The 57,671-nt window shown below is 56.7% G+C and carries 43 protein-coding genes, 2 tRNA genes and 1 riboswitch (1 of these 46 running past the window's edge); of the genes, 15 read left to right on the forward strand and 30 right to left on the reverse strand.

Going from position 1 to position 57,671, the window contains the following annotated elements:
* Positions 1–148: 148 nt before the first annotated feature.
* Positions 149–1,555 carry an alanine/glycine:cation symporter family protein gene (locus ACWNMW_RS02995; RefSeq protein WP_034502164.1) on the forward strand — a complete coding sequence of 469 codons (1,407 nt, stop codon included), beginning with the start codon at positions 149–151 and terminating at the stop codon, positions 1,553–1,555.
* A 162-nt stretch (positions 1,556–1,717) separates the two neighbouring features.
* Here the strand turns inward: ACWNMW_RS02995 and ACWNMW_RS03000 are convergent.
* The 5 genes from ACWNMW_RS03000 to ACWNMW_RS03020 all read right to left on the reverse strand — a co-directional run bounded on the left by ACWNMW_RS03000 (position 1,718) and on the right by ACWNMW_RS03020 (position 5,913).
* Positions 1,718–1,790, reverse strand: a tRNA-Ala gene (locus ACWNMW_RS03000).
* Between the two features lie 71 nt (positions 1,791–1,861).
* A complete protein-coding gene (locus tag ACWNMW_RS03005) occupies positions 1,862–2,659 on the reverse strand; it encodes a hypothetical protein (protein ID WP_449489985.1) in 798 nt (265 codons plus the stop codon).
* Positions 2,660–3,013: 354 nt separating this feature from the next.
* Complete coding sequence (locus ACWNMW_RS03010) at positions 3,014–3,712, reverse strand: GNAT family N-acetyltransferase (protein WP_449489986.1); 699 nt, start codon at positions 3,710–3,712, stop codon at positions 3,014–3,016.
* Between the two features lie 12 nt (positions 3,713–3,724).
* Positions 3,725–4,954 carry a molybdopterin molybdotransferase MoeA gene (locus ACWNMW_RS03015; protein WP_449489987.1) on the reverse strand — a complete coding sequence of 410 codons (1,230 nt, stop codon included), beginning with the start codon at positions 4,952–4,954 and terminating at the stop codon, positions 3,725–3,727.
* A complete protein-coding gene (locus ACWNMW_RS03020; protein WP_034502407.1) occupies positions 4,954–5,913 on the reverse strand; it encodes a UTP--glucose-1-phosphate uridylyltransferase in 960 nt (319 codons plus the stop codon). Before ACWNMW_RS03020 ends, ACWNMW_RS03015 begins: the two co-directional genes overlap by 1 nt.
* 29 nt (positions 5,914–5,942) lie before the next feature.
* Here ACWNMW_RS03020 and ACWNMW_RS03025 point away from each other — a divergent pair, with 29 nt between their 5' ends.
* Positions 5,943–6,557, forward strand: coding sequence for a 5-formyltetrahydrofolate cyclo-ligase (locus tag ACWNMW_RS03025; protein ID WP_449489988.1), 615 nt, complete (start codon positions 5,943–5,945; stop codon positions 6,555–6,557).
* 179 nt (positions 6,558–6,736) lie between these two features.
* Positions 6,737–7,129 (forward strand): large conductance mechanosensitive channel protein MscL, encoded by a 393-nt coding sequence (mscL, locus tag ACWNMW_RS03030; protein ID WP_449489989.1) that lies wholly within the window; start codon positions 6,737–6,739, stop codon positions 7,127–7,129.
* Positions 7,130–7,202: 73 nt separating this feature from the next.
* Here the strand turns inward: mscL and ACWNMW_RS03035 are convergent, their stop codons facing one another.
* Positions 7,203–7,439 carry a toxin gene (locus tag ACWNMW_RS03035; RefSeq protein ID WP_449489990.1) on the reverse strand — a complete coding sequence of 79 codons (237 nt, stop codon included), beginning with the start codon at positions 7,437–7,439 and terminating at the stop codon, positions 7,203–7,205.
* A gap of 14 nt (positions 7,440–7,453) precedes the next feature.
* Positions 7,454–11,530, reverse strand: a complete 4,077-nt coding sequence (locus ACWNMW_RS03040) for a prevent-host-death family protein (RefSeq protein WP_449489991.1) — start codon at positions 11,528–11,530, stop codon at positions 7,454–7,456.
* Positions 11,531–11,645: 115 nt separating this feature from the next.
* On the opposite strand from ACWNMW_RS03040, the gene ACWNMW_RS03045 reads away from it, so the two are divergent.
* Together ACWNMW_RS03045 and ACWNMW_RS03050 are read left to right on the forward strand one after the other, a co-directional pair.
* Positions 11,646–13,334: a formate--tetrahydrofolate ligase gene (locus tag ACWNMW_RS03045; protein ID WP_449489992.1), complete on the forward strand. Its 1,689-nt coding sequence runs from the start codon at positions 11,646–11,648 to the stop codon at positions 13,332–13,334.
* 148 nt (positions 13,335–13,482) lie between these two features.
* A complete protein-coding gene (locus ACWNMW_RS03050) occupies positions 13,483–13,665 on the forward strand; it encodes a hypothetical protein (RefSeq protein ID WP_449489993.1) in 183 nt (60 codons plus the stop codon).
* Between the two features lie 5 nt (positions 13,666–13,670).
* Here the strand turns inward: ACWNMW_RS03050 and feoB are convergent, their stop codons facing one another.
* Both feoB and ACWNMW_RS03060 read right to left on the reverse strand, forming a co-directional pair.
* Positions 13,671–15,701 carry a ferrous iron transport protein B gene (feoB, locus tag ACWNMW_RS03055; protein ID WP_449489994.1) on the reverse strand — a complete coding sequence of 677 codons (2,031 nt, stop codon included), beginning with the start codon at positions 15,699–15,701 and terminating at the stop codon, positions 13,671–13,673.
* Complete coding sequence (locus ACWNMW_RS03060) at positions 15,698–15,922, reverse strand: FeoA family protein (protein WP_072456451.1); 225 nt, start codon at positions 15,920–15,922, stop codon at positions 15,698–15,700. The genes feoB and ACWNMW_RS03060 overlap by 4 nt, the downstream gene beginning before the upstream one ends.
* 210 nt (positions 15,923–16,132) lie before the next feature.
* Between ACWNMW_RS03060 and ACWNMW_RS03065 the strand changes: the two genes are divergently transcribed.
* The 5 genes from ACWNMW_RS03065 to ACWNMW_RS03085 all read left to right on the forward strand — a co-directional run bounded on the left by ACWNMW_RS03065 (position 16,133) and on the right by ACWNMW_RS03085 (position 27,066).
* The gene (locus ACWNMW_RS03065; RefSeq protein ID WP_449489995.1) at positions 16,133–19,165 is read left to right on the forward strand and encodes a hypothetical protein; all 3,033 of its coding nucleotides are present in this window, start codon (positions 16,133–16,135) and stop codon (positions 19,163–19,165) included.
* 129 nt (positions 19,166–19,294) lie between these two features.
* Positions 19,295–20,254 carry a DMT family transporter gene (locus tag ACWNMW_RS03070; RefSeq protein WP_449489996.1) on the forward strand — a complete coding sequence of 320 codons (960 nt, stop codon included), beginning with the start codon at positions 19,295–19,297 and terminating at the stop codon, positions 20,252–20,254.
* A gap of 12 nt (positions 20,255–20,266) precedes the next feature.
* Positions 20,267–22,060: an HSP90 family protein gene (locus ACWNMW_RS03075; RefSeq protein ID WP_449489997.1), complete on the forward strand. Its 1,794-nt coding sequence runs from the start codon at positions 20,267–20,269 to the stop codon at positions 22,058–22,060.
* A gap of 32 nt (positions 22,061–22,092) precedes the next feature.
* Positions 22,093–25,122: a tetratricopeptide repeat protein gene (locus ACWNMW_RS03080; RefSeq protein ID WP_449489998.1), complete on the forward strand. Its 3,030-nt coding sequence runs from the start codon at positions 22,093–22,095 to the stop codon at positions 25,120–25,122.
* Positions 25,123–25,323: 201 nt separating this feature from the next.
* Positions 25,324–27,066 (forward strand): pyruvate dehydrogenase, encoded by a 1,743-nt coding sequence (locus ACWNMW_RS03085; protein WP_449489999.1) that lies wholly within the window; start codon positions 25,324–25,326, stop codon positions 27,064–27,066.
* Positions 27,067–27,902: 836 nt separating this feature from the next.
* On the opposite strand, the gene ACWNMW_RS03090 is transcribed toward ACWNMW_RS03085, so the two are convergent.
* From ACWNMW_RS03090 to ACWNMW_RS03150, 13 genes are all read right to left on the reverse strand, one after another.
* Positions 27,903–29,177: an Ig-like domain-containing protein gene (locus ACWNMW_RS03090; RefSeq protein WP_449490000.1), complete on the reverse strand. Its 1,275-nt coding sequence runs from the start codon at positions 29,175–29,177 to the stop codon at positions 27,903–27,905.
* A 412-nt stretch (positions 29,178–29,589) separates the two neighbouring features.
* Complete coding sequence (locus ACWNMW_RS03095; RefSeq protein ID WP_449490001.1) at positions 29,590–30,867, reverse strand: Ig-like domain-containing protein; 1,278 nt, start codon at positions 30,865–30,867, stop codon at positions 29,590–29,592.
* Positions 30,868–31,276: 409 nt separating this feature from the next.
* Positions 31,277–32,587, reverse strand: coding sequence for an Ig-like domain-containing protein (locus tag ACWNMW_RS03100; protein WP_449490002.1), 1,311 nt, complete (start codon positions 32,585–32,587; stop codon positions 31,277–31,279).
* Positions 32,588–32,878: 291 nt separating this feature from the next.
* On the reverse strand, positions 32,879–34,291 hold the full coding sequence (locus ACWNMW_RS03105) for an Ig-like domain-containing protein (RefSeq protein ID WP_448751531.1): 1,413 nt from the start codon (positions 34,289–34,291) through the stop codon (positions 32,879–32,881).
* A 236-nt stretch (positions 34,292–34,527) separates the two neighbouring features.
* Positions 34,528–35,793, reverse strand: a complete 1,266-nt coding sequence (locus ACWNMW_RS03110; protein ID WP_449490003.1) for an MFS transporter — start codon at positions 35,791–35,793, stop codon at positions 34,528–34,530.
* 128 nt (positions 35,794–35,921) lie between these two features.
* Positions 35,922–35,994, reverse strand: a tRNA-Arg gene (locus ACWNMW_RS03115).
* Between the two features lie 71 nt (positions 35,995–36,065).
* On the reverse strand, positions 36,066–36,995 hold the full coding sequence (locus tag ACWNMW_RS03120) for a universal stress protein (protein WP_034502207.1): 930 nt from the start codon (positions 36,993–36,995) through the stop codon (positions 36,066–36,068).
* 130 nt (positions 36,996–37,125) lie between these two features.
* Entirely contained in the window at positions 37,126–37,845 is a 720-nt protein-coding gene (locus ACWNMW_RS03125) for a C40 family peptidase (protein WP_295893639.1), read from the reverse strand.
* A riboswitch (cyclic di-AMP (ydaO/yuaA leader) is annotated at positions 37,846–37,982 on the reverse strand. It abuts the gene before it with no gap.
* 166 nt (positions 37,983–38,148) lie between these two features.
* Positions 38,149–38,838 carry a metal-dependent transcriptional regulator gene (locus ACWNMW_RS03130; RefSeq protein WP_449490004.1) on the reverse strand — a complete coding sequence of 230 codons (690 nt, stop codon included), beginning with the start codon at positions 38,836–38,838 and terminating at the stop codon, positions 38,149–38,151.
* Between the two features lie 134 nt (positions 38,839–38,972).
* Positions 38,973–40,256 carry an MFS transporter gene (locus tag ACWNMW_RS03135; protein ID WP_449490005.1) on the reverse strand — a complete coding sequence of 428 codons (1,284 nt, stop codon included), beginning with the start codon at positions 40,254–40,256 and terminating at the stop codon, positions 38,973–38,975.
* Positions 40,257–40,382: 126 nt separating this feature from the next.
* Entirely contained in the window at positions 40,383–41,828 is a 1,446-nt protein-coding gene (locus ACWNMW_RS03140) for an NCS2 family permease (RefSeq protein WP_449490006.1), read from the reverse strand.
* 117 nt (positions 41,829–41,945) lie between these two features.
* Positions 41,946–42,707 (reverse strand): DUF3027 domain-containing protein, encoded by a 762-nt coding sequence (locus ACWNMW_RS03145; RefSeq protein WP_449490007.1) that lies wholly within the window; start codon positions 42,705–42,707, stop codon positions 41,946–41,948.
* Positions 42,700–43,074: a cold-shock protein gene (locus ACWNMW_RS03150; RefSeq protein WP_034502221.1), complete on the reverse strand. Its 375-nt coding sequence runs from the start codon at positions 43,072–43,074 to the stop codon at positions 42,700–42,702. Before ACWNMW_RS03150 ends, ACWNMW_RS03145 begins: the two co-directional genes overlap by 8 nt.
* A 190-nt stretch (positions 43,075–43,264) precedes the next feature.
* Here ACWNMW_RS03150 and ACWNMW_RS03155 point away from each other — a divergent pair, with 190 nt between their 5' ends.
* Entirely contained in the window at positions 43,265–45,220 is a 1,956-nt protein-coding gene (locus ACWNMW_RS03155; protein WP_449490008.1) for a TPM domain-containing protein, read from the forward strand.
* Positions 45,221–45,271: 51 nt separating this feature from the next.
* Positions 45,272–45,988 (forward strand): PspA/IM30 family protein, encoded by a 717-nt coding sequence (locus ACWNMW_RS03160; RefSeq protein WP_449490009.1) that lies wholly within the window; start codon positions 45,272–45,274, stop codon positions 45,986–45,988.
* Between the two features lie 53 nt (positions 45,989–46,041).
* On the opposite strand, the gene ACWNMW_RS03165 is transcribed toward ACWNMW_RS03160, so the two are convergent.
* Together ACWNMW_RS03165 and glpK are read right to left on the reverse strand one after the other, a co-directional pair.
* Complete coding sequence (locus tag ACWNMW_RS03165; protein ID WP_449490010.1) at positions 46,042–46,614, reverse strand: NYN domain-containing protein; 573 nt, start codon at positions 46,612–46,614, stop codon at positions 46,042–46,044.
* A gap of 59 nt (positions 46,615–46,673) precedes the next feature.
* The gene (gene glpK, locus ACWNMW_RS03170) at positions 46,674–48,188 is read right to left on the reverse strand and encodes a glycerol kinase GlpK (protein WP_449490011.1); all 1,515 of its coding nucleotides are present in this window, start codon (positions 48,186–48,188) and stop codon (positions 46,674–46,676) included.
* Positions 48,189–48,529: 341 nt separating this feature from the next.
* Here glpK and ACWNMW_RS03175 point away from each other — a divergent pair, with 341 nt between their 5' ends.
* Positions 48,530–49,456 carry a sugar-binding transcriptional regulator gene (locus ACWNMW_RS03175; RefSeq protein WP_299061473.1) on the forward strand — a complete coding sequence of 309 codons (927 nt, stop codon included), beginning with the start codon at positions 48,530–48,532 and terminating at the stop codon, positions 49,454–49,456.
* An 88-nt stretch (positions 49,457–49,544) separates the two neighbouring features.
* Here the strand turns inward: ACWNMW_RS03175 and ACWNMW_RS03180 are convergent, their stop codons facing one another.
* From ACWNMW_RS03180 to ACWNMW_RS03205, 6 genes are read right to left on the reverse strand one after another with little or no spacing between them, the layout of a single operon-like run.
* Complete coding sequence (locus ACWNMW_RS03180; protein WP_295893620.1) at positions 49,545–51,143, reverse strand: lysine--tRNA ligase; 1,599 nt, start codon at positions 51,141–51,143, stop codon at positions 49,545–49,547.
* A 60-nt stretch (positions 51,144–51,203) separates the two neighbouring features.
* The gene (panD, locus tag ACWNMW_RS03185) at positions 51,204–51,638 is read right to left on the reverse strand and encodes an aspartate 1-decarboxylase (protein ID WP_034502230.1); all 435 of its coding nucleotides are present in this window, start codon (positions 51,636–51,638) and stop codon (positions 51,204–51,206) included.
* Positions 51,635–52,570, reverse strand: a complete 936-nt coding sequence (gene panC, locus ACWNMW_RS03190) for a pantoate--beta-alanine ligase (RefSeq protein ID WP_449490012.1) — start codon at positions 52,568–52,570, stop codon at positions 51,635–51,637. Before panC ends, panD begins: the two co-directional genes overlap by 4 nt.
* Positions 52,571–52,628: 58 nt before the next feature.
* Positions 52,629–53,555, reverse strand: a complete 927-nt coding sequence (locus tag ACWNMW_RS03195; RefSeq protein WP_449490013.1) for a Rossmann-like and DUF2520 domain-containing protein — start codon at positions 53,553–53,555, stop codon at positions 52,629–52,631.
* Between the two features lie 8 nt (positions 53,556–53,563).
* Positions 53,564–55,309, reverse strand: coding sequence for a PH domain-containing protein (locus ACWNMW_RS03200; protein WP_449490014.1), 1,746 nt, complete (start codon positions 55,307–55,309; stop codon positions 53,564–53,566).
* 2 nt (positions 55,310–55,311) lie between these two features.
* Complete coding sequence (locus tag ACWNMW_RS03205) at positions 55,312–55,821, reverse strand: PH domain-containing protein (RefSeq protein ID WP_034502236.1); 510 nt, start codon at positions 55,819–55,821, stop codon at positions 55,312–55,314.
* 98 nt (positions 55,822–55,919) lie between these two features.
* Here ACWNMW_RS03205 and ACWNMW_RS03210 point away from each other — a divergent pair, with 98 nt between their 5' ends.
* Positions 55,920–56,639, forward strand: a complete 720-nt coding sequence (locus ACWNMW_RS03210; RefSeq protein WP_449490015.1) for a response regulator transcription factor — start codon at positions 55,920–55,922, stop codon at positions 56,637–56,639.
* Positions 56,640–56,642: 3 nt separating this feature from the next.
* Positions 56,643–57,671, forward strand: partial view of a sensor histidine kinase gene (locus ACWNMW_RS03215; RefSeq protein WP_034502240.1) — the 5' portion only. 471 nt of this gene lie beyond the right edge of the window; 1,029 of the gene's 1,500 nt are visible here — the first part of the coding sequence; its start codon is at positions 56,643–56,645; the stop codon falls past the right edge of the window.

Consider the following 57,671-nt stretch of genomic DNA (forward strand, 5'->3'; position numbering starts at 1 on the left):
GCACACACCTCAATTTTATTGAACGAAGTTTTACCGGCATTGCTATTTCTTTACCTTTGCTATACCCTTATCTCATTCAGTTCGCAGCGCCTACGCAAGGCCAGAAAACGGCTTGGCGCTGCGCTTTTAGATAGTTCGAGGAGTTCTCATGTCGGCGATTTTGGATGCGATATCTACTGCGCTGTATAGCTACATCCTGATCATTCTTCTGATCGGTGTGGGCTTGTACTTCTTTATCCGTACCAAGGCCCTCCCCCTGCGCATGTTCGGCGAGTCAATTCGCGTCGTCATGGAAAAGCCCGAGAAGGGAAGCGATTTCTCATCATTCCGCGCACTCATGGTCTCTACGGCCTCGCGAGTGGGCGTCGGCAACATCGCGGGTGTCGCAACTGCAATCGCACTGGGCGGGGCAGGCGCGGTCTTCTGGATGTGGGTCATCGCAACCATCGGTGCCGCATCAGCTTTTATCGAATCAACGCTCGCACAGATCTACAAGCGCCGTTCCCCGCACGGCCACTCTTTCGGTGGCCCCGCGTACTACATCAAGGACGCACTGCGCAGCAAGACCCTCGCAATCATCTTCGCCGTTGCACTGATCGTCACCTACATGGGCGGATTCAACCTCCTCGCTTCCTTCAACGTGAATCAGGCTTTCAGCGCATACAGCTGGTACAACGCCAGCTACACGCCTTACATCATTGGTGGACTGCTCGGCCTGGCCATGGCCGGCTCGATCTTCGGCGGGACTCGTCGCCTCTCTGACATCACCGGCATCCTCGTGCCGATCATGGCCATCGTCTACCTGAGCGTCGGCATCGTCGTCATCGCATTGAATTGGCGCAACATCCCCACGATGTTCGAATCAATCTTCGCTAGCGCCTTCGATTTCAAGGCGATCTTCTCCGGCTTCGCTGGCTCCGCCGTCATGCTCGGTATTAAGCGTGGTTTGTACTCGAACGAGGCCGGTGTCGGTTCTGCCCCCAACGCCGCGGCTTCTGCTTCGGTTTCCCACCCCGTCAAACAGGGCCTCGTCCAGATGCTCTCGGTCTTCATCGACACGATGATCATCTGCACCATCACCGCATTCGTCATCCTCTCCTCGAATATCGAACTCACAGGAGACGTCACGGGCGCACCGCTGGTCCAAAACGCAATGGCGACGACAATCGGTTCCTTCGCAGGCCCCTTCACAACCTTCGCCCTCTTGCTCTTCGGCTTCACCACCCTGGTCGGCAACTTCTACTACGCCGAGGTGAACCTGCGCTTCCTCTTTGGCGACAAGCCCACCCCGCACTGGGTCCTGACGATCTTCCGCGCGGTGGCCTCGTTGCTGGTTTTCGCTGGCGCACTACTGGAGTTCTCGGTCGCATGGAACATCGGCGACATCCTCATGGGATTGATGGCCCTCATTAACCTGCCCGTCATCGTGATCTTGGGCAATAAGGCCATCCGATGCGCAAAGGACTACCAGATGCAGCGCAAGCAGGGACTTAACCCCAGCTTCCGGGCTTCCACCATTGGAATCACCCAGAAGTTGGATTACTGGCAGGACTGATTCCACGCTCTCGAAATTAGTCAGGGTCTCGGCCGCTTCCTCAGGAGGCGGCCGAGACTTTTTATCAGTGCGAAGTAAGCCGGCAGTATCTCGATCATCACAGCTCGGCCAGCCTGCGCGGCGCATACAAAAAGGGCCGGGTTTAAAACCCGGCCCAACTTGTGGAGCTAAGGGGATTCGAACCCCTGACCTTCTCATTGCGAACGAGACGCGCTACCAACTGCGCCATAGCCCCAAGGACCTCACCATCATAGCGGGAGAAGTCCAATTGGCCAAACGGAGCCCAGGAAGAGCCCCATGGCACGACTACTGCGCGATGCGAGAATCCAGTGCGGCTTCGACGTCCAGCACGACCGATTCGAAGGCAACAACTTCTTCAGTCGAGCGCGCATCCTGCGCCACAGGACCAGCTGCAATCGGACGAGCAGGGATACGAGCGTCTACTCGTGGAATTCCCCGGATATCCGTATCGGGGTGGACAATTCGGCCACTCAAACGAGCACGCATCGCGTAGGTCGGTGCGGGGATCGCTGCCGGAGTCCATGTACGGCGCTCAACCGGCGCGGGAACCTCTTCTTGAATTTCCGAGGCCACGCTTACTTGGGCGTCGGTGCTTTCCTGAGCCGACACTTCCTCGAGCGAAGCTTCCGCAGGCGTTTCTGCGGCGGGTTCCTGGGACTCAAGCGAATCGGAAGCTTCAGCCTCAGCAACTTGCTTGGCTTCCACAGCTTCGGCCTGAACAGTTACCTTGGCCTCAGTTGTCGAACGCGAGAGCTGATCGCGCAGACGGTGAAGCTGGGCTACTTCTTCTTCGCCCATCCGCTGGGAACGCACAGCACATGCGCGCGAGAAAGCAATCGTCGCAAGCCCCAGAGCAAAAGGAAGAACGGGCCAGATCCACGACAGTGATGTCGCAGCCGCTGAACCTGCGAGAATCAGAGTCGCAAGCCCCGCCACCGCAACAAGGAGCATGCGGCGCCTGGCGGCTGCGGCCTCGGCACTCAAGCGAGCGGCACGACGTGCACGCAACGCGGAAATCTCACGCACTCCGCGGCTGCGCGCACGGGCGGCCTCGACGGAAATGACTGGAGCATTGTGTGCCACTGGTGAGCTCCTTCGTTGAACGGGACGTGTGCCACTGAGAAGCTTGGGCGACTCGGAGGCGCAATGATCGATAGAAGTGACGCTAGTTGATTCGACGAGACGCAAGCTGGGAGAGAACCGATCGTTCTCTCGGGACTGCATCATCGCGCTTCGACGAGCAATGAGGTATGGAAGGGTCGCTACGCTCACAAGGACTGCTATCGCAACTAAAACTCCGCCATACACCACTCCCCCACGCTAAAACGTCGAGGCTACAATCAGCGGCTAGTGTGGGCGCGTGTCTTTAATCGATAGCAGAAGAAATCCTGAAGATCGCAACACTATTCACAGTTGTCACACCTGCCCCATTATTGGCTAGCGAAGACCTTTCCCATACAGGGAAGTGAGCATGCCACCTTCGGGAAGAGATTCAGCATCCATCGCAAAACTCACATGGTCGGCCCACTGCCCAGCGATGTTCATATAGCGCTCGCGATAGCCCTCTTCACGCAAACCTAATTTGCGGCACAGACCCAAGGAACGCTCATTTTCAGGGCGCACATTGACCTCAATGCGGTGCAGCCCCAATTCTCCAATCACGAGGTCCATCATGTAGGAGACCACCAAAGAAGCAAGACCCATACGCGATGCTTCCTGCGCAACCCAATACCCCAGAACACCTTGGCTCATGGCTCCCCACTGGACCTGAGACAGCGTGAATTGACCAACCGGGCGCCCATCGAATTCGGGCATCAAGATCAAGGAATGTCCCTCGCGCTGGTCACGGTCCGCGCGACGCATGTACTCCCAAAGTGTCGGCAGTTCTTCGCGAGCACCCGCGGGCAATGTCGCATCCCAGGGGGTAAGCCAGGGGGTATTGGCGCGACGCACCGTATCGACGCGTGAATGGTCGTGCCCCAACAAGGGGCGAATCGTCGCGATTTTTGGCCGGTGAGGAGCATCAGGATTCTCATGGAGAAAACCCTCACCAACCGGATCCGAAATCCGGACGCTGAAAAACGAAGGATCGCGACCCCACACCTGAGTCGGCGCAAAAAGTGAACGCAGATTCATCTGCGGTACCTATTAGTCCAAAACCATGCAGCGCAGGGTATCCCCAACGCGCACATTCGTCACGTCTTCGGGAACAACCGCGAGAGCATTGGATTCGGCCAATGCAGACAGCAGCAACGAGGCCGGGGCTCCCATAACCTTCGCCTGATAGCCACTGTGGGGGTCACCAACCAGGCGCACGCGCACAAATTCACGGCGTCCGCGAGGCGAATACCACGAGCGGTCCACGCGAGCTTGAACGCTGGGACGATTGAGTACAGTCCAGCCCTGCATGTGACGCAGAGCGGGACGCACATAGACCTCGAAACACACCTGGGCAGAAACCGGGTCACCGGGGAGACAGAAAATAGGCGTTCCCGCACGCCCCTGCTCATCTCCGCCAACGGTACCAACACCGAGGATGTGCCCGGGCCAAGCTGCAACTGAGTCAAAGCGAACCGTGCCCAGCGCAGAGAGAACCTCGCGCACAGTATCGCCACTGCCGTAAGAAATACCGCCGGTCGTCAAAATCAGGTCAGCGCGCACCAACTGGTCTTCGATGGTTTCACGAAGGACCGAGCGCTCGTCGGGTACTGCAGACACGCGGAAAGTCTGGGCTCCCGCGTCAGCAATAGCCGTCGAGAGCGCATGACCGTTGGCGTCAAAAACCGTTCCCGGACGCGCCTCGCGCCCCGGCTCAACGATTTCGTCACCGATCGACAGGATTACCACTCGAGGACGCGGGTGGACCAGCACTCGTGAACGGCCAACACCGGCAAGAAGAGCAACCTGACGTGCTCCCACGCGGGTTCCAGCGCGAAGAACAACAGTTCCTTCTTCCACGTCCTCAGCTTTGCGGCGGATATTTTCGCCCACCGCAGGCTGAGTCTTCGCGGAAACCTTCGCGACACCGTGGTCGCTGAATTCCAGAGCAAGAACTGCATCCGCGCCCTGCGGCATGGGCGCACCCGAAGCGATTCGGATTGCGCGACCGCGAATGAGGGCTGCAGGGTGAATATCTCCCGCGCGGATTTCTTCCGTAACCGGTAAAACAACCGGGGCGTCCGGACGAGCCCCTTCTAGATCGGCAGCAGCAACCGCATAGCCATCGCACGCAGCCAGATCAGCAACCGGGAGGTTGAAAGGAGCTTGGACATCTTCTGCTAGGACGCAACCAACAGCATCTGGAAGTTGAACATCCAGAGGGGGCTGCTGTCCGACAGCGGAAATACAGTCTTGATAGAAGTCAGCGACCGAGCGCATTACAGACCCAGCACCTTCGCGAGGCGATCCTTGATCTGCGATCCAGCCTCGTGGACGAGGAAGTCCGCGAGCTGCGGGCCGAGCTTCGGGTCCTCCAGAGCCAAAGCAATGTTGGCCTCGAGGTAGCCCAGCTTGTCGCCGGTGTCGAAGCGACGATCGTTGACGACAACGCCGTACAGGCCGCCGCCATCTGCCGGATCGCGATCGATCAGGCGAGCAAAACCGTCGGTCAGCTGGTATTCGCCGCCGCGACCGGGCTCGATTCGAGTGAGTTCTTCGAAGATTGCAGGGTCGAAGACGTAGCGGCCGACAACCGCGTACTCGCTCATGACTTCTTCGAGCGGGGGCTTCTCAACGACGCGGTCGATCCGCATGAGCTCGCCCTCGTTGAGGGAGACACCTTCGGGGATTGCCAGAGGGGTGACCGAGGTCGAGGCGTATGCCGTCGCCTGCTCGGGGGTCACGCGAAGAAGGGCAACAACCGAACCGCCCAGCGCGTGGCGCACATCAATCATGTGCTTGAGCAAGGTGGAGTTGGGGTGCATGAGGTCATCGGGGAGCATCACGGCGAAGGGAGCATCACCGACGTGCTGGCGGGCCTGCAAAACTGCGTGTCCCAGTCCCAGGGGGTGTCCCTGACGCACGGAGTGCATGCGCGCAAGCTGAAGGTATTCACGAGAGAGGGCAAGAAGTTCATCCTTGCCCGCCTTCTCCAGTTCATGCTCGAGGCCGGGATCGGCATCGAAGTAGGCTTCGATGGATTCCTTGCCGGTTCGAGTAACGAAGAGCATATCGTCGATGCCGGCATCCGTTGCCTCACGAGCGATATATTCAATTGAAGGGCGGTCAACGACAGGCAGCATTTCCTTGGGAACAGACTTTGTGATCGGCAGGAAACGGGTGCCGCGTCCGGCGGCCGGGACGACCGCGTGACGCACGGGTACATTTCGATCTGTCATGATGACCACACTAGCGGAGGAAAGGGCGCATGAGCGACATTACCGTGCATAAAGACTCAATTCGCCGCAAGATTCGCGCCCACCGCGATGCGTATTGTGATCATCGAGGCCGCGCGCACGAAGATGAACATTTGTTGCGTAATTGGCAGCGGGCTCTGGGGGACTTCAATGTTCATCCAAGTCCCCAACACCCAGTTGCAGCTTTTTATCCCATGGGGAAAGAACCGGATATCACCGGCATCATTGGCGCGTACAACCCGATTCTCCTACCCGTTTTATGTCAGAGTGATGGGCGACTTCTGAAAGAAGTTGCGTGGTCACTCCACACACAAGAAGATTCGCTCATTCGCCCCAATCCTCGTTTTCCGCCGCAAAGTACCGCAAAGCTTCGCGGACCCGAAGCTCTTGCTCGAGCATCCGTCGTTTTGGTCGCTGGGCTTGCAGTCGACCGCGCGGGGACTCGACTGGGACAAGGAGGCGGGTGGTACGACCGCGCTCTGCCGTTCATATCCGCTAAGACTCCCGTAATTGCTTGCGTTTTCGACTGGGAATACACGGAGGAGCTACTTCCCCGCGAAGCACACGATATGGCCGTCGATGGGGTTCTCACGCCCACGCGCTTTATTAATCTGAAAGCGCAATGAGTAACTCCTGCAAAACAGTGCCGCATTTTGTGAGGAAAACTGCTTGTTTTCAGCTTCCCTCGGCCTTCTTTTTCTCGCTAGGCTTTTTCCTTGGTTGACGCATACGCGTCACGCAACACGTGCGAGTTCGGTGAGACCTGCTGGACTCAGAGCTGAAAATACAACTCAAGGAGAAATCCATGCTTAAGGGCTTCAAGGAATTCATTTCCCGCGGAAACGCCATTGATCTTGCTGTCGGTATGGTGATCGGTACTGCCTTCACCGCAGTCGTCACCGCACTGGTCAAACAGGTCATCAACCCCCTCATCGGTGGTCTTTTTGGCGAGCAGAACTTCGACGATGTCTTCCAGTTCACGATTGGTACCGCAACCGTGCAGCCCGGTGCCGTCATCACTGCGCTCGTGAACTTCCTGCTTGTCGCCTTCGCGCTGTACTTCTTCATCGTCTTGCCGATGAACGCGCTGGCAGCTCGCCGCAAGAAGGAAGAAGCTGTGGAGACCCCCGAGGTCAGCGAAGATGTTCAGCTGCTCTCGGAGATCCGCGACCTGCTCAAGGCTCAGAACAACAACTGATTGTTCGCCTGAAACGTCACGGTGGTGGCAACCATTTGGTTGCCACCACCGTTTTTATGTCCAAAGACAGCGCTTAAATCCGCGCCTGCGCATGCGGAGGCACATTCTCTTTCAAACGCTGAGTATTCGACTGATCAGCTTCGCCAACAATATGAGCCTTATCAGCGGCATCTTGGCGTTCCTGATCACTCACTTGTTCCTCAAGAGAAGTGGGAATCCCCTGGTCGCTCAAGCGTAAATCCACCTCGTTGACGTAAAGCACACGCCTGCGTGCTCGCCGCCGCACGCTCCCCTGACCGATTTCACTCATTTTCAGCTGCCTTATTACTTTGCGCTCGTATTCCTACGAACAACGTGACGCAAGACAGCATCAGTCTGGGCACCACGACGCGTCAGACCGAGAGCGCGCCAAAGCTCATCGACCGATTCTTCCTCGCTGCGCTCTACTCCATCAGAGGCAACCCACTGCGCGATCTCATCGAGTTGATCATCACTGTAGGCGGCAAGGGGAAGCCCACGAGCAATCGCAGGACGCTCGCCGCGCGCACTCTCGGCCTCGATATCGCTTGCAAGAAGGTCACCCTCCCCACCCTGAGTGTCTTCAACCCATTCATCGCGACGCTGACGTGCCTCGCCAGCATGGTCATCTGCTGCGTCTTCTTCAGAAATAGGTGCAAGATCAGCGTCCTCAGAAGCATTCGCACCGAACTCAGCATCCGGATTCTCAGGAAGCTCCATCACGGGAACAGCGGGACCGTTGATCTCGTCGACGGCGTCCAAAACCAGCTGGACGATCCGATCTGTTTCCTTCGCTGGATCGATGAACACCGCCATCGACAAGGCAATGTGGACCTTCCAGCCCTGTGCTTCAAGCATCGCGGGCCACAGGCGATCACGCACACGCAGCGAGGGCTGCGCAACGTATTCGTCATCATCGGTGAGCACTGCAAGGAGCAGACGCCCCGGAACCTCAGGATGCCCGATCGCCAGCGGAATCCGCAATCCACCGGGAATCCCGATGTTTGCCACGACTTCAAGACCGAGGCCGTAGAGTCGATCCGCAAGATCAATGAGCAGTCGATCAGGTTCAATATCCAGGGTCGGCCACGAATCAATACCAACCCCGGATTGGCCTCGGGCAATCTCAAGGAGATCGACGAGCATCAGCGCACCACGCTGGGACAGGCGGGACGTATCGATTTCTTCGGGGCGAATCGAGGACACGACGGTGAGGTCTCCGCGCACAGAACGCAAGACATCGGCCATCGCGCCCGCTCCCGCGGGGGAAGAAAAGACACCGAAGTGGTGGATCACGCGACCGTGCGGGGTCTTCGCAAAACCGACAGCGATGATGATGTGGTCGCGGCCCAGGCCTCGTGCACCATCGGGGTCGACAACCACGAAGGGCTCCACGCGTGCGGGATCGAAGAACGAGGCCAAGCCGGGCTCTGCGCCAATCGTCCGCATAAGCTGGCTGCGGATCCTCTCCGCGTGCTGCGAGTTCAGGGCGACCACTGCGAGGGAACGCTCAGGAGTAGTCGTCGCATGTTCGAGAACAGCTTCAACGACGGCATCCACTTCCGCCGCGGTCGATTCAACAGCCTCACTACCGGGGGTCGGCATACCCGTCCCCTCGGTCCAAATCGCTGTTACGGGAGCACTGGCGGAAGTCCACGGAACCGGAACACCCGTGTGATCAACGCGGTAACGCGCAAGAAGAAGCGCCATCTGATCATTCAAACGAGTCGGGCGCACTTCCATACGCAGGTGAGGAAGAACCTCGGAAAGAGCCGCAACCGAATCATCGACGTGTTCTTGGGCAAGATCAGCGAAAAGAACGACCTGAGAAGCACGCGAAATGATCGGAACAAGCTCCGCCAAAGGCAGTGCATCAACGTCATCCAAGATGACAACATCGACCTGATGATTCTCCGGCAAAATCTGCGGGACAAGAGTCGGAACCGTCAAGACCGCCGGGATCAAATCCCACGCCAAGGGGAACTGCGCATACAACGAGGTCAGCGCATGCTGGTCATTGACAGCTAATTCAAGCGCGCTCAAAGCTTGAGGATCATTCGCAACGGCTTGGGTTCGGCCTCGGCGAAGGCGTGAGATCACTTGCGGAACCAAGGAGGCGACCTGCTGACGATCCAGTTCACGCCCTTCAGTCAAAGCCTGCTCAAGGACCGCGGGATCAAAGCCACCCAAACGAGAGTCCGTCGCCAGCATGAGACCAAGGATGGAAGCCCACCACGCAAGATCGAGTTCGGCGTCCAGCTGGTCGTCATCAACGTGACGGCCACGAAGATCGCGTGTCAAAGGCTCCAGCCCCAACTCGGCCAGTTCTTTCAAGACCGCGACGCGACGCGGCAATTCATAACCGCCCTCAGGATCGACACTCAGGCGCTCGCAAAGCTTTGCCAAATCAACGATTGGCATCATGTCTAGATCGCCATGAGCGGTAACGAACATGGGGTTCAGGTGCGCAAGGTCTTCGGCAACCTCGTGAGTGAGGGCAGCGGCCTGAGCCAAGTTCGATGGCAACTTCGGCCAGCCGTCGCTATCGCAGTGCTGACGCCACACATCGCGGCGCTCCTGAACGGTCAACAGCGCACGATGCAAGTCCTCAACATGGCTTCCCGGACGCAGCATGTCCTGAGCCTGCTTGACCAAGCGGACTCGCTGTGAGCGGGGCATGGAAATACCGTGCTCTTGACGCCACTTCTTCGAGGCCGTCGCAATGACCATGTCGGCAGCGGAACGCTCAAAGACCCGCGGTTGGAAAACGTCGAGAACCTCACGAACCCCCTCGAACATAGCGAGTTGGTCGTACCACTGACGCATATTGACCGCGGAAGAAATCCCCGTCTCTCCAGCGACAGAGGCAATCAGCACACGAAGCTCAGGCAAAGTTTCCTTCGCAAGGCGATTCACGCGCTCAAGGACGTCGGGAACCTGCTCCTGGGAACCAATGACGATCCCCTTCCACGGGCCCACCTGCGCATTGCGCGAGAACACTCCCAAGGACGAGGCCTCGTGGAGAAGTTCGCGGGCACGCGCACCTTGGTCGGAAGCGATCTCAATAAGGATCTCTTCACTCAAACGCACACGAGTACGCGGCGCTGGCTTGGTCGCCGTCAGGTCGGTGAGAACCTGGAGGGCATCAAATGCGCTGACCCCAAACTGCTTGAAGGGGCGATGCAGGTAAGTCGTGTAGGACGAAAGTGTCTGGCGAACACTACGCAAACGAGCGCGCATCTTTGCGACCTCAGCGCTGTCCTCGACCGAGGTCAGATCTTGCGAGGCATGAATGAGCTGAAGACCCAGCGTCGCATCAGAGGCGTTAGAACCGTCGATACGAACCGCGGCCTCGTCCACGCCCAAGTCGCGAAGGCGACCGTGCACAGCCAAGGTCCGCGAAGGCGATCCTGCAATATGGACCACCGTGCGGCCATTCGCGGCGCTATCGGCAATAATCGCCGCGATCAAAGAAGCATCATCTGCCCCCGAGGGCGCATCAACGATGAAGGAATGACCATCCGCGACGGCCTCGACAACGTCTTGCTGCTTCGGCGTCAGGTCACCGGCACCGCGTTCCTCATCGGGGTCACGGTCACTGGGGTTCGATTCGGGAAGAGGCCCCGAAATGGCACTACGCGCAGCCGCATCCCCAGCCAGAGCGCGGATAATACGGTTCTTCATCAAGTGAGCGGGACGATCGAGTTCGCGAAGCAGAAGTGCGGCCGGGTGCTCAAAAATGCCGATGGTCAGTTCTTCGCGTACATCAAAGTTGTCAAGCACAGAGGCAGCTTGACGCGCGTGGTCCAAGACAACCGAGGCCGAGAAACCGTGGGTCTGAGTGGACAGGTGCGCGACCTCGTCCATGTCGATGTGGACGTTCTTTTCCGCGAGTGCGTCTTCGAATGCGGCCGACAGTTCCATCCCGTGACGCAAGGTGATGACGACATCGTCGCCTTCAAGAGTCAGGCGCAGGGGACGCAAGAAAACCGGTGCGCTGGTGCGGGCCTCGTCTTCCCCCCACTGTGCGTGTCCGATCGCGATGTGGACGGGAGCGACGCCGTGGCGCATCGCCATTTCATGGGCGAAGGAAACCAAGGAACGCGCGCGCTCCAAGGCGCGTTTGTGCGCAGCGCTTTCTCGGATGAGGCTGGAGAGTTTCGTGGGCCGCCCCGCATACAGTTGAGCCAGGCCGCCGGGATGCGCCTCAGACACGGTCAATCGCGGGAAAGTGTTTCCACCTTCTTCTGAGGTAATTTGGCGCAATTGTGCACGCCATTCCTGGACAACATGGTCGCTGGGTGCACTCGGCATCTCGGAAGAGGGCTGTGCCTGCTCCCGCGGGGAATCTTGCGTCGATCGAGAAAAGAAATTTACGGCCACAAAACCACCGTAATAGAAAAGGCTGGGCTCACCGGGGACAAAGCGCCGTAAGGGAACATTTTCCCAGCACTTGGGCCGCCCGGTCCCAAGAGAGTCGGTGCTTTAAGCTATCCCCATGAGCACTGTTGCAACTGATTTTGCGTCCAAATTGGCCCCACTGGTGGAGCTGGGCGAACGAGCTGGAATCCCCAGCGAGCACCTGCGTCCCTACGGTTTTGACCTTGCGAAGGTCGATCTCGAGGCACTCGATGTCTCTGCCCCTCAGCGTGCCCATTATGTTGTGGTCACTGCTACCTCCCCGACTCCCTATGGCGAGGGCAAGACGACAACCGCAATCGGCTTGGTTCAGGGCCTAGCCCTGGAAGGTGCCTCCGCGACCCTGACTATTCGCCAGCCCTCAATGGGCCCGACTTTCGGTGTCAAGGGAGGAGCAGCGGGCAGCGGTAAGAGCCAGGTCCTGCCATTCGAGAAGATGAATCTGCACCTGACCGGTGATTTCCACGCAATCACTGCGGCACACAATCTCCTGTCTGCAATGATTGACAATCACCTCCACCAAGGAAATGAGCTGCACCTCAAGGAGCGTTCGATCACGTGGCCTCGCGTCCTTGATGTCAATGATCGCTCTCTACGCCACGTCGTAACCGGCCTGGGCGGGGCAATCGACGGAGTAACTCGCCAAGCTTCTTTCGACATCACTGCAGCCAGCGAAGTCATGGTCATCATGTCCTTGGCGACCTCTTACCGCGATCTGCGTGAGCGCCTTGGCCGCATCGTTATTGGCCAAAACGAGGCCGGAGAATACGTGACCGCAGAGGACCTCAAGGCTGCGGGAGCGATGGCGGCGCTTTTGCGTGATGCGCTGAGCCCGAATCTTTTGCGCACCACCGAGGGAAGCCCCGTTTTAGTGCACACCGGGCCCTTTGGAAATATTGCGACGGGATGTTCCTCGGTGATCGCGGATCTTCTTGCCGGCCAGCACAGCGACTTCGTTGTGACCGAAGCAGGATTCGGCGCAGATATGGGCGCCGAGCGTTTCTTCAACATCAAGTGCCCTCTGGGCGGCTTGCGCCCCGATTGCGCGGTCATCGTCACGACGGTTCGCGCGCTCAAGTCTCACTCGGGTCACTACAAGCTTGCCCCGGGGAAAGCTCTTCCCGAGGCAATGGTGGAAGAAAATGTTGAGGAAGTGCGCGTGGGAAGTGCAAACCTTCTCAAGCACATCGAGATCGTTCGCGGTTTTGGCCTGAACCCCGTGGTTGCCATTAACGTCTTCCCCACCGATCACGAGGCCGAGTTGGCTGAGATCGAGGCGATCTGCGCCGAGGCGGGGGTGCGTGTGGCGCGTTCCTTGGGCGTTGTCGAAGGTGGTGAGGGTGCCCGTGCCTTGGCGCGCGAAGTGCAGGCAGCCTGTGAAGAATCCGATCCTTCCGCAGTCCATCCTCTCTACGCAGATGAGGATTCCTTGAAAGAAAAGATCGCGAAGGTCGCTGCGATGTACGGCGCTGCGGGTGTTGATTACACGCCTGCGGCAGCTAAGCGCCTCAAGGAATATCAAGAGGCGGGTTATGGGAATTTGAAGGTCGTCGTTGCTAAGACTCCGATGTCGCTGAGCGCCGATCCGCAAGCAAAGGGCGCTCCCACCGGGTGGACGCTTCCGATCCGTGAAGTCCGTCTTGCAGCGGGTGCGGGCTATGTCTACGCGATTTCGGGAACCTTGTCGACCATGCCGGGTTTGTCTGCTCACCCCGCAGCAGAGCGCATCGAACTCACCGAGGACGGCGTCATCACCGGAGTGAAGTAAGCCTAAAGCGGCTGATCAGAAGGCTCCCTGTCGATCACTGCTTCATGCAGGTCGACAGGGAGCCTTCTTGTCGATTGGGCTCGGGCGGGTACTAGATGACCAGAGGGCATCCCGAACAGTGAAGCATCACCTCGGGAGCTTTATTCCCGTGGCACGCACCCAACCCGGAAGCGCACAGCGACTGAGCACTGGCTGCTTGGCCTCGGCGCTGCATATCTTCGACGACCACGGTCGCAAAGGCGAGCGATACTTTCGCCCGCTGAGCGGCGGCCTCGAGAGTGCAGCCCCGTGCCAGCGCCTCTTTGAGACGCTGGGCTGGGGAGACAAATGACGCAGTCACAGGATCAGGCGTCCGATCTGGAAGACGGCAACGGCAAGGACCCACGCACTGACGAGTTGGACGCCAACCGCCGCTGCTGTGAGTTTGCCGCCAATCTGGCGGACCTGTTCAGCTACTGTCGCCATACACGGGGTGTAGGTGAGGACGAAGACCAAGAAGGCATAGGCGGCAACCGGTGCCGCATCTCCCGCGGACTTTTCGAAAGATTCAGTGACCAGAGTCGGAAGCGAACCCAAGTCATCGCCACCGTCTTCAGCGTCGCCGCCCTCGGTTTCGGGATCCATATTGTAGGAAGTAACGATCGAGGAAATCACCGTTTCCTTCGCAACGAAGCCAGTCATAAGAGCACCGGTCATGTGCCATTCACCAAAACCAGCAGGCTTGAACACGGGTTCAAGCACCTGGGCGGTGCGGCCGTAGAGAGAATCTTCCATGGGGAGTTCGGAATCAGCGAAAGAGTAGTTCCCCGCCATGGGGATTGCACTCATGAGCCACACGACGAAGGTCATCGCCAAGATAATCTTGCCGGCACCCTTCACGAAGGCCCACGCACGCAGCCACGTCGTCCGTAAGATCACGAAAACGCGCGGAACCTGGTATGCGGGAAGCACGAGGAACAGCGGAGATGTTGTGGTCTTCTTCGTGAAGAAGGGCTTGAGAACAAGCGCACCCAAGATCACCATGATGAGCGAGAGCACATAGAGCGAGAAGATCACTGTTCCAGCGTTATCAGGGAAGAAGATCCTGGCGATCATCAGGTAGATGGTCAGTCGCGCTGCACACGAGGTGTAGGGCGTAATGATGGTCGTGACGATTCGCTGGGCGGTGTTGGGAAGCGTACGCGTTGCCGCCAGTGACGGTAGATTGCAGCCAAATCCCATGATCAGCGGCAAGATCACGCGGCCATCCAGGCCGATCGCGCGCATGACGCGGTCACCAAGGAAGGCGGCGCGTGCCATGTAACCGGAGTCTTCCAGGATGGAAATCATCAAGAAGATGATGAACATCAGGGGAATGAAGGAAGAAACCACACCCAAACCGGTGCATAGACCACCAATGAGGAAGCTGTGAAGCCAACCGTCTTGAAGTCCACCGAGCGTGAGGAGGTAGGTAATTCCATTCGCTAGAGAGGGGAAGCCTTCATCCGTTGAGGAGAAGATGTGCTCGAAGAAGTCCTGGACGGGGCTAACCCATTCGCCTGCGACTTTGAAGAGGAGCCACATGAGGGCGAAGAAGATCGGGATGCCGATCCACGGGTTGAGCAAGACGCGGTCGATTTTGTCCGAGGTGGACAGGGTCGGGTCTCCCTGGGGCTCACCGACGACTGCTGTCTCAACCTTGTCAACCCAGGCAAAGAGCTCATCCGCTTGGGTCAGTCCACCACATCCGCAGGTACAGCTTCCATCAGCCGCGTTGACGGGAAGGCCCTTCGGACGCGCGTGGTGTTCGAGCGCGTGACGGACAATTCCTTCGAGAAGATCAGGGTTGTCGTAGTGGCGCGGGTCTACGGCCAAGACAGGGATCCCCAATTCCTCTGCGAGCTTGTCAACGGGGTACTTCTGGCCGTCCTTCTCAGAAACATCAACCATTGTGGCGACGGCGACTACGGGGTGACCAGCTTGTGCAACCTGTCCCAAGAGATAGAGCGAACGCGTCATTGCGCTGGCGTCCAAAAGGACAATAGCCAGATCAACTTTTCGTCCGGTTCGCGGGTCGGTGAATGAGCCCTCGGCACCAGAAAGAGTGTCACTGACAACTTGCTCGTCAGGAGAAGATGCGATCAAGGAATAGGTTCCCGGAAGATCAATAAGGTTTGCACCCAGCGCACGCCAAGTACCGCGCTTCATTTCAACCGTGGTGCCGGGAGCATTAACGACGTGCTGGCGGGAACCGGTAATCGCGTTAAATAGTGTTGATTTCCCAACGTTCGGGTTACCAACTAAAACAATCGTTCTTTCTCCACCATTTGAGGTCGGAGTGTCCAACACAGCGACATCTGATTTGGGAGAGCAGTGTGGGCAGCTCATGCGATTTCCTCCACTTCGATCGCTCGGGCGCTGCGACGATCAACTGCGACGCGCGCGCCAGCAATATTGACGACGAGGCCACCGAAAGCAGCCTTGTTGACGATGAAGAATTCGCTTCCGGGGCGAACTCCAAGTTCATACAGGCGGAGTCGGTGTTCTGAAGGAACGTCCATATTTCCCAGACGCGCCCGAGTCCGCAAAGGAAATTGTGATAGTTGCATATAGCAAGGTTAGGCAAGCATTACCCACACAAGTGACACCTTTGTCCCGCAAGCAAAAATTGCGCGCTTATTGCGCGACTAACTTCCGCACAATCGCTTCAATATGTCCCAAAAGAGCACTTTTAGTCTTCTGACAACTCCCAGCTACTATGGACCCAAGTCGCATTACACGCCCTGATCTTTTCATCGACGGTTAGGAACAATACGGCCATGAGCAGTATTCAAGAAGTCAAAGATATCCTGAGTCGTACCTCAAGCATGCCCTGGGGGCCAACCCGCAGCGCTGAAGTTGCGCAGGCTGCCGTTCTGGCAGATGCCCTCGAAGGCGAAGAAGCCTTGCAGCTCGAGGTCTATCTTGAACTTGCGCTGTGCTACCAGCAGGGAAACGAAGAGTGGAAAGCACTCGCACCTACTGCCTGGTGCCTGACAAGATTCGAAGAAAACCCCGCAGCTTTCGACGCTGACCAAGTCCATGACCTCGCATGGCTCTACAAGAACGCCGTCACCGCTGCCGGCCGAAATCCCGCAGTTTCGCGCGAGCAGGCTCTTGAACTCTCCGAAGGCCTGGGACGCTTCTTCCAAGATCAGGGTTTTTCTATGCACTCGGTGCATGGAAGCCGCTTTACCCTAGCACTGCGAATGGGCGATCCAGAAAAAGCACACGAAGAGCTCGTTCAATGGCGCGCCACCCCGCGTGATTCCGTCTCCGATTGCGCGCTGTGCGATCCCGAACGCCAGATTACCGAGGCCACGGTTACGAAGGATTGGGAGCGTGCAGTTGCCACTGCGGTTCCTTTGCTTGACACCACTGAAGGCTGTGGAAATCAGCCTGCGGGAATCCAAGCTGCTTCGATGATTCCCCTCCTCATGTCCGGGCGCCCTGCCGCCGCATGGGAATCACACGTGCGTTCGTATCGCCATCACCGACGTTCCGCCATGTACATGGACATCTTGGGAACGCACATGGAGTTTCTCGTGCGTTCGGGACGCTGGCAGCGTGCCCTTGAGATCTTGCGCGATTCCATTGCCTTGACTTCGCAGGCCGAGAGCTGCGCGCTTTTGTTTGATTACCTTAAGGGAGCGGCTTTGGCTGCTCGCGAGGCCAGCGATCGCGGCCGCGGACAAGAATCCTTCCGTGCGCTGTGCACAGGCCAGTCTCAGTGGTGCGAGGGGCCACGCCTCGATGCAAATACTCCCCTATCCGAGGTTGCCGAAAAGCTCGCTGATTGGCTCCTCGCGGTCGCCAAGCTTTTTGACACTCGTAACGGGAATGACTTCTTCACCGCCAGCGCGAAAGAAGTTCTTGATGCGCATACTTTCGATGATGATGCGGAAGAACTCGCGACGAAGACCTGGACCTTCGAAATTGCCGGGGAACGAGAGGCTCTTCCCGAAGGAATTTCAACGAGCGATGTTGATAAACCCCGAAAGTACGCAACCCATCTCATTCGTCAAGACAAGGTTCGCACCACCGATGATACGGATCCCTATCCGCCCGTCGATTTCACGCCTTTCCCTGTTCCAGCAACAGTGCAAGAAGGTTACGATCGTTTCCTGAAGCGCTGCGGAATAACTGGTTTCGATGTCGAGCGCCAGTTCATTATTGACCGCGTCATCTGCATGGATGAGTCGGTGATGGACATTCACTACGCAGATGAGGATGCGATATTTTTCAGTCAATTTGCCTGCGCTGCTTTGATCATGCGTCGCGAGTACGACAATGCAAAGAAAATCGTCTCTCGGGTATCAGAGATCATTTCACAGCTTCCCGATGATCCCGACATTGTTTCCCCCGGTTTCTTCTCCAAGCTCATGGGAAAGAACGCATCTCTTGGACGCAAGCAGCTTTATGAGAGCCTGCTTGCAATCAGACGCTCCTACATCGAGGTCGACTACTACTACATTCGTAACCAAGCGATCCCAGACGACATCAAGACACGCGCCGTCGAGGCTGCCCGCAAGCATCGGCTCCTTATTTCAGCAGTAGTTAACCAGCTGAATAGAGGTGCTGGCCAGGCCCGCGACCTTGACATCATCAGTTCATCGATCGCAACAGCAGCGACGATGTGCAGTAGCTGCAGGGAATACGAGGAAGCAAGCGCCGGCTACGATCTGTACGAAAGCCTCGAACGAGCTTTCAACCGCCACGCGTCTTCTCCTGACCGCGTCACCATCAACTTGCTACTCGAACGGGCACAGATGGAGCGCGAGCGAGATGAGTACATGAAGGCATGTCAATATGCCGATAAGGCCATGCGAGTGAGCCCAATGTGCGATCCCTACACTGCCATCATCGGTCGCGCGATCATTTGCGCCGGGTCTATCTCCGCAGGGCAATATGACGAGGCACTTGCGCAGGGACGACGATTGAGCGAGATTGTTCATTCTTTCCCAACCCGGGTATATATCCCTCTTGCTGGCCCCATATTCGCCAATGCCCTTGTTAACAAGGACCGCATCTCAGAGGCTGTCGAAATCTTTGAAGAAGCCATGGGCGCCCTCGAAGACACGCCTTATTTCCGGGCACGACGGGGTGAACTGGCTCCATCATTGGCACAGATCTACTGGCGTCTCAACGAATTCCAAGACGCCTACGATCTAGCAGTCACAGAGGCACGATCCTTGCGTGAGCGCGACTACCCGCTCTTCGCACTGAGCCTGATTGAAACGGCCTTCCATGCGGCCCGAGAAATGGATGACCGTTTGGCAAAAGCCACTGCCGCACATATGGCCGCAGAGATCTGCCATGACTTGGAAGACGTCGACGAGGAGTGCCGCTGGCTCCGCCAAGAAGCTGCCGTAATCGTTGGAACGCCTGGCCGCGTCAGCGAGGAGGATGAAAGACGCGCAAACCAGGTTTTGGATCGCGCCCGAGAGCTCATTGCACCACCTGCCGGCGAGGACATCACTCGTCGACTGAGGGTTCTCAGGGCTGATGTGAACTACACGCAAGGGTGGGTCACCTTGAACTGCGGCGATCCAGTCGGCGCTATCGAACACCTGCGATTGGCTCTTGACGAATACCGAGAACTCGGAGAATACGACGGTTTTGGGTACCCCATGCACGCCATGGCTCAGTGCTATCTCTCAATGGGGAACTTTGACGGATTACGCGAGTGCATTGCAGAAACCACCGAGGTCAACAAGCTTGCAACGATCAAAGGAACAAGGCTTCGTGCTTTGATCCGCACTATTCAGGAAATGATCGATGCCGAAGAACCTCGTGAGGATTCAGAAGGCTAAAAAGCGGAGACGGCAATACGGGGCCGGTACTTTCGGGTACTGGCCCCGTATCCGCATCGCGCCTCGTGGTACAGATGTATCAAAAACACATTAGACTGATGTGGCTGGCACTGTACGTTGAGGAAGACCATGAACAAGCGAGCCCGCGGGTACGTTATTACTATTTTTGCCTCCATCGCCTGGGGCTTCTCAGGGGTCTGTAGCGAGTTCCTCATGAAGGAGTACCACGCCGATCCCTATTGGCTCACGGCTATTCGCATGCTCCTTGCCGCACCAACAACCATGCTCTTTCTTCTGTTCAAAGACCGTGGAATCTCTGAGCTTCACAAGCAGCTGCTCCACAACCGCAGGAGCTACCTTCCCATGGTCACCTATTCCGTATTCGGGCTTGCAGCCAGCCAGCTGACCTACGTTGTAGCCATTGGCTATTCCAATGCGGGAACGGCAACCGTTATTGAGTTCCTCGGCCCGATCCTCATCGTTCTCTTCGTCTGCGTCACAGTGCGCAGGCTTCCCAAATACACCGAACTTTTTGCAATTATCTTTGCCCTCTTCGGAACGTTTATCTTGGCAACGCACGGCAAAATCGATTCCTTAGTGATTTCAACCCAAGCCCTGAATTGGGGCCTCGCAAGCGCAATCGGCTTCGCCTTGTACACCCTCATTCCCGTTAAACTCATTCGCCGTTACGGGAGCGAATTAGTCGTTGCTTACGGATTCATCATCGGCGGCATCATCTTGGGGCTCATCGTGCGAGTATGGAATTACTCCATCACCTGGGATCTCATGTCGATCCTTGCCATGGCCGGATTGGTCATCATCGGGACAACCTTCGCCTTCAGCTTGTTCCTGCAAGGAGTCGGCGATATCGGTCCGGTGCGCGCAAGCCTCATTTCCTGCCTTCAACCAATCTCGGCAGCTTTCTTCTCTTTCCTCCTCGTCGGCACGCACTTCACGCTGCTCGACATTTCAGGAATGGCCCTCATTCTTGCGGGCGTTATTATTGTCAGTCTCAAAGATCTTATATCTTTGAAGAGGTCAAGTAACCACAAGCGCGAGCGTCTTCGCCAGCGTTCCGGTCGTCAATAAGAAGGGACAGGGATGTCAACTTTCCAAGTGGACCTGAGAGGAATGGTCGATCTTCTCTCTCGCAATCTATACTCCGGCCCACGCGTCTACATCCGCGAACTTCTCCAAAACGGCCTCGATGCCATCGAAGCCCGCAGCGCACTCGACCCCGGGTGCCCGCGCCGCGTCACTATCACCATCGAAGGGCGCACCCTCAAGTGCCGCGACAGCGGAATTGGCCTCACCGAAGAAGAAGCCGCCGGCTTACTCTCGACAATCGGTGCCTCTTCCAAGCGCGACGAACTTGGGATGGCACGCAGTGACTTCCTCGGTCAATTCGGCATCGGTATGCTCTCCTGCTTCATGATCTCCGATTCGATCACCGTCTACTCGCGCTCGGCAAAGTCTGCCAACTCCCCCACCGTCATTTGGCAAGGAAAGACGGAGGGCACCTACACGACTCAGCCGCTCGGCCCCGGCGATCCCCATAATTTGGGCGAACCCGGAACCGAGGTCGTCTTGGAGGCTCACCCCGGGGAGCCATGGATTGACCCCGATACAGTCCGCGCGCTCGTCGACGAATTCGCCTCGCTTCTTCCGATTTCCATCGAAGTCCGCTCCGACTCGGCCGCAACTTTCCACGGCAATGAAACGCCCGTGTGGGAACTCGAACCAGCCGCGCAGCAGCAGTGGTGCGACGAGCACTTGGGCTCAGCGGGGATGGACATCATTCCGATCGATGTCCCCGCAGCAGGAGTGAAGGGCATCGCGATCGTTTCCCAGCGTCCCAACGCACTTTCTTCCGATCACCACACGGTCTACGCGAAGAGGATGTTGGTCTCACGCGCATGCGAAGGGATCGTCCCCCAGTGGGCGTATTTCGTTCGCTTTATTGGTAATTCGAACTACCTGCGCCTGACAGCCTCGCGCGAACAGCTCAGCGATGATGAACTTTTGGAAAACACTCGCCAAGCAATTGGTTCGTCAATTCGTCAGTGGCTTGAAGACATGGCGGAGCACTCCCCCAGTCGTTTCAATGACTTTATTTCGATCCACGCGATGGGACTGCGCGCGGTCGCCGTTCGCGATCCTTACATGCTTGACCTCACCGCGCGCTACGTTCCCCTTGAGAGCACCGTGGGATCATTCCCGCTCCTCGATCTGCTGGCTTCGCACGAGTCGATCCGCTACACGCGCACGGTCGACCAGTACCGCGCCTTGGCAGACGTCGCGGCATCGCAATCAATGGTCCTTGTCAACGCGGGCTACGCCTACGACGAGGAACTCATCAACGCACTGCTCACCGACCCGCGCTATTCGACGCTCGCCCAGAAGATTCGCTTGGTTGACCCCTCTGAGCTTCTTGACGCTTTCGAAGAATGCACCTTGTCCGAGCAAGCCGAGGCCATGGACCTCATGCTCATTGCCGCCCAGGCGATTGACCCCTCGGATTGCGAAGTTGTCCTTCGCCGCTTTACTCCTCTGACTCTTCCCGCGCTCTACCTGCCAGACCCAGATTTCGCAGGACGCCACGTCCAGCGCAATTCTCAGGCACAGGCCTCGAAGATGTGGGCGGGGATCATGGGGGTCAGCGATCCTTTCGCGAATTCTAAGCCACCCCGTTTGGTACTGAACCGTTCAAATTCGCTGATCACGCGACTGATCCACGCAAGCAGTGTCCCGCAGACGGCCTCGAATGTTCTGCGTGGACTCTACGTCCAGAGCCTCTTGGCGGGACGCCAAACTTTGGGACCCAAGGAACGCGCGTGGGCTGCGCAGCTCCTCGGTTCGCTCCTTGATTCCGCACTCGACGACACCTCCAACTGATCGGCCCATTCTCTTCAAAGGACCCTCCAGCCATGCCAAACGCACAAGAAGTTCGCGATCTCCTCGAGTACGCCTCACAGCTCCCCTGGGCTCCCTCTCGAAGCGCGCAGATCGCGCAAGCAGCGATGTGGGCAGACGCCCTCGAAGGTGAGACCGATCTGAAGATCGATGCCTACCTCGAACTCACCATGTCCTATCAGCAGGGAAATGAAGAGTGGAAGGCTTTGGCCCCTCTGTCAACCCTCCTAAACATGTTCGAGAAGAATCCGGCAGATTTCGATGCCGATCAGATCGAAGAGCTCGCTTGGCTCTACAAGGGAACGGTCTCCGCAGCAGGACGCAACCCCGCTGTTTCCCGCGAGCAGCTCGAGGAACTGACGACCGGTTTGGCGCAATTTGTTTCTGAACAGGGCTTTTCCATGCATGTCGTCCACGGAGTGCGCGTCATGCTCGCCCTGCGCAAGGGTGACCTTGACGAGGCCCGCGAGGCACTGACCTTGTGGCGCGCAACCCCTCGCGATGAGATCTGCGACTGTGCTGGCTGCGATCCGGAGAAGCAGATTGCCGAGGCCACGGCCCGCAAGGACTGGGAGCGCGCGGTTGCCACTGCAATGCCACTCTTCGACGAGGAGGGTGCGTGTGCCGCTCAGCCTTACAGTATTCGCGCTCATGCAATGATTCCTCTCCTGATGTCTGGTCGTCCGGACACCGCTTGGGAAGCACACGTACGCTCATACCATCAGCATCGTGGCTCTGCTAATGCAATGGATATTCTGGGCACGCACATGGAGTTTCTTGTGCGCTCAGGCAGGTGGCAACGCGCGCTTGATATCTTGCGTGACAGCATCGCTTTGACTTCTCAGGCGGAGAGCGCCTCGCTGCTCATGGATTATCTCCGAGGCGCTGCACTGACCGCGCGCGAGGCCGCTAAGCGCGGGAAGGGAGAGGATCCATTGGGAGCGCTGTGCACGGGGCACTCCCAGTGGTGCGAAGGTCCACGACTTGACGCCAATACGCCTCTGTCTGAGGTCGCCGATCGACTGAGCGGGTGGGCTTTAGACGTGGCTGCGCTCTTCGATAGGCGCAATGGAAATGACTACTGCACTGTGCTGACTCGTGAAATTATTGAGGCTGGTCCCGTTGACGACGAGGCCGAAAAGCGTGCGAATAGCGAGTGGCGTTTTGAACTCGTGGGCGAACGCGAGAGTATGCCGGAGCCGATTTCTACGGTTGAAGGACAAGAGGCCCACCCGATTCCTCCCTCGCGCTCTTCCCGCGGCAAGAGTGAAACGATTGATGAGACGGACCCCTATCCGGCCGTTGATTACAGCGTTCCGAAAGCTCCGACTTCGATGCGCGAAGCTTTTGATCGCTATATCGCAATTGGCGATGCCATTGGTTTCAGTGTTGAAAGCAATGTTCTCACCGACTGGGCCTTAGCTTCATCCGAAAACATCGCGGACCTGGACTTCGATACCAGCAGTCCTGAAGAGGCTCTGCTCTTTGCTAACTTCGCAAAGACGCTCATGACATTGGGCAAACAATACAGCGCTTTCGAAGGTATCTATGCGCGAGTCGCACCGGTCATCGCCTCGATGAGCGACGATGCCCCGGTTGTTACTCCCGGTTTCTTTGCAAAGGTTTTCGGGCGAGCCGGCACCATGATGAGCCGCAAGGAATTGTTTAGCTCGCAGCTTGAGCTCCTCAAGCATTCCTGCGAGTTCAGTCGTTTGTCGTGGCAAGGTGAAGAAGTCTCTGCCGATTTCCGCGCAAGCGTACGTGAATTCCTTGATCGCTTCACGAGTCAGATTGCCCAAATGGTGCCGACGATCAACCGCGGAAAGATCAGCGCATTCGATCTGTCCACCATCGAGGATAGCCTGTCGACCTGCGGCGAAAACTATCTCGAATGTGGCGATATTGAGAAGGCAATGCATAGCCTTGATATCTTCGAATCCCTGAAGCCGGCTTGCCTACGCAGCGGTACCGAGCGAGAAGCCTTCAAGCGCACAATCCTTTTAGAACGCGCCGAACTTGCTCTTGAGGCACAAGATTTTCGACGCGCAGCCCAGACAGCTGACCAAGTCCTACGCTCGACGACGCAGGACCCCTACACGGCTTTCTTCGCGCGCTTGATCATTTGTGTCGCAAGTCTAAAGGCCGGTGAATCAGCTGAGGCAGCTTCCCAGGCAACGCGAATGAACGAGATCATTTCGCGTACACCTCTGCGTTCTCTTGGACTGGCCCCAACCAAGATCATCACGGATGCTTTTGTCGCGGTGAGGCGACGCGAGGAAGCAATCGAAATCCTTGAGCAGGCGATTCTGTCCTGCACGGGATCTTGGTTTGGCCAAACGATGACCGCCTTGTTGCGCACAGAGCTGGCAGAGTATTACCTGAACCTTGACAACGATCAGGAAGCCTTCAATACGGCAACAGCGGCAATTCCGGGACTGATCGAATGCGGTTGCTTCCCGACTGCCTCTCGTGCAGGCGAAATTGCGAATAAGGCAGCAGAGGAACTGGGCGATCGTTCGCTTCGCTTGACGGCTATCACGAACGCGCTCAAGGTTGCCGAGCGTATGAACGATCATTCTTCCGTCATTGCCCTGCGTCGCATGCAGGCTAATGTCTATCTGAATGTTCCTTCTGGCACTCCTTCGGATGACGATAAGGATCAGGCACTGCTGGCAGCAGAAGCTGGCATTTCATGGCTGGATTCTCATAGCGAAACCATCGATTCCGAGGAGCTTATTTTCCTTCGGGCGGGTATCGAGTACATCCGGGGATGGGTCTACATGAAGCGAAATGAGCCCGAGATCGCCATCCCGATTTTGAGGCAGTCCCACGAGATGCAAAAAGAGATTAAGGATAGCCAGAACTACCCCTTCCCCCTTGCTGCATTGGCCGACTGTTACACCCAACTTGGTGATACAGATGCACTGCGTGACCTGGTCACTGAGCTCAATGAGACTGCGAAGAAGGCTCACTCCAGCGGGAGCAAGCTTCGCGCTCTTGCTCGAGATATTGAGAAGCAGCTCAGCGACCAAGGCGAGGCATAAGGGTAAGACTTCAAGGAGTCGGAAAAGCTGATAACCCCCAGCTTCGTTTTCTGCCTCACTCCTGTAAACGTTCTTTGCCTCACGCTAACGAATCACTAGGACTTTCGTCGCACTACACTGGTTTTGTTCGGCGCGAACCGTAAGTATTCGCTTGATGGTTGATAGCTTGCGGGGCGTGCACACTTTAACCAAGGAGCGACTATGAACGTTGCAGAGCAGCTTGTTGCCCAACTCATCGACGCCGGCGTCCACCGCGTCTATGGCATCGTTGGCGACTCACTCAACCCCGTCGTCGATGCAATCCGTAAGTCTGGCGGCAGCAAAAAGGGCGGGATTGACTGGGTTCACGTCCGTCATGAGGAAGCCGCTGCTTTCGCCGCGGCAGCCGAGGCCCAGCTCACCGGCAAGCTCGCTGTCTGCGCAGGTTCATGCGGCCCGGGAAACCTCCACCTCATTAATGGTCTCTATGACGCCCAACGCTCGGGCGCACCTGTCTTGGCTATCGCCTCGCACATTCCCAGCGTCCAGATCGGCCAGATGTACTTCCAGGAAACCCACCCCGATCGCCTCTTCAACGAGTGCTCGGTCTATAACGAGCTGATTTCCAGCGCCGAGCAGGCACCCCGCGTCGTCAACGCCGCGATCCGCCATGCCGTTGAGCTTTCTGGAGTCTCGGTCATCAGTCTTCCTGGCGATGTCTCTGATCTCAAGGCAAGCTCGCCTTCACCAAAGTACGTTCCCTCCCGCCGTCCCGCGCTCACCCCGAATGAGGAGGATGTCCGCCAGCTCGCAGACGTCCTCAACCGTGCAAAGAAGGTTGCCATCTTTGCCGGTGCCGGTGTTGAGGGCGCACACGATGAGGTCATCGAACTCGCTGATGTTTTGAAGGCCCCAATCGGCCATACTTTGCGCGGTAAGGATTTTATCCAGTACAACAACCCCTTTGATGTCGGTATGACCGGCCTGCTGGGTTATGGTGCCGCTGCTGAAGGCATGAACGATGCCGATGTTCTGATCATGCTGGGTACCGACTTCCCCTACGATCAGTTCCTGCCCAATACGTTCACCGTTCAGGTTGAGAACCGCCCCGAAAAGCTGGGCCGTCGTACCGATGTTTCGCTTCCCATTCACAGTGACGTCAAACCCCTGATCGCAGCGCTCTTGCCACTGCTTGACCGCGATCGTTCGGATGCTTTCCTCAAGGCAAAAGTGAAGAAGCACTCGAAGATCATGCACTCCCCCGTCGGCGCCTACACGCGCAATGCGGAGCACATGAAGCCGATCCATCCCGAGTATGCGGCACACATCCTCAACGAGGTTGCTGCAGAGGATGCGGTCTTCACTGCCGACACCGGTATGTGTAACGTGTGGACTGCGCGTTACATCGATCCCCTCGGGAGCCGTCGCCTGATTGGCTCTTTGCTCCACGGTTCGATGGCGAATGCTCTCCCAATGGCTATCGGCGCCCAGGTTGCATACCCGAATCGTCAGGTTGTCTCGGTCTCGGGTGACGGTGGCCTCGCAATGCTCTTGGGCGAATTGGTTACCGCGCGCATGCATGATTTGCCCATCAAGGTTGTCGTATTCAATAACTCGACGCTGGGCATGGTCAAGCTGGAGATGCTGGTCAACGGTCTTCCCGATTACGGCACCGATGTCCACGACGTCAACTACGCTGATGTTGCTTCAGCGGTCGGCTTCCACGGCGAGCGCGTCACGGAGCCAACGCGTCTGCGCGCGGCTCTCGAGGAAGCCTTCGCTTTCGACGGCCCGGCCCTAGTTGAAGTCATGACTGATCCGAATGCGCTCTCGCTTCCTCCTGAGATCCGTTCGGGCCAGGTGATTGGTTTCGCAACAGCGATGAGCAAGATCGTCTTAAACCGTGGCGCTGGCGAGGTCGTTTCAATGGCAACGTCGAATATGCGTAATATTCCTCGCCTATAAGTCTGAGGGGGCGCTTTTTACTTCCCTCATCTCATAAGCGCCCTCTTCTCCTTGACGAGGCCGTGGCCGGGTAGCCTGCACTTCTTCGCGCATCCCCACCACGGCCTCGTCACGGTTTTACTGTTCCACTCGTCCACCACACGAACTCCCTGCGCCCCCCAACACGCGAAGCCCTGCGCCCCAACACGCGAATCACTGTCTTGCCGCCGCAAGACACACGAAGTCGGCAAAAGACACACGATATAAGCTGTGGCATTCCCAAACTTCCTGTGGAGGCTAAGGGACAGGAACAACGCGTCGAAGCAGGCCTAAACGCTGAGCGCCATCCGCCCAATCCGCTCTTCTACTCCACACGAAGTCGGTAAATGACATATGAAATGAGCTGTGTCATTCCACGACTTCGCATGGAGAGCTAAGGAATTAAGGCGAGGCCGCACTACCTCCAAGGCAACGGGTAGGCCACTGCTACCCAACACACGAAGTCGGCAAAAGACACAGGCTATAACCTGCGCTTTTCCGCGACTTCGTATGTCAATAGCGAGGGCTTGGCACGGCGAACGCAGCACACAACGGGCACGGCAGAAACCCGATCGACAGGTACAAACGACGCGTGGCAAGCGCACAAACGCGCAAACGACCGCGGTACGAGATAAGAAACCCAGCAGCACTTCAAACACAAACGCAGGTGGGTCCCATCCAAATGGACGGGACCCACCTGTATATTTCGCGAGAGCCTATTCCTCGAGCATTCCTCTTTCTCGGAGCTTCGGTTACCTCAGAAACTCTGCTACCTCACGCGCTCGAACCTGAGCTCGAGGTCGAGGCAAACGGAACACTCAGGCCTGCTGGCGTCGACGCATCAAGGCCACGCCCAGGGCAAGGCCAAGAGCACCCAGACCAATGGCCGGAACAGCGTTCACACCAGTGTGCGCAAGACTCTTCTTCGGAGGAAGCGTCGTGCTCACGCTCGGCGAGGGAACAGTCGTAGACTCAGAAGGAGAAGGCACAGTCGTGGGCGGAGTAGTCACAGAGGGAGTCGGAGGGGTCGTGCGCAACTGGCTTTCAACATTTCCCCAACCGACGGTTTCGATGGCGACGGTCTTGGTCGCGGTCTGGCCGTTGACGTTTGCGGTGTTATTGAAAACGTTGCCGACCTTCAGGCCCTCGGGACTCTTCAGTTCGGTGTAGTACTTGAGCTCGTAGATCGCATCGTCATTCGAGTTCGGGAAAGATGCAACAAAACCATCAGCAGTTTCGGTCATCGTGAAGGTGCCACCGTTAATGGAATCACCAACCCATACGAGTTCGCTCGGATGCTGGTGGTAAGGATCGTTCCGATAGGCCGCAGTCGTATTCCACTTGAGCAGGCGCGCCTGCTGGTTCCTCACTCCATCATTGAATAGTTTGTAGCCCCCATTGGAGGTGTCGAAGGTGTCAGTAATGGAAATAACCGGCGACTGAATCGATTGCGCAGGAATATGGATTTCCCACGTAAAGCGTTCGTTATGCCCCTCATGGAGTTGCCACCCATATTTCCATGGCTGTTGAGGAACCCAGCTGTACTGATTCGAGATCACGTTGCCATGATCGATCTCGGCTTCGAGGGTCACCGAGTGGCCGATTGTAAAGCTAAAGCGATTCGTCGTCGTGGTTGTGGCCATGTCAGCTCGCACGTGGATATCACCCTTAGCGTTGACATGCGTATTCACGTAGCTGGTGAAGACACAGTTTACGGTCTGTCCAGTACCGAACGGCAGGGAGCATTTCAACGCAACACCGCCACCGTTCTTATCGATCACATCGAAATCGGCATTACGAGTACGTAGTTCCTGCGGAAGCTGGATTGTCAGAGTGTCGCCTTCAGAGACGTTCTTTCCCGTCGTATCAAAAGTGAGATCCGCTGAAAATTCATCCCAAATCGTATTGGGACCGTTGGGGCTGGATTCGTTTGTCATCGTCACGCCGGTGACAACGTTGTTGATTTCCACTGCCGAGGCCGTGGGAACGCCTGGTCCAAAAGTACTCAGTGCGCCCGCACCGACAAGTGCACATGTAAGGGCAGTAACGAGCGAAGCACGACTCAGTCCTTCGCGCGTTGCATCGATATTCATGACATTCCGTCTTTCTGGAGGGTGGTCACTTCCGTGACGTGATACCAAGAGGCTAGCACGTTATTTTCCAGTCTGATTTCAGCTTTTCTGCGCAAAAAAACGAATATTCCCAACGAGAAAACCGCGAGTTTTCGACGAAATACCCAAGTTTTTTATATTAAAACACGTAATTTACGTGTAAATTTTCTTAGTAAAGTCCCAGTTTCTGACTACACGTAAAGAATTGGCATCAATGAAGAATCCACACACAGCAAAATTAATCAGTTTTCGCGGAACGCCGACTGACCACACGGGAATATTCACCAACTAACACCCGCTCTGAACTGCAAAAACAACACTAATATGTACCGTGTGGCCCCCACCTTTTGGGTGAGGGCCACAAGTTTTCGCTCTATTCTAGAGGCTCAGATTTTCACGCCTGCTGACGTCGACGCATCAAGGCCACACCAAGAGCAAGGCCGAGAGCCCCCAGACCGATCACCGGAGCAGCATTCACACCAGTGTGCGCAAGACTCTTCTTCGGAGGAACCGTCGTACTCACACTCGGCGAGGGAACAGTCGTTGACTCAGAAGGAGAAGGCACAGTCGTGGGAGGAGTAGTCACAGAGGGCGTCGGAGGAGTTGTCTTCAACTGCCCCTCAAGTTCCCCCCATCCAACAGTCTCGATAGCAATAGTCCGTTCGGTCGATTTCCCGTTAACTACTGCAGTGTTCTTGAAGCTGGTGCCAACGGTTGCAGAACCAGGAATCTTGAGTTCTGTGTAGTACTTGAGCAAGTAGTAGGCATCGCTATTCGAGTTCGGGAAAGAAGCAACAAAACCATCCGCAGTCTCAGTCAAGGTGAAGGTTCCACCATTGACAGAACCGCCAATTTTGACGCTTTGTGCGGGATGTTGATGGTTTACATCCGCCTTGAAATCAGCCAATGAATTCCACTTGTACAAGCGCGTTTGCTGCCAAGCATTCGGCGCTGGATCATTGAACAGCTTGTAGCCACCGTAGGAGGTGTCAAAGGTATCAGTAATGTTGATGGTATTCGACGTGATATTACGTTCGGGGAGGTAAATCTCCCATGTAAAACGATCGTTGTGGCCATCATGCAGCTGCCAACCGTACTTGTAGGGATCAACAGGCGCATATCCGGTCGTATTCCTCACAATATTGCCATTAGGCACGGTCGCCGTCAGCGTAACAGTGTGATTAATTGTGAAGCTAAAAGAATCAGAAGTCGATTCGCGAGTCATATCCGCAAGAACATGAATATCGCCCTTCATATTCACATGTCGCTTTGCATAGTCGGTAAAGACACAGCTAAGCGATTGCCCCTCGCCTGCCGGAATTGCACAATTAAGCGCAGTTCCACCGCCATTCTTATCATCAACATCAAAGCGGGTGGCGCGAGTACGCAGTTCACTAGGCAGCTGAACAGTAATCGTATCCCCTTCGGTTACAGCCTTACCGCTTGTATCGAAAGAGAAATCCATGACGTAGTTATCCCAGACGTAGTTCGGCCCGTGCGGATGCGAACTATTCGCCATCACCACGCCAGTAACAACATCAACCTCTACTGCCTGAGCAGCAGGTAACGTCGGAGAGAACACAGTGAGAGCTCCCGCTCCCACAAATGCACAGGCAATCGTGCCAGCAACTGAAGCACGCAGCACGTGTGCACGCGTAGCATCGTTATTCATCACATTCTTGTCTTTCTGGAGGGATGTCACATACGTGACTCGACGCCCTCAGGCTAACACGATCACATTCAGCTTCAATTCAGCCTCCATTGCCTAAACAACAATTTTTTACCCTCTAAATCCGCGTAATTCCAACGTCTTTTGCAAGCGCATCGAAAATCTTCCCCGGTACATTCCTGAATATTCTTCAAGAAGTCTCAGTTTCTGACAGATCGTAAGAAATTAATAACTTGAAGGAAGCCGCATTGCTCGAACTCCAAGCTTTCCAAGGACCATGAACTGACCAAGGGCACACATTCATGCAAATATCCCCTGATCACCGCTCATTTTGGGTAAAACCGTGGGCCCCATCCACAAGGATGAGGCCCACGCTCATAGTTTCGTTTCTACACGAAGTTACATACTCGCCTTAGGCCGAGGCTTGCTCGCGACGACGCATGAGCGCGACGCCCAGGGCCAGTCCCAATGCTCCGAGAGCAATAGCAGGAGCAGTCATAGCACCAGTGTGGGCCAAGGAGGTCTTCGGTGAAGGGGTAGTCGACGTGCTCGGGGAGGGCGTGGCCTCGGTAGTGGACTCAGAGGGCGAAGGTGTCACCGTGGTTGCCGGAGGTGTCGACGTTGTGGAAGTCGGAGGGGTGGGACGACGATCAGACTCGAGGTCGCCCCAGCCAACTGTTTCAATCGCGATGTCGCGCTCAGCGGTCATTCCGTTGACATCGGCCTTGTTATTAAAGACGTTCCCGGGCTTTGCATTCTCGGGAATATTCAGCACGGTGTAGTACTTGATCATGTAGTACGCGTCACTGTTAGAGTTCGGGAAGGAAGCAACGAAGCCGGTCGAGGTCTCGGTCATGGTGAAGGTGCCACCATTGACGGTTCCTCCAACGGGAATACTCTCAACGTAGTTCTCGTGACTCGGATCAGCCTTGAAGTCATCAAGAGAGTTCCACTTGAGCAAGCGCGTGCGCTGCCAAGCATTCGGATCCGTTGAGGGATCATTGAACAGCTTGTAACCGCCATTGGCAGTGTCGAAGGTGTCAGTCACTGAAATGGTGCCCGAGTGAATGTTGCGTTCCGGGATGTAGACCTCCCAGGTGAAACGTTCTTTGTGTCCCTCGTGCAGCTGCCAGCCAAACTTCCACGGAGTATCGGGAGCGTAGCCGTTCGTGTTCGGGATGACGTTGCCGTTTTCAATGTCCGCAGGCAGGACGATGTCATGGCCAATCGTGAACTCAAAGTGCGTTGAAGTGGTCGCGCGAGTCATATCCGCGAGGACGTGAATATCACCCTTCATATTGACGTGCTCATCGGCGTAATCAGTGAACGCACAGTGGAGGGTCTGGCCGACACCGGCGGGAATAACGCACTTCATTGCGACGCCACCGGTGTTCTTATCTGTGACGTCAAAGTAGGCTTCGCGGGTGCGCAGCTCGCTGGGCAGCTGGATGGTGACAGTATCCGTTTCGGAAACATCCGAACCAGTCGTATCGAAGCTAAAGTCCATCGTGAAGTTATCCCACACATAGTTGGGGCCGTTCGGAGTAGAACGGTTCTTCATTACGACGTTCTTAACAACTTGGTTGACCTCGACGGGCACGTGATCCGCGCGAGATGGAGACGCGGTCATCACCGTCATCGCACCAGCACCGGAGAGTGCGCAGATCAGCGCACCTGCAATCGAGGCACGGCGGAAACGCGCGCCTGAAGCATTGAAAATCATGAACTTAAATCTTTCTCAAGAAGCGTCACTCACGTGACCAGATATCAACAGGTTAGCACGCTGACCTTCAGCATTACCCCAGACTAAATTTCGGAAACAATAATTATTCAGGGCCAAGACGCGAGCATTCTGCCGAGTTTTCGGGAATAATACGCAATTCATGTGTAAATGCTCATAGGGAAATCCCAGTTTTAACTTTTCGCAAATTGTTCACCGTAAAACTCGAGCCCCATCGAGGAGAGTGACACAGCTCCACAAATGAGTCTCCAAGGGCAGACTAAGCGTCTTGACTTAGAGCCTGCTGCGACCTTGACGCAGAGACATTCCAAACACCAGCAGCAACGCTACACTGCCCAGCAGCATCCCAGAGTTGACTCCGGTATGCGCAAGCGCTTCCTTCGGACGAGGCGGAGTGCTGAGGCGAGGAGCAGGTGTAGTGATAGTGGTCGAGGCCGAAGGCGAGGGGGTTGGCGAGCTCGTTTGCGGAGTCGTCGCTGACGGTGTCGGAGTAGAGGTCCTCACCGAGGGGGTCGGGCTAGAGGTGCTTGGCGAAGGCGCCGGCGTAGAGGGGGTCACGCTCGGAGTCGGTGCCGGCGTACTCGTCGTCGGGGTCGGAGTAGGGGTAGGCGTTGGCGTAGCCTTCAGCTCTCCATCAACGTCTCCCCACCCAACTGTTTCAATCGCAATCGTCTTTTCGGTAACCTGCCCGTTCACAACTGCGGTGTTCTTGAAGGTACTTCCGATTGTTGCGTTAGCGGGAACATTCAGTTCCGTGTAGTACTTGAGCAAGTAATACGCATCGTTCTTTGAGTTCGGGAATGATGCAACGAACCCTTCAGAAGTTTCAGTCAGCGTGAATGTACCGCCGTTAACCGAGCCATTGACTTTAATGCTTTCGGCATAATTCTGATGCTCGGGATCAGCTTTAAAGTCATCAAGAGAATTCCACTTATACAGACGCGTCCGCTGCCAGGCATTTGCTCCGGGCTCATTGAATAGTTTGTAGCCGCCATGGGCAGTATCAAAGGTGTCAGTGACGCTGATGGTGTCCGATTGGATCTGACGCTCAGGAATAGAGACTTCCCACGTAAAACGCTCTGTGTGACCTTCATGCAATTGCCATCCATTTTTGTACGCGGTCTCAGGAGCGTAGCCATTCGTATTCTTGACGATATTTCCGTTTGGAACGGTCGCATCAATCTCAACACTGTGGTTAATCGTGAAGCTGAAAGTATCAGTAGTCGTTTGACGAACCATATCTGCCACAACGTGAATATCACCCCTGGCATTGTCGTGCGTCGTCACATAGTCAGTGAAGGCACAGCTTAAGACTTGACCCTCACCTGCTGGAATCGAACATGTGAGCGCCACTCCCCCAGTGTCCCGATCTGTCACATTGAAAGATGCGGCTCGAGTGCGAAGCTCACTGGGCAGCTGAATGCTCAAAGTGTCATTTTCAGCGACAGTCTTACCAGTCGTATCGAAGGCGAAAGTCAGATTGTAGTTGTCATAGACATAGTTCGGACCAGCGGGCGTGGACCTATTTCGAATCATCGCATTCGTGATGGCATTAATCTCTGCAGCTTGAGCGGGCGCAGCAAGAGAAGCAATCCCTGTCAGTGCACTTACCCCCACAAGCGAGCACGCAACTACAGTCGCAAGCGGAACACGGCGCGTCCTCACGCTCGTAACGTCAAGATCCATGATGTCAACAGCTTTCTTCAGGAGGTGTCATTGAGCGACAGCTACCTGAATGCTATCACTGCAACAATCAGCCGCAACCCAGCTTTTCTTGAGTGAAACATCATTATTGCCCCGATATAGCCGAACTTATTCGACCCACTCACAGGTTTTTGACTCGATAGTCCCAAAACTGCTTCCAGTTAAAATTCAGCTTGAAATCTCTAGCAGAAAATCCCACTATGCGAAACCCCACGGGTTCAGGAGAGGTCTTCAGCAGCACTGACCCCGCGAATGCGAGCAGCGGGAGTAAAGCTCATCGCAATCCCAGCCACAACCGACAGCGCGATAAAGACATACATTGCAGCTTCGACACCCACAACAGACGCAAGAAGGCCTGCAGCGACCGATCCCAGGGGCATCACTCCCCACACCGCGAAACGGAAGGTCGCATTCATGCGCCCAAGCATCCACTTGGGACAGATTTCCTGCCGCAAACTCATCTGCGTCACGTTGTAGATGGTAATGAAGTACGAGTAAACCACTCCCGCACCGGCAATCACCCAGCCAGCAATCGCGGGCACGTGGAGCGCTGCCGGCTGCAAAACAAGGATTGAAACTCCAACGACGTAAGTGGCAACAATACAACGCCCGATCCCTAGGCGCTCAAGCCACAGGGAACGAGTCATTGCTCCAAGAATTCCACCAAGCGCACCTGCGCTCAGAAGCACCCCCAATTGTGTCGCATTCATACCCAGTGTTCGAAGCACCAAAATCGGCAGGAGAACACGTACCCCTGAACCTGTAAACGCAGCAAAGGAGATGCAAGAGAATAAGGGAAAAAGCAGACGCTCATGTCGGACGAAGCTCAATCCCTCGCGGATTTGCGCAAACAGAGAAGCACTGGAGCGCACTGGTTGAGGTTCAGGCGTTCCAATCCGCCAAATGGCAACCGTCGAGAACACGTAAGTTGCTGCGGTGAATACGTAGGCCAAAGGGGGCGCAAAGACACCCAAAAGCCAGCCGCCTAGACCGGGGCCACCTGCAGCGCCGACCTGGTACGAGGCCTCGAGCCGCCCATTCGCAGCCGCGATGTACCGTGTGGATGCAATTGCTGGAACATAGGACTGGTAGGCGACATCGAAGAAGACTGTCGCAAGTCCTAAGAGCGCAGCAACGATCATCAGGTGCGTGAGGGTAAGGGTAAACCACTCATAGGCGATCGGAATCGAAATGAGCGCAAAAACCCGCGCAAGGTCAGAAACAATCATGACCCGGCGTTTACGCCAGCGATCAACCCACGCACCCGCGGGAAGACCAATCAGGAGAAATGCAAGTGTCTGCAAACCGGTAAGAATCCCGATTTCAGACTCCGTGGCGTGCAATAGAGAGATAGCGATTGCCGAGGTTGCAAGAGTGGCTACTTGGAAACCGAACTCGGCTGCGGTCTGGCCCGCCCACAGGTGCATGAAAGCGGAATTGCGCGTGAGAGGATGGCTCAGCAACCGCCCAATCGCCCTGTTCACTTCTCCCCCATGCTGCTTTGCGTTATTTCTTCACTACCCCGATGGTGCAACCGTGCAAATCTGGGGAGTCCTCTCCGAATAGAAAAATACAAAAACGACTTGAAAACCAAGTCGTTTTGTATCTTCTGTGCCCCCGAGACGATTCGAACGTCCGACACCCGCTTTAGGAGAGCGGTGCTCTATCCCCTGAGCTACGAGGGCGCACCCCCATAGACTACCATTTCGCGCAGCTCTTTCTCAGATGCGCTCGAAACGCCAAGGCTCGGGAGTGTTCAGCGCCTTGTCCACTCTTGTGCGGGATCAGGCAGCACGTCGTGATGCTTCGAAGGAACAACCATAACGGGACAGGTCGAGTGCGCGATCACCGTCTGCGAGGTCGATCCCAGCAAAATCCCGGCGAAGCCACCCCGGCCTCGGGTCCCCACAACAACAAGATCAACCGCGGTCGAGAACTCGATGAGCAGAGACGAGGGAGACCCATCAAGCGCATGGCGCGCGACCTTGCGTGAACGTCCGTCCAGCGCTTGATCGACAGCCGCGTCAAGGCCTTCCTTGACGTCCTTCAGCATGGCATCGCGGTCGATATTTGCGGGAAGCCACGCCATCATGGTCGTCCCAGTTGCCATCGGAACAGCTGCAACCGCCGTCAGACGAGCATCCCACAGCTCAGCCTCGTCGATCGCTCGCTTCAGAGCAGAGGTTGCACCTTCCGACCCATCGGAGCCAACAACGATTCTCTCAACCGGAGTGAAGCCCTTACCGGATGTATGACGCGGAACGATGACGACCGGGCACTTCGCGTGTGCAGGAAGAGCAGAGGAAACCGTTCCCAGCAGACGGTCCGCGAAGCCTCCCCCGCCACGCGATCCCACCACGATCAGGTCAACTTCCTTGGACATATCGATGAGGATCCCCGCGGGATCTCCGGCCTCAACGACTCCGTGCACGTTCGTCGCACCGATTTCACGCGCAAGATCGACGCCTTGCTGAACGATTTGGGACGCACCTTCCTTAAGAGCAGCGTCATCAAGAACCGCATAACCCCCATCAAGGGTTGCTGCCGCATAGGACGCAACTGCGTAGGTGCAAATAATGTGAAGGCGGCAATCACGTACCTTTGAACGCTCAGCTGCCCACTTAACTGCTGCGTAGCTCTCCTTTGAGCCATCGACTCCGACCAAAATCACTTCTGATGTCCCCATGACTACCTCCTCGTGATTGCCGTCGCCTCTATTTTGCCCTATTCCACGGTGAAATGTCAGGGGTTCAGGATATCCCCAGAGAAATAGTGAAGGGGCCGCAGAAGCGACCCCTTCACTCACACAGGAAAACTCAGTAGCGCACGAAGCTGTAGTTACCCCACAGCGGCTGGATCTTCGTCACAGAGCCGGGAGTCGTTGCTTCGATAACCATTCCGTTACCGGCGTAGATACCCACGTGTCCGTAGGCGTGCCACACCAAGTCACCGGGGCGAGCCTCGGAAGCCGAGACGAAGGTGCCTGCTGCACCCTGCGCGCCGGAAGTACGGGGAATGGAGATACCAGCCCGGGCGTAGACGTACTGGGTGAAACCAGAGCAGTCGAAGCCCGCGGGGGTAGAGCCACCGTAGACATAAGGAATGCCAGTGAGAGACATTGCGATCGAGACGATGTCAGAGCCCGCGGGGTTCACTGCAGCAGACGAAGTGGCAGAAGCGCCAAGATCCGCGCGAGTGTAATCACGCGAAGCAGCATTCGTCGTTGCAACAGCAGCCGGGGCTTCAGCCGAAGCGGAAACTTCGTCACTAGCAGACCAGGCGATATCCGGGACCGAAACAGTCGTAGGCAGAACGGTCGCGGTGTTTGTGGAAGTATCGACCGCAGCTTCGTGAGCGGTGGGGGCTGCAGTTGCAGCTCCACCGACCACAGCAGTCAGTGCAAGTCCAGCGGCTGACGCAGCGGCAGTGCCACGAAGCGGAGTCTTGAACGACGTGAGAGTGTCAGCCAGGTCGAAAACAGGGGCCATCGGGCGGCGGGCCTTGCGGTGCCGCGGGGCAGGCTTTGCTGTTGTCACAATTTTCTCCTCTTAGACCTGCGAGGTGAGCTGTCGGGTTCGGGCGGGAGTGCCCGGCTTGGTTTCCCAAGCTTCACCCCAAGACCGCGAAGGGTCGGAATTGGTTTCCCCGCGTTGAACCTTAGTTTCCCAATCTCTTCGCGGTTCAACCTCGGTGAACGAAGAGCGGTCGGCTTTTTTCGCCTTGTTTCAGTCTAGCGTAGCATCCCCAAAATGTCACGCGAATGTAACGAAAGGATGACGAACTTATTACAGGTTTTCTTAAGGTTTTACAGGCGTTTCCCAGACATGCTGGTCAGCGGGCTAATTCAGGTCGACAAACAAATGCGGAGAGAGCGCGAGCGGCAGCTGAACCGCACCCGTTTGTGTTACCGAACTCCCATCCGCAGCACGAGTCACCTCAAGGAGAACCTGCCGTGTATCCGCTTCAAAAGCGATTTCCGCACCAGGAAGAACCCCGAGGCGGGCAAAGTCAGCCAAGAGCTCGGTCTCTGCCTGAATGGGTTCCCCAATTCGGGTAACGACCGCGGAATTCGTGCCACCCATCCGCAGGGCGAGCTCCATCGAGATCCCCGTAGACGTAGCATCGGTACCGGGAATGGGGTTTCCGTAGGGATCCGTCGTTGGGTTATTCAGAATTTCGCCGAGGCGTTTCTCAACTTGGTCCGACATGACGTGTTCCCAGCGGCACGCTTCCTCGTGCGTACGTGCCCAGTCCAAACCGATGACGTCGGTCAGCAAGCGCTCTGCGAGGCGGTGCTTGCGAACCACTTCAACCGCCTTTTCGCGCCCCAAAGTTGTCAGTTCCAGCCTGCGATCCCCCATCACATGGACGAGGCCGTCGCGCTCCATTCGCCCCACTGTCTGTGAGACCGTCGGACCAGAGTGCCCCAAGCGCTCAACGATGCGGGCACGCAGAGGCGTCACTCCATCTTCTTCGAGCTCGAAGATCGTCTTGAGATACATTTCGGTGGTATCAATCAGGTCGCTCACGGTTTCCTCCATGGCTAGGCACTGAGCCTAGAGTACATATTTCTCGCCACAGTGCGTGTCAAAGCGCACAAAACCGCGTGTTAGAGGGTGTCATGGGTACCACTCAGACCCCTAATTGGGTCAGGTGAGTGTTATCAATTCCCTTCGCCTTCACCGTGGTGTGCATGTGGGTTGTCGATCTCAATGAGATGAGCACTGGCGTGAAGATGAACGCTCACATTCCACCGCTTCATGCTCCAAGCGGTCGCAACGACGGCAACAATCAAAGTAATAACCGAACCGACCCAGATCGAAGCACGAGCATCGATCACTTCACCAATCCATCCAACAAAAGGCGAACCGATGGGGGTCGAGCCCATAACAACCATGCCGTAGAGGGCCAGGACACGTCCGCGCATCTCTTCAACAGTGGTTGTCTGCACCGTAGCATTCGCAGCAGTCAGCATCGTGATCATGGCGAAACCGTTCGGAATACACATCAGCGCGTAGGTTTCATAGGTCGGCATAAAAGCCAGAACCGTCGAGACAATGCTGAGCGCGATCGTCGAGCCCATGACAAGGCGCAAACGAGGCAGCTTACGCCTAGCAGCAAAGAGAGCACCGGACAAAGAACCAACCGCAATCAGCGTTCCCAAAATGCCGTATTGTCCCGCTCCCTTATGGAACACGCTTGTTGCCATGACAGCGGTCGTCAATTGCTGATTCAAAGTCAGAGCTGAAGCAACACCAACGACGAGGATAATCAACAAAAGGTCAGGGCGGCCTCGGAGATAGACCAAGCCCTCACGCAACTGTCCCTTCTTGCGAGGAACCGGCCGACGCGGAACCAAATCGCGATGACGGATCGAGGTCGTAAACATTGCCGCAACAAGGAAGATTCCTGTGTTCACGAAGAAAACCCAGGCCTCGCCAACCCAATCAATCATCAAGCCCGAGATCGCGGGACCAATCAGGCGAGCAAAGTTAAAGGCAACAGAGTTCAGCGCGACCGCATTGGTGATCGACCTTGCGGGCACAAGCTCCGAAACGAAAGCCTGACGGGCCGGCGAATCGAAAGATGCAGCAAGTCCCCCACCGAAAGCAAGAAGGTAGACCAACCACAAGCTCGCATGCCCCGTGAAGACCATGATCCCCAGCAAAAGACCGAAAACTCCAAAAGAGCATTGAGTGATCTGGATGATCGTCTTGCGGTCCACACGGTCAACGACGACACCGGCGTAAGGGCTGAAGAGTAAGAGCGGCAGAAACTGCAAGGCCGTAACAATACCGACTTGAAACGAAGAATTATCGGTCAGGACCGTGAGAACCAGCCAGTCCTGGGCAACGCGTTGCATCCACTGAGCCGAAGCCGCAAGGGCATTGGCAATGAACCAATGCCGAAAGCTTCGGTACTGCATGGATTGAAACGTCGTTGACACGAACTCCCCTACTTTCGTTTCATCTTCATTTGAGAATACGCCACAAGGGAGAAATCTCTTGGAATAAACACGTGGGGGCAAGACACGATCACTCGTATCTCACCCCCACGCGAGGAAGGATCTAGATCAGGCTCCCAGAGCCGCTTGGATCGGACCCAAGAGGAAGTAGATGACGAAGAGAATCGACGCCAGCCACATCAGCGGATGAATCTTGCGTGCCTTACCAACGGCAATCTGGATGATCGTGTAGGCGATGAAGCCGACACCGATACCAGCCGAGATCGAGTAGGCGAAAGGCATGAAGGCGATGGTGAGGAATCCAGGGATCGCGAACTCCGGATCCTTCCAATCGACTTCCAGAACCTGGGCCATCATCAAGAAGCCAACGAAGACCAGTGCGGTCGAAGCTGCCTCGGTCGGAACCAGCTGAACGAGAGGCGACAGGAAGGTCGACAGCAGGAAGAGGACACCGGTGACAACCGAGGCCAGACCCGTACGCGCACCTTCACCCACACCTGAGGTCGACTCAATGTAGGACGTATTTGAGGAAACACCACCCAGACCGCCGGCAGCAGCAGCCAGAGAGTCGATGAGGAGGATGCGGCTGGAGTGAGGGGGGTTTCCGCCGTTATCCAAGAGGTCACCTTCAGCGCCCACGGCAACCATGGTTCCCATGGTGTCGAAGAAGTCCGCGAGCATCAGGGAGAAGATCAGCAGGACCACCGAGACGGCGCCGAGCTTGCCAAAAGCCCCAATGAAGTCAATCTGGAACAGGGAGTTGAAGGAAGGAATTGAGATGGGCGAACCGCTCAGGGAGGGAATAGTTTGTCCCCAGCCGGTAGGCGTGGTCTCGCTCTTCGCGGGAAGGTGGAGGATTGCCTGCAAGATGACGGCCAAGACGGTCGAGGAGAGCAGGCCGATCAGCATTGCGCCCTTTACCTTGCGGACATACAAGATGATGGTGACAACCAAGCCGAAAACGAAGACCAGAGTTGGCCAGCCATCGAGAGAGCCATTGATGCCAAGCTGAACCGGGGTTGAACCTGCGCGGATAATGCCCGCGTTAATCAGACCAACCAAGGACACGAAGAGGCCGATACCAACGGAGATCGCGGTCTTGAGCTGGTAGGGAACCGCGCGGAAAACGGCCTCGCGGAATCCTGTCAGAACCAAGACGGTAATGAGAATGCCTTCCCAGAAAATCAGGCCCATGGCCTCTTGGAAGGTCAGTTTTGCTCCCAGAACAAGTGTGAAAGCAACGATGGCGTTCAAGCCCATGCCCGCGGCCAGAGCCAGCGGGTAGTTTGCGACCAGACCCATGAGAATAGTCATGATGCCGGCAACCAAAGCGGTGCCGGCAGCAATTCCAGGGGCAGTGATGGAGCTACCCTCGGGCAGGGCAGCAGAAAGAATCAGAGGGTTAACAACAAGGATGTAGGCCATTGCGAAGAAGGTGACCACGCCACCTCGAATTTCACGGCCAACAGTGGATCCACGTTCGGAAATGTGGAAGAAAGCGTCAAGGGAATTTAGTGGCTTCGCGCTCGTGGGCGCTTTTTCTTGTGTGCTCACTCCCCAAATTTTCGCTGAAAAAACCCTCAAAGTGAAGCGTTCTTCACCTGGCGAGACCAGTTTTGATTTGAATCTCTGACCTGCTTATAGTTCTTGTTTAGAACCAGTTCAGGTTGTTTAAGCATCAATGCGTTCAGACTCGACAAGGAAGTCGTTGACGCGTGAGGGCCGAACCGGCCAATCTGTCCCGTTATTGGGGACATCTGTTTCCGAGTGCGCACCGCAGGCGTGATCCAAACTGACGACGCAGCCATCATCCGGGGCCCATTCATTTGCACATACTCCGAAGGCCAGGCGCATGGAACCGGCCATCTTCATCAAGAAGCCGCAGGTCGAGCAGGTCTGCTTCGGACGACGCCCACGCTTGGGGCCTCGCTCTGATTCGTACCAGCGCTGGGCAGCCTGATCGTGTCCTTTTGCAGAAAGCACGCGCACACGCCCTAGGCCTAGTTCACGATCGGTGGGAAGATCGGGATACTCACCGCTGTCTTCCAAACCCGATTCCAAACGATCATCGTCATCGCGATAGGGCAAGACATCATCGCGACTCACGTCACCGGGCTGAAGGCGTTCTTCCCAGGGAACCCATTCGGGGGCCAAAAGCGATCCCTCGCCAGGAACCAGATCAACTTCGCAAACGGTGATCTTGCGTGAACGAGGAACCCGCGTCACGGTCACAGACCAACGCCACCCCACATAACCCGCGTTCGTGCACGCAAAGTAATGCGTGCCCAGACGTTCTGCATTCATCTCAAACGATAGATGTTCGCCAAGTGAAGATTCTCCCGCTATTTCGAGGGCGTTTTCGCGCGCGAAATCAACCGCTTGGGCTAGTTGAGCATCCACGCGGTTATGAGCGGAAGTGTTCTTTTCAGGCATCAAAATCCTCTGCAACGGCTCGCATGACCTTCGCGATCTTCGCGGCGTTTTCCGGGTAGTGGCCGCGGCGCAAAGACTCCGAGGAGGCATCGAGCAGCTTAATCAAGTCTTCGACGACGGAAACCATTGCTTCAGGCTTACGACGCTGTGCACGCGCTACAGAGTGCGGCGCAGCGATGACGCGAACAGATAGGGCCTGCGGGCCTTTGCGTCCATCAGCGATTCCATACTCGACACGAGTCCCGGGACGAGGAATCACTCCTTCAGGAAGAGCCGACGAGTGCAGGAAAACCTGCTCACCGTCTTCTCCTGTAATGAAGCCAAAACCGCGCTCGGCATCAAAAAACTTCACCTTACCAGTGGGCATTTCCGCACTCCTTCCTTTGTCATTTGGTTTACGACGTAACCACCATCATAGATGGCTCTCCACTCAGCCGCCGCATCGTCGTAAGCTAGTGGCTATGTTTTACCATGGTTTTCGCTCCCGGTGTATTGCGCTCTTTGCTGCGATTGCGTTCGTATGTATGCCAATTGGTATGGCGCACGCCGATTCGCCCGTGACTATCACCTCGACTGTCACAGACCCGCATTCCTTCCTGTCTGATTCTCAGGCGAAGTCTGCCAGTCAAAGTCTCAGCGCGCTTAAGTCGGGTGGTCTGGACGCGTACGTCGTCTTGGTTACTGACTTTTCTGATCAGGCTCCGGTGAAGTGGTGCGAGGCCGCGGGAACCAAATCCGGCTTGTCGAATTCTTCTCTTGTCCTTGTGATCGCCACAGAGCAGCGCGTTGCAGCGACCTGCGGAAACACCGATCAGAAGGGCATTGCTGACTCCGCGGTTGTCAGCGCCTTCGCTGCCGCGAAGACGGAGCTTGGGAAAGCAAATCCGCTTGATGCAGACACTGTCGTTTCGGCAATTCAGGCCTACTCTTCGAGCTTGAAGGCCTCTCAGTCCAGCGGATCGAAGACAACAACGCCCACGAAAACACGTGCAGCTAAAAGTTCATCGAGCAGCACGAGCAGTAGTTCAGCCTTCCCCCTGAGTTCCATTATTCTCTTTGTCTTCTTCTTGATCCTCCTGCCAATTATTCTCATCACCGCCATCGTGCGTTCGCAGCGCAAGACACGAAAGACCGTTGTCGGCACACAGGAACAGCAAAGGGTCCAGTCGACCCTGGACATTGCACGCATGCTTCTTGACGCCGACGATGTTGTGCGCGCAAGCGAGGATGAGATCGAGTTTGCTCGCGCTCAATTCGGCCCCGATGCCGTTGCTTCCTTCTCCAGTGCGATTGATAACGCGCGAGCCCTTGTGAGCCGAGGATTCGCCTTGCAACGCGGAAATGAGGACGGATCGAATCCTGTTTCCACCCAGGAAATGAATGACTTCATCAACCGCCTCAACGCGGCGATGAACCAGCTCGTTCAAGAAAGACAAAGCTTCACTGAGCGCCGAAATAAGGAAGCAAATATCGGCGAGCAGGTCAGCGATCTTCTCGACTCGATCACACAGACACGCAATCAGATTTCGCAGGCTGAGATGGATCTGCAGACCCTCAAACTTGCTTATTCTGCCGAGGCTATCGCTTCTTTGATCGGTCGCCCTGACCAAGCACGCGCGCTCCTCGATCAAGCCGAGACAAGCGCAAAGGAAGCGCTCGCCGCTCAGCAGTCCGGACAAAATGCCTACGAGACTTTAGAAGTTGCACGCCGCGCTCTGGCTCTTGCTCGCCACCAGCTTGAATCGATTACCCAAGCACCCGACCAGCTTGCTCGTTCTTCCGAGCTTCTGACCGCTGCAATTGGTTCGATCACTTCCGATATTTCTGATGTCACTCGATTGAAGGCCGATCCGGTCGCCTTCAAGCCCTTGGTCGATTCAGCTCAGGCTGCCATTAGCGGCGGCCACGCAGCCCAAAACGGCCATGGCGATCCCCTTGCTGCCCTTGAATCCTTGCGACTTGCGGAGGCTGCGCTTGACGAGGCCTTGGCTCCCCTGCGTAGCGCCGAAGAGCGCGCCCAACGTGCTCAATCGGGAATCGACGCGCTCCTCGCACAGGCTGATTCAGAGGTTGCACGCGCGAACCAGCACATCACAAGCCACGGATCCTTGGTCGGATTCGATGCGCGTTCCCAACTCTCTTTTGCTCGCTCCGCACTCCAAAATGCGCACTCATTCCACAACCAGGGCAACGACGAGAGTGCTGCCGCCCAGGCGCGCACAGCAATTACCTACGCACAGGCAGCGATCACAGCCCCGCTCACTACTCCCCAACAGTCATCCGGAAGCCGTATTGCGGATGGCCTCACCGGAGCCCTGGTCTGGTCGGTTCTCGATAGCATTCTTTCCTCGGGCGGCTCACACCGCCGTTCCTGGGGTAGCGATTGGGGCGGATCAAGCTGGGGTGGCGGAGGCTCCAGCAATAGTGGCAGTTTCGGCGGTTTTGGCGGTTTTGGCGGTTCTTCAGGAGGTTTCGGCGGCTCCAGTGGATCAGGTCACACCGATTCTTTCTAATTAAGGTATAGTTCAACCAACATCCCTTTCCCGCATCCCAAGGAGAAAACAATGGCGGAAAAGCAGACCATTCTCGGACGCATCTCTCAGCTGGCTAAGGCCAACATCAACGCGCTCCTCGACCGCGCTGAAGACCCGCAGAAGATGCTCGATCAGCTCATTCGTGATTACACGAACTCCATTGCAGAGGCAGAAACCGCAGTCGCACAGACTGTCGGCAACCTCCGCTTGGCTGAAAAGGATTACGAAGAAGACGTCGCAGTCGCCGCAGACTGGGGACGCAAGGCAGCCGCGGCCTCGGCAAAGGCTGAGGAACTGCGCGCGGCCGGTGATCAGGCTGGCGCACAGAAGTGGGACGACCTCGCACGCGTCGCCATCGGCAAGCAGATCCAGTTCGAAGGCGAAGCAAAGACCGCTGAGCCGATCATCGCCTCGCAGCGCGAAGTTGTCGAGAAGCTCAAGACCGGTCTGACGCAGATGAAGGACAAGCTCGGAGAGCTCAAGATCAAGCGCGATCAGCTTGTTGCCCGCCAGAAGGCAGCCGAGGCTCAGGCACAGGTTACCGATGCTGTTTCCTCGATCAATATCCTCGATCCTTCCTCCGAACTTTCTCGCTTCGAAGACAAGGTTCGTCGCACTGAGGCACTCGCGCAGGGCAAGGCAGAGGTCGCTGCATCTTCGCTGGATGCTCAGTTTGCCGAGCTCGACACCGATGCTTCGCAGGTCGAAATTGAAGCTCGTCTTGCAGCGCTGAAGCAGCAGAACTGATTCATCACATAAAAAGTGTGGGTCCTGGATTCCAGGGCCCACACTTTTGCGTTTTAGATGTAATCGAAGGGATCGAAGGCGTCAATGTCGATGATGTGAATGCGCGGAAGCTGAACTTGGAAGGCATGCGCATCATATTCAAGGTCGATGATTTCGAGTCCCATGTCCTCAAGTTCATGGAATTGGCTCGAGAGAAATTCCTTGAAGCACATGATCCCGACGCGATGCCCATTCTCAAGGAGTTCTTGAATTTGGGGAAGGAAATCCGCATCGTGTGAGGCCAAGATGACCGACCCCACGCCCTTGTGGGCGATCGCCTCGAGGGTGCGTTGGATACCAACGTCAACAACTTTCATATCCTCGGGGCCCGCCAAGGGCAGCGCACGATAGCCCATCGCATGCAGAGCCTGAATGAAGCCCATGGGCAAGTAGCCAGAACTCCCGTTCAAGAAGAACAGACCACGCACGTGCTGGTCCCAGAACTGTTCAGTCGCCTCGCGAATACGATCCCAACGGGGTCGCTCTTCAGGGGTGGGTCGGCGCTCTAAAACGGATAAGCCAAGGGTGGCGTCAATATTCTCGCCATCGATCAGGAGGTAGGTCTCTTCGACGTCAACGGGATCCATAAAGCAATCCTATATGGCACTTCGGATCCCGTTGTGTGTTTTCACGCGTGCCCCGTCACCTAGTCTTCTTCGACCCAATCAAAAGTTCTGGTCACGGCCTTCTTCCACAGACGGTACGTGCGATCACGCTCGGCGGCATCCATCGTAGGAGTCCAGCGTTTTCCTTCCTGCCAGTTGGCCACGATGTCTTCAGTTCCTGACCAGTAACCAACAGCGATTCCAGCTGCATAGGCCGCGCCGAGCGCAGTCGTTTCAATGACTTTCGGGCGAACAACGTCTACGCCACATAGGTCGGCTTGGAATTGCATGACGAGGTTGTCATGCGTCATTCCGCCGTCAACCTTCAGTTCCTTGAGTGGCACTCCCGCATCCGCGTTCATTGCGTCGAGGACTTCGGCGCTTTGGAACGCCGTCGACTCTTCGACCGCGCGAGCAATGTGCCCCTTGTTGACATAGCGAGTCAATCCCACAATCGCCCCGCGCGCATCCGAACGCCAGTAGGGGGCGAAAAGCCCTGAGAAGGCGGGGACAAAATAGACTCCCCCATTATCGTCAACACTCTGAGCAAGTGCCTGAATATCCTTCGATTCTTCAATGAGTCCCAGGTTGTCGCGCATCCACTGGGTCAGTGAACCGGCGATGGCGATCGAGCCTTCGAGGGCATAGACCGGATCCTGAGCACCGATCTTGTAGGCAACCGTCGTCAGCAGACCGTTTTCAGAAAAGACCGGTTCAGTGCCGGTGTTCATCAGCATGAAGCAGCCGGTTCCGTAGGTGTTCTTCGCCATGCCCTTTTCAAAGCAGGCCTGGCCGAAGGTTGCAGCTTGCTGATCACCGAGGATGCCCGAGATCGGGGTATCAATGAGCAAGCCATTCTTCCGCCCATAGCCGTAGATCTCAGAAGAGGACTTGATTTCGGGGAGCATCGACATGGGGATCCCGAAGATCTCGCATACGTCCTGACGCCACTGAAGTGTACGGATATCCATGAGCATCGTGCGCGAGGCGTTGGTGACGTCGGTGCAGTGCACACCGCCATTGACCCCGCCCGTCAGATTCCACAAAACCCAGCAGTCAGTGTTGCCGAAGAGGAGGTCCCCGGCCTCGGCACGCTGACGTGCTCCCTCGACGTTGTCGAGGATCCACTTAATCTTTGAACCTGAGAAATAGGGTGAGAGCCCGAGGCCACAGATCTGACGGAAGCGATCGGGGCCCTCTTCCCCCTCGAGGTCTTTCACGATGTCGGAGGTCCGCATGTCTTGCCAGACGATTGCGTTGTAGACCGGTTCTCCGGTGTTCTTATCCCACACCACGGTGGTCTCTCGCTGGTTTGTAATTCCGACAGCAGCAAGAGAGTGCCGGTTAATTTCAGCTTTTTGTAGGGCTTCGGCAACAACTGTTCGTACAGAACCCCAAATCTCCATTGGATCGTGTTCCACCCAGCCCGGATTGGGGAAAATCTGAGTGAATTCTTTCTGCCCAACGGAGACAATCTCACCGGAGTGATTGAAGATGATCGCTCGAGTGGAGGTTGTCCCTTGGTCGATCGCCATGACAAATTTTTCGGTAGTCATGAATGTCCTTTCAGAGTTGTTGCCACGTCGTTGTGCACTACTCAGGCGCAAGCGAGAAAGTAGATTGCGGCAGGGATGACGATGCGCACTCACAAAAAAGAACACAGCGCCACGAACCACGATCCGGGAATCCTTCTAGTATCTCATTCATTGCGCGCTCACCATAATTTCGATGAACATTTGTTCACGCCTGAGGATCTCCCATTCTTGATTTGACTGGGTTCACTTACTCGCTTTTGGCGTAAACACGCGATTCATCAAATGTATCCCGCTGCACGCTTGTGCATGGCATACTAGGAAATGTGACGATACGTGACGAGCAGGCGCATGAAGCAGCCTCGATGTACTACCTCCAGGGGCAGACGATGGAAACCATCGCCCGCCACCTCGGTGTGTCACGTTCCTCTGTCTCCCGTCTACTGACCTACGCGCGTAATTCGGGCTTGGTCCGTATTTCTGTAGCCGCGACTCCCGGGAACCGGGGCTCACTTTCAGGGCAGATCAACGAGATTTTCGGAGTCCGCACCTCGGTCGTTCCCGTTCACGATATTCACACCGAAGTCAACCGCCTCCACAACGTTGCTCGCGTCGCTGCAGAACGACTAGTTGATCTTTTGAAACCCGGTGATACTTTAGGAATCGCCTGGGGTAATACGACATCTGAGGTCACGCGATGCCTGCCTCGCGTCAACCTTCCAGGATCTACGGTTGTCCAGCTCAACGGCGCAGCAACAGCGACAGAATCCGGTGTCCCCTACGCCGACGCGATTATTTCGCGCGCTGCGACTGCTCTGGGTGCTCGCATGGTTCACTTCCCTGTTCCGGCCTTCTTCGACTTCCCGGAAACAAAGGAAGCGTTGTGGAGAGAGCGCTCAATTACCTCTGTGCTCGCGACCATCGATTCGGCAAATGTTGCTCTCTTCGGTGTCGGTTCTCTTTCCGCGCGTCTTCCTTCCCGCGTGTACTCCGGCGGATTCCTTGATGCTGACGAAATCGCTCAGGCACAAGAAGATGGCGTCGTGGGCGACGTGTGCACGGTCCTCATTCGCGAGGACGGCTCAACCGATATGGACTTAAACCGTCGCGCGTCGGGTCCTTTCCCCGAGACCTTGAAGAAGATTCCGAGGCGTCTTGCCGTCGTTGCGGGCGCTTCAAAAGCTCTCCCGCTTCTGGGGGCGCTGCGCGCGGGAGTTATTACCGACCTTGTGCTAGATGACGGCGCTGCGCGCGAGCTTCTTGACCTGATCCGCCACCGCACGCACGCCTAACTCCGACGCACTTCAACGGAGCGCGCGTATGCAAATAAACAGCGACCGGCCTCGTCATTAACGAAACCGGTCGCTGAATGCTTAAAGATCAGCCCAGGCGCTTGACCAGAGGGAAGGGGATCGTTTCGCGGATACCCTGGCCGGTGAGAACCATGAGCAGACGGTCGATGCCCATGCCCATGCCGCCGCACGGTGGGAAGCCCTGCTCCATGGCAACGAGGAAGTCCTCATCAAGCACCATGGCCTCGGGGTCGCCATTGGCGGCCGCAAGCGCCTGCGCTTCAAAGCGCTCACGCTGAACGACCGGGTCGGCTAGCTCCGAGTAGGCGGTCGCCGTCTCAAAACCGCGCACATACAGGTCCCACTTTTCGGTGAGGCCGGGGCGCGAACGGTGGTAACGGGTCAGCGGAGAGGTGTCCTCCGGGAAGTCGTAGACGAAGGTCGGCGCCCACAGCTTGGAGCCGACAAGCTCCTCGAAGAGATCCTCAACGATCTTGCCGTTGACCTCATAGTCGTCAATCTCAAGGCCCACGCGATCCGCGAACTTCAGCAGCGTCTCACGAGGAGTATCCACCGTGATTTCCTCACCCAGGGCCTCGGAGGTGGAACCGTACAGGTCGATATGATCCCATTCACCTGAAAGGTCGTACTCGGTGCCATCTGCCAGCGTGACGATTTCCTGACCTTCAGACAGGCCGAAAGCATCGCGAGCCGACTGCTGGATCAGGTTACGCGTCAGTTCGGCCATACCGTTGTAATCCGAGTATGCCTCGTATGCTTCCAAGGCGGTGAACTCGGGGCTGTGCGAGGAGTCCATGCCCTCGTTGCGGAAGTTGCGGTTGATTTCGAAGACGCGATCCACGCCACCGACGACCGCGCGCTTGAGGTAGATCTCCGTCGCAATGCGCAGGTAGAGATCAGTGTCGAGCGCGTTCATGTGAGTGATAAAGGGACGAGCCGCGGCGCCGCCGTGGATCATCTGCAACATCGGGGTTTCGAGTTCGATGTAGTCGCGGCGGAAGAAGTTCTCGCGGATCGAACGGTTGACGGCCGCGCGGATACGGATCATGTCGCGCGCGGCGGGGCGTGTGATCAGGTCGAGCTCACGGCGACGGATGCGTTGATCCTCGGACAGGGTGATTTCTTCGCCGTCCTCGGTCGTCCAGGTCTTGGGCAGGGGGCGCAGCGCCTTCGAAGCGATCGCCCACGAGGCGTCGGGAGCGGGAAGGGCTGTGGGGGCGGCGTCATAGGCAGCCTGGGACTCGGGGGTAACCTCGGCCGGGGTTGCGAAGATCGACAATTCCCCGCGCTTGGAGGAGATCACGCGACCGTGGACAAAGAGGTGATCACCCAGGTCGACGTCGTTCTTGTAGGCGGCCAGGGACTCGGCGCCAACGGAAGCGGCGGAGAGCATGACCTGAATCTTGTTGCCTTCGCCGTCCATGAGGGTCGCGAAGCAGAGCTTGCCACCGTTGCGCGCAAGGATGACGCGGCCTGCCAGGCCCACGTAATCCTCGGTCTCTTCGCCGGCCTCGAGGTGCGCGTACTTCTCGCGCACCTGCTTAATGGTCGTTGTAATGGGCAGGCGCACCGGGTAAGCGGGGATCCCCGCATCCATCAGGCGTGCACGCTTGGCCGCGCGAACTTGTACTTGCTCTGGGGTGTCGTCAACAGGCGAATCAGTCATGTTCCCATCGTAGCGAAAGCCGAAGACATATCGAACTTCCAGCGCCCGCGCTGAGCAATTTCACACGCCTGAGCTCTTCAAACCTAAGTTTTGGGCTTGAGATGAGGACTCTGGGACATGTCCTAGAGCTGCCCCTTTTTCAATAATGCGATTGTGCGAATCGACGAAAACAACGCTGGGAACCACCGAACGCACCTGCGACTCGGGGACCTGTGCGTAGGCCATGATGATGACCAGATCGTCAAGATTCACTAAATGAGCGGCAGCACCATTGAGCTGGATGACACCACTCCCCCGCTCACCGGCAATCGTGTAGGTCGACAGGCGCGAACCATTATTCACGTCTGCGATATCCACCTTCTGACCGGGGACAATGTTGGCAGCGTCGAGAAGATCCTCATCGATGGTGATGGAGCCGACGTAATGCAGATCTGCACCCGTGACTCGCGCACGGTGAATTTTCCCGATCACCATGGTTCGGGTCATTTCACTCATCGAGCGTCTCCAGAAACACTGACCATAACATCCGCATTGTCGATCAAACGGGTCGCCCCCACTCGCGCAGCAAGAAGAATTCGGGCTCGCATTGTTCCTTGCGCTGCCCATCGTTCAAAGGAGGCCCCGCGAAGCTCGGGATTAACCTGGTCTGCTGCGCTCCCGCTTCCCGCAAGCAAGGTGAAATCATCGTCATCCACAATTGCGACATAGTCAGGCTCAACGCCTTCTTCAGCGTCGAGAACCTGCTGGGCAGCACGCAAGACTTCACTGACGGGCACCCCGAGCGCAGCGGCAGCCCGGGCCTCGTCAATCGCCCGGGAAAGAGCACGCGCGTGCTCACGCTCAGTATCGCTGAGGTACTGGTTGCGCGAGGAGAGGGCAACACCATCACTATCACGCACAATCTCTACGCCCTGAATGCGCACGGGGATATCAAGATCTCGGACAAAAGTGCGGATCACAGCGAGCTGTTGAGCATCCTTCTGGCCAAAAAGCGCGACCTCCGGGCGGATCAGGTTCAAGGCCTTCGTGACAACCAAGGCGACACCTGCAAAGTGCGTCGGACGCGTTGCGCCTTCAAGGATGTGAGCGACAGGCCCAGCATCGATACGGGTCGTTGCGGGAACCGGATAAGCATCGTCATTCGAGGGAGCCCAAACGACATCAGCACCCACTGTCGACAGGGCCTCCATATCCGCATCCAGAGTGCGCGGATAGGCATCATAGTCTTCTCCCGGCGCGAACTGCGTGGGGTTGACGAAGATCGTGACAACGACGTGATCAGCTAGTTCGTGGGCTTGCCGAACGAGTTCCAAATGGCCTCGGTGCAGCGCTCCCATAGTCATGACGAGCGCCACGCTACCTTCAAGGGCACTAAGAGCCGCTGCTAGTTCTTCACGGGTATGCGTCAGTTGAGGCTTTGGATTCATATAAATAATTTTTCACCGAAAGGTACCCGAGGCGCCATTTTCACTGGGGTCTAACAGGTCACTTTTCGTCCATAGCACGCACGGCCTGGCGAATTTCTTGGGCAATAGGGGCGCTGATACGCCCCTCAAACTCCAAAAGATCCACGGTGTGGAGCGTCATCGAAGCGTAGGTCTTGCTGACCTCGCGCAGGCGCTGCCCCCACTGTCCTTCCCCTTCAAGGTCTTCTTCGAGAGCCTTGGCTTCAAGGACTCGAAGGTGAGTGCGGATGGTTCCCGCATCACCGCGCGGAATCGGTCCGGAAATTCCCCGTTCTCCTGCTCGAAGCGCACGATCAAGCGCAGCCTCGCACAGGGGACGCAGGAAGGTCCCAGGATCTTCGATCCCGACAGTCGTCAAGACCTGCTTTGCCTGCGCAACAACTGCTGCAAGGAAATTTGCCCCGTGGTTCAAGGCAGCGTGGTAAACGCCGCGGTCTTCTTCGGAAACCTCGAAGGGCTCCCCACCCATCTCAACAACCAGCGCCTGCGCAATGGGAAGCGCGATGGCCGGAGCAGTCACAGCAAAAGGAGTACCGATCAGGCGAGGGATATCCACCGATGTGCCCGTAAAGGTCATCGCGGGGTGAATTGCCAGCGGAATCGCACCCGCTCGGGTTGCGGGTGCAAGAACTTCAATCCCGTGCGCGCCTGAGGTGTGGACGACCAGCTGAGAAGACTTCCATGCACCGAGTTCCCCGAGGCCTGACACCAAGCCCGCGAGTTGATCGTCGGGGACGGTCAGGAGAACCAATTCGCAGCTGCGAACGATCTCTTCTACGGGCAGGACCGGTATTCCCGGCAGGAGCGCGTCGGCACGTTCTCTCGATTCTTCGGAGGAAGCGCTGACCCCCACGAGTTTGTGTCCCACTGCGCGTAGGGCAGATCCGAGGACCGGACCGACATGCCCCATGCCGATAATGCCAATATCTAGGCGTCCGCCACGCATGTTGAGCCTTACTGTGTCACTGGTGATGTCTCAAAGCCTGAGCGCACACCATTTTCCATGCGGAGCATCCACTTTTCGGGAGGCTCGCTTGCTCGCGTGACATGCCCGAGGTGGAGCAAGGTTTCCAGGTCCGCACTTACCTGCGTGGCATCCTGATGTTCCGCTTTCATGGTGAAGGGACCGGGAACCAAATGCATGTGAAGGGTGGCAACACCCAGAGCGCGTTCCAGCGGACCTGCCTTCGCACTGACGGACTGCAAACGCGCGATAGGCGCCCAGAAGCTCTTGCGCGTAAGCCACCCGTCTCGGACAACGAAAGTCGTCCGAGTAATTGCGCGGGCACGACGTTTGAAGAGGAATGGATCCAGAATGAAGGCGCGCGCTGACATTCGGACAAAACCGTTGCCATCCCCTGTTCCGGCGAGCGCAGCATCAATGAAAGCCGAGATGTCATCGACCCCGAGGTCCTCGATGACTGCCCATAGTGCAAAGTTCACGTCCCGGCGTGTTCCCACGGGGATAAGGACATGAGAGCTCTGCTGTTTATTTTGATCAGTATCTTTTGCCCCGTAGCCCGCCTGCAGGATCAGCACGCGATACCACCCGAAGAAACGCCACAGGAATGGCTGCTGGATCTCAATCGCGTGGATTCGCCTGGGGGGAATTGTCTGAGAACGTGTACTCAGGAGCCCGCGACGCAGGCGCAGGCCGTCCGGGGAAATCGCAAGGCGGAAGTTGGCCTCGGAAGCAAAGCGATTCCAATGGAAGCTCGCAACGGAGAGCCCCACCATAGCCACACCACCGAGAGAGGCGGTGATTCCAGCCAAGCCGATATAGGGAATACTTGCAGCGCCGATAACAATGATCACGATCAATGCCAAGACAGAGACGAGCGCGCTCATCGAAAGAAGCTGCGAGCCGAGGAGGCGCCCCATTGGCACTTGGTACAGTTCCCGTTCGGGTGCAACTGGGATTGTGGATGGCGCAAAGACCTCACCCGTGTAGCTGAAGTTTGCCGGCTGAGGCATCGCGCCCGGTTGTGCGGGCATTGCCGGAGCTTGCGGGTATTGACCTTGCGGAACAGGGCTGTAGGGCGCCTGGGTACTCTGCGCGCCGCCGTAGGGAGCCTGGGTGGGAGCGTAGGGGGAGGCAGCCTGGGGCGCTCCATACGGTGCCGCGTACCCTTGACCTCCCATTGCCGAGGCCTGGGCTGGGCTCTGTCCGCTCATCTTCAGTCCTGCTGCGCGAGCAAGAATTTCACCGCGCAAGGCTTCTAATTCAGAGACCTTGAGGAAACCGATCGTGATATTTGAATCCGAGCCACCAGCAACCTCAACGTCGAGTTTCCCGAGTCCAACAAGGCGTGCAAGGACCGGCTGGGTAATGTCCACCGCTTGGATGCGGTCAAGCCGGGCGTGACGCTGATTCCGGTTCAGGATGCCTTTGCGGAACCACAGAGCTGAATCAGTGAGCGCGTAGGCCGTCACTCGCCATTGAAGGAAGGTGTAGAGAAAAAGAAATGCGATGACAAGAATAGACACCAGTGCGACAAGGAAAAGCCTGTCCATAATGGCGTTTCCAAGCCCGGCGTTCATCGCCTCTTGGAGTTCGTTGAGGTTTCGCACGGTAGCGAAAGCAATGATGGCAACAATGATCTGCCACACCTCGAGAAGAGGAGTGATGATGTGGACACGTCTCCACAGCGAGGGGTCCACTCCCTGGTCTGCTGCAAACGTTCGCTGCGCAGAATTCATGATCACAGCCCCGCCATCTCAGCGCTCCCGCGCTGCGCAAGGTAGTCGCGGAGTTGGGCAGCTTGTTCGGAGGGAATGCCGTGGAGGTGAGCTGACGTCTGGGTCGATGCCGTGTGAATCACGATCGAGGAAATTCCGAACATACGCGCAATCGGGCCCTCGGAGATATCGACATACTGGATGCGGCCGTAGGGAACAATCGTCATTGAACGGAAGAACGCGCCTCGACGGATGAGGAAGTCATGCTCTCCCTGTGCCCATGCGAGGTTGCGAACTTGGCGTCCGATCAGCCATAGGAAATAGAGCCAGAGGAGGCCGACACACACAAGTGCTGCATAAAGAAGTGGCTGTGGGAATTCCTCCAAGATCTGCGTCATGACGACAATGGGGGCCGCAATGATGAGGAAGAAAACTGTCAGGGAAATCCGACGAACAGTTGCCAGCGCACGCTTGACGGGATTGAAGATCACGCCCTGAGGTTCGAAGAGGGCACGGGAGGAGTTTTTGCTCATACAAAAATGATACGGGCTGACTCCGTCATCTCCGACAATCTCACAAATAAAATTTCACACAGTGGACATTCAGGCTTCGTCCAGAAAATTCACTCAAAATGTTCACTATGACGGAATTTGAGAACAATGGAGAAGCACGACTTCTCGTCGTTGACGATGAACCCAATATCCGAGATCTTCTGGCCTCATCACTGCGATTCGCAGGATTCGATGTCATCACGGCAGAAGACGGTGCCTCGGCATACCACCAGGCACAGGAAGAACGCCCTGATCTGATCGTCTTGGACGTCATGCTTCCCGACATGGATGGTTTCACCGTGACCCGCCGCCTGCGCGACGCCGGAATCACCATCCCCGTTTTGTTCCTGACCGCTCACGACGATATGCGTGACAAGATCCAGGGCCTCACGGTCGGCGGCGACGACTACGTCACCAAGCCCTTCGGCCTCGAAGAAGTTGTTGCACGCATCCGCGCAATTCTGCGCCGCACGCTCGGCGAAAGTGGCGACGATGGCAAGCTCCGCGTCGCAGATCTCGTCATCGACGAGGACGCCCACGAAGTGACCCGCGCTGGCGTGCCGATCGACCTCTCCCCCACCGAGTTCAAGCTTTTGCGCTACCTGATGATCAATCAGGGACGCGTCGTTTCCAAGATGCAGATCCTCGATCATGTGTGGGAATACGACTGGGACGGCGAAGTTGCGATCGTCGAATCCTACATTTCCTACCTGCGTCGCAAGCTTGCTGTCGAAGGCGCAAGCGGCGAACTGATTCACACCAAGCGAGGCGTTGGATACATCCTCCGAGACGAAAACTAAGAGATGTATCCTCGCGGGGTCGTATACAAATTCTGGTCGTCACGTTCGTTGACGGCCAGAATTGTTGCGCTTACCACGCTTCTTTTGACGCTTGGTCTTTCCCTTTCTGCGACGGTCATGATCGGCCTTTTGCAACGTCACTTGGTTGCACAGGTTGACGATGAACTCTCGTCGACAGTTCTATCGCTGTCCTCGAAAGTCATCGAAACACCGCAGGAACTCGCGAAAGAGCCCAGTCTTCCGACTCTCTACTACCTGAACATCCACCGGGACACGGAAGAGGATGTCACCCTACTGTCGGCCTCGACGCGCGACCACGCGGGTAAGCCACTAGTCCCCGAGCTCCTCAAGCCCGGAGAAAGCGCGAATACAGCTAGCGGATGGACCGACCCCATTACCGTCGAATCGACGAAGAAAGGCTCGATGTGGCGAGCCGTCATTGTCCCCATCACGCGCAAGGGTGAAACCACCCCATCGGGAACCCTCACCGTCGCCCTGCCCCTCAACGACGTCCAATTCACCATCCAAAACATGGCGGGATACGTTGCGACAACGGCAATTGCGATCATCGCTATCGGAACGGGATTGGCAACCTATCTCGTGAGGCGTGCGCTTTCTCCGCTGCGTGGCATCGAGACGACAGCGGGTGAGATCGCTGCGGGAGACCTCACCCAGCGTGTTCCTTTCGCGCCGCCTTCTACCGAAGTCGGCTCACTCTCCAAGTCCTTGAACTCCATGCTCTCCCAGCTTGAGCAATCTTTCGCCGCGCGCGAAGAATCGGAGCGGAAGATCCGACGCTTCGTCTCCGATGCCTCGCATGAATTGCGCACCCCTCTTGCCGCGATCTCCGGCTACTGCGAGCTGTACTCGATGGGTGGAGTCCCAAGTGAACGCACGGGCGAAGTCATGGGACGTATCCGCTCTGAATCAACGCGCATGAGTTCTTTGGTTGAAGACCTCTTGACTCTGGCGCGCCTCGACGAGGGACGCCCGCTAGAAATCGTTGACGTCGACGTTATCGCTATGCTGCGC

Source organism: Actinomyces sp. Marseille-QA0893, from assembly GCF_976954355.1.

Coding starts and splice junctions, on each gene's coding strand:
- ACWNMW_RS02995 (WP_034502164.1), top strand. CDS start 149: ATGTCGGCGATTTTGGATGCGATATCTACTGCGCTGTATAGCTACATC.
- ACWNMW_RS03010 (WP_449489986.1), bottom strand. CDS start 3,712: ATGAATCTGCGTTCACTTTTTGCGCCGACTCAGGTGTGGGGTCGCGAT.
- ACWNMW_RS03015 (WP_449489987.1), bottom strand. CDS start 4,954: ATGCGCTCGGTCGCTGACTTCTATCAAGACTGTATTTCCGCTGTCGGA.
- ACWNMW_RS03020 (WP_034502407.1), bottom strand. CDS start 5,913: ATGACAGATCGAAATGTACCCGTGCGTCACGCGGTCGTCCCGGCCGCC.
- ACWNMW_RS03025 (WP_449489988.1), top strand. CDS start 5,943: ATGAGCGACATTACCGTGCATAAAGACTCAATTCGCCGCAAGATTCGC.
- mscL (WP_449489989.1), top strand. CDS start 6,737: ATGCTTAAGGGCTTCAAGGAATTCATTTCCCGCGGAAACGCCATTGAT.
- ACWNMW_RS03035 (WP_449489990.1), bottom strand. CDS start 7,439: ATGAGTGAAATCGGTCAGGGGAGCGTGCGGCGGCGAGCACGCAGGCGT.
- ACWNMW_RS03045 (WP_449489992.1), top strand. CDS start 11,646: ATGAGCACTGTTGCAACTGATTTTGCGTCCAAATTGGCCCCACTGGTG.
- feoB (WP_449489994.1), bottom strand. CDS start 15,701: ATGAGCTGCCCACACTGCTCTCCCAAATCAGATGTCGCTGTGTTGGAC.
- ACWNMW_RS03060 (WP_072456451.1), bottom strand. CDS start 15,922: ATGCAACTATCACAATTTCCTTTGCGGACTCGGGCGCGTCTGGGAAAT.
- ACWNMW_RS03065 (WP_449489995.1), top strand. CDS start 16,133: ATGAGCAGTATTCAAGAAGTCAAAGATATCCTGAGTCGTACCTCAAGC.
- ACWNMW_RS03070 (WP_449489996.1), top strand. CDS start 19,295: ATGAACAAGCGAGCCCGCGGGTACGTTATTACTATTTTTGCCTCCATC.
- ACWNMW_RS03075 (WP_449489997.1), top strand. CDS start 20,267: ATGTCAACTTTCCAAGTGGACCTGAGAGGAATGGTCGATCTTCTCTCT.
- ACWNMW_RS03080 (WP_449489998.1), top strand. CDS start 22,093: ATGCCAAACGCACAAGAAGTTCGCGATCTCCTCGAGTACGCCTCACAG.
- ACWNMW_RS03085 (WP_449489999.1), top strand. CDS start 25,324: ATGAACGTTGCAGAGCAGCTTGTTGCCCAACTCATCGACGCCGGCGTC.
- ACWNMW_RS03090 (WP_449490000.1), bottom strand. CDS start 29,177: ATGAATATCGATGCAACGCGCGAAGGACTGAGTCGTGCTTCGCTCGTT.
- ACWNMW_RS03095 (WP_449490001.1), bottom strand. CDS start 30,867: ATGAATAACGATGCTACGCGTGCACACGTGCTGCGTGCTTCAGTTGCT.
- ACWNMW_RS03100 (WP_449490002.1), bottom strand. CDS start 32,587: ATGATTTTCAATGCTTCAGGCGCGCGTTTCCGCCGTGCCTCGATTGCA.
- ACWNMW_RS03105 (WP_448751531.1), bottom strand. CDS start 34,291: ATGGATCTTGACGTTACGAGCGTGAGGACGCGCCGTGTTCCGCTTGCG.
- ACWNMW_RS03120 (WP_034502207.1), bottom strand. CDS start 36,995: ATGGGGACATCAGAAGTGATTTTGGTCGGAGTCGATGGCTCAAAGGAG.
- ACWNMW_RS03145 (WP_449490007.1), bottom strand. CDS start 42,707: ATGCCTGAAAAGAACACTTCCGCTCATAACCGCGTGGATGCTCAACTA.
- ACWNMW_RS03150 (WP_034502221.1), bottom strand. CDS start 43,074: ATGCCCACTGGTAAGGTGAAGTTTTTTGATGCCGAGCGCGGTTTTGGC.
- ACWNMW_RS03160 (WP_449490009.1), top strand. CDS start 45,272: ATGGCGGAAAAGCAGACCATTCTCGGACGCATCTCTCAGCTGGCTAAG.
- ACWNMW_RS03165 (WP_449490010.1), bottom strand. CDS start 46,614: ATGGATCCCGTTGACGTCGAAGAGACCTACCTCCTGATCGATGGCGAG.
- glpK (WP_449490011.1), bottom strand. CDS start 48,188: ATGACTACCGAAAAATTTGTCATGGCGATCGACCAAGGGACAACCTCC.
- ACWNMW_RS03175 (WP_299061473.1), top strand. CDS start 48,530: ATGTACTACCTCCAGGGGCAGACGATGGAAACCATCGCCCGCCACCTC.
- ACWNMW_RS03180 (WP_295893620.1), bottom strand. CDS start 51,143: ATGACTGATTCGCCTGTTGACGACACCCCAGAGCAAGTACAAGTTCGC.
- panD (WP_034502230.1), bottom strand. CDS start 51,638: ATGAGTGAAATGACCCGAACCATGGTGATCGGGAAAATTCACCGTGCG.
- panC (WP_449490012.1), bottom strand. CDS start 52,570: ATGAATCCAAAGCCTCAACTGACGCATACCCGTGAAGAACTAGCAGCG.
- ACWNMW_RS03195 (WP_449490013.1), bottom strand. CDS start 53,555: ATGCGTGGCGGACGCCTAGATATTGGCATTATCGGCATGGGGCATGTC.
- ACWNMW_RS03200 (WP_449490014.1), bottom strand. CDS start 55,309: ATGAATTCTGCGCAGCGAACGTTTGCAGCAGACCAGGGAGTGGACCCC.
- ACWNMW_RS03205 (WP_034502236.1), bottom strand. CDS start 55,821: ATGAGCAAAAACTCCTCCCGTGCCCTCTTCGAACCTCAGGGCGTGATC.
- ACWNMW_RS03210 (WP_449490015.1), top strand. CDS start 55,920: ATGTTCACTATGACGGAATTTGAGAACAATGGAGAAGCACGACTTCTC.